Source organism: Methylolobus aquaticus, from assembly GCF_054172105.1.
Genome location: NZ_JBSYXP010000010.1, coordinates 115344 through 171630 on the forward strand (window position 1 = coordinate 115344; position 56287 = coordinate 171630).

Annotated in this window: 54 protein-coding genes and 2 tRNA genes (1 of these 56 running past the window's edge); 47 read left to right on the forward strand and 9 right to left on the reverse strand. The window is 63.0% G+C overall.

All coding sequences use genetic code 11. From position 1 onward, the window contains the following. The first annotated feature begins 289 nt into the window (after positions 1 to 289). Positions 290 to 1126 carry a proteasome-type protease gene (locus ACW73L_RS14510; RefSeq protein ID WP_129884164.1) on the forward strand — a complete coding sequence of 279 codons (837 nt, stop codon included), beginning with the start codon at positions 290 to 292 and terminating at the stop codon, positions 1124 to 1126. Positions 1127 to 1406: 280 nt separating this feature from the next. On the opposite strand, the gene ACW73L_RS14515 is transcribed toward ACW73L_RS14510, so the two are convergent. From ACW73L_RS14515 to ACW73L_RS14530, 4 genes are all read right to left on the reverse strand, one after another. Next, a complete protein-coding gene (locus ACW73L_RS14515; protein WP_498922993.1) occupies positions 1407 to 2243 on the reverse strand; it encodes an EcsC family protein in 837 nt (278 codons plus the stop codon). A gap of 82 nt (positions 2244 to 2325) precedes the next feature. Then, entirely contained in the window at positions 2326 to 4281 is a 1956-nt protein-coding gene (gene ftsH, locus ACW73L_RS14520; RefSeq protein ID WP_498922995.1) for an ATP-dependent zinc metalloprotease FtsH, read from the reverse strand. Positions 4282 to 4340: 59 nt separating this feature from the next. Next, positions 4341 to 4778 carry a hypothetical protein gene (locus ACW73L_RS14525; protein WP_498922996.1) on the reverse strand — a complete coding sequence of 146 codons (438 nt, stop codon included), beginning with the start codon at positions 4776 to 4778 and terminating at the stop codon, positions 4341 to 4343. A gap of 43 nt (positions 4779 to 4821) precedes the next feature. After that, positions 4822 to 6279 carry a TolC family outer membrane protein gene (locus ACW73L_RS14530; protein WP_498922997.1) on the reverse strand — a complete coding sequence of 486 codons (1458 nt, stop codon included), beginning with the start codon at positions 6277 to 6279 and terminating at the stop codon, positions 4822 to 4824. Between the two features lie 778 nt (positions 6280 to 7057). Here ACW73L_RS14530 and ACW73L_RS14535 point away from each other — a divergent pair. The 26 genes from ACW73L_RS14535 to ald all read left to right on the forward strand — a co-directional run bounded on the left by ACW73L_RS14535 (position 7058) and on the right by ald (position 31303). Further along, positions 7058 to 8305 (forward strand): ABC transporter substrate-binding protein, encoded by a 1248-nt coding sequence (locus ACW73L_RS14535; protein ID WP_498922999.1) that lies wholly within the window; start codon positions 7058 to 7060, stop codon positions 8303 to 8305. Positions 8306 to 8336: 31 nt separating this feature from the next. Continuing rightward, positions 8337 to 9284, forward strand: a complete 948-nt coding sequence (locus tag ACW73L_RS14540) for a PQQ-dependent catabolism-associated beta-propeller protein (RefSeq protein WP_498923116.1) — start codon at positions 8337 to 8339, stop codon at positions 9282 to 9284. Positions 9285 to 9292: 8 nt separating this feature from the next. Continuing rightward, on the forward strand, positions 9293 to 10030 hold the full coding sequence (locus tag ACW73L_RS14545) for an ABC transporter ATP-binding protein (protein ID WP_498923001.1): 738 nt from the start codon (positions 9293 to 9295) through the stop codon (positions 10028 to 10030). Next, positions 10027 to 10833 (forward strand): ABC transporter permease, encoded by an 807-nt coding sequence (locus tag ACW73L_RS14550; RefSeq protein ID WP_498923003.1) that lies wholly within the window; start codon positions 10027 to 10029, stop codon positions 10831 to 10833. Before ACW73L_RS14545 ends, ACW73L_RS14550 begins: the two co-directional genes overlap by 4 nt. After that, positions 10830 to 11912 (forward strand): dTDP-glucose 4,6-dehydratase, encoded by a 1083-nt coding sequence (rfbB, locus tag ACW73L_RS14555; protein ID WP_498923005.1) that lies wholly within the window; start codon positions 10830 to 10832, stop codon positions 11910 to 11912. The genes ACW73L_RS14550 and rfbB overlap by 4 nt, the downstream gene beginning before the upstream one ends. Continuing rightward, positions 11909 to 12796, forward strand: a complete 888-nt coding sequence (gene rfbA / locus ACW73L_RS14560; RefSeq protein ID WP_498923007.1) for a glucose-1-phosphate thymidylyltransferase RfbA — start codon at positions 11909 to 11911, stop codon at positions 12794 to 12796. The genes rfbB and rfbA overlap by 4 nt, the downstream gene beginning before the upstream one ends. Next, entirely contained in the window at positions 12793 to 13353 is a 561-nt protein-coding gene (rfbC, locus tag ACW73L_RS14565; RefSeq protein ID WP_498923009.1) for a dTDP-4-dehydrorhamnose 3,5-epimerase, read from the forward strand. Before rfbA ends, rfbC begins: the two co-directional genes overlap by 4 nt. Further along, positions 13350 to 14264, forward strand: a complete 915-nt coding sequence (rfbD, locus tag ACW73L_RS14570; RefSeq protein ID WP_498923011.1) for a dTDP-4-dehydrorhamnose reductase — start codon at positions 13350 to 13352, stop codon at positions 14262 to 14264. Before rfbC ends, rfbD begins: the two co-directional genes overlap by 4 nt. Before the next feature lie 203 nt (positions 14265 to 14467). Continuing rightward, on the forward strand, positions 14468 to 17962 hold the full coding sequence (gene dnaE / locus ACW73L_RS14575) for a DNA polymerase III subunit alpha (RefSeq protein WP_498923012.1): 3495 nt from the start codon (positions 14468 to 14470) through the stop codon (positions 17960 to 17962). Between the two features lie 455 nt (positions 17963 to 18417). Beyond that, positions 18418 to 18678: a 30S ribosomal protein S16 gene (gene rpsP, locus ACW73L_RS14580; RefSeq protein WP_129884151.1), complete on the forward strand. Its 261-nt coding sequence runs from the start codon at positions 18418 to 18420 to the stop codon at positions 18676 to 18678. Between the two features lie 35 nt (positions 18679 to 18713). After that, the gene (gene rimM, locus ACW73L_RS14585; protein ID WP_498923015.1) at positions 18714 to 19217 is read left to right on the forward strand and encodes a ribosome maturation factor RimM; all 504 of its coding nucleotides are present in this window, start codon (positions 18714 to 18716) and stop codon (positions 19215 to 19217) included. A gap of 12 nt (positions 19218 to 19229) precedes the next feature. After that, complete coding sequence (trmD, locus tag ACW73L_RS14590) at positions 19230 to 19997, forward strand: tRNA (guanosine(37)-N1)-methyltransferase TrmD (RefSeq protein WP_498923016.1); 768 nt, start codon at positions 19230 to 19232, stop codon at positions 19995 to 19997. Next, a complete protein-coding gene (rplS, locus tag ACW73L_RS14595; RefSeq protein WP_129884149.1) occupies positions 19994 to 20338 on the forward strand; it encodes a 50S ribosomal protein L19 in 345 nt (114 codons plus the stop codon). Before trmD ends, rplS begins: the two co-directional genes overlap by 4 nt. Before the next feature lie 33 nt (positions 20339 to 20371). Then, positions 20372 to 20914: a methylated-DNA--[protein]-cysteine S-methyltransferase gene (locus ACW73L_RS14600; protein ID WP_498923018.1), complete on the forward strand. Its 543-nt coding sequence runs from the start codon at positions 20372 to 20374 to the stop codon at positions 20912 to 20914. Continuing rightward, positions 20907 to 21800, forward strand: coding sequence for a site-specific tyrosine recombinase XerD (gene xerD / locus ACW73L_RS14605; protein ID WP_129884147.1), 894 nt, complete (start codon positions 20907 to 20909; stop codon positions 21798 to 21800). Before ACW73L_RS14600 ends, xerD begins: the two co-directional genes overlap by 8 nt. 29 nt (positions 21801 to 21829) lie before the next feature. Then, positions 21830 to 22606: an acyl-ACP--UDP-N-acetylglucosamine O-acyltransferase gene (lpxA, locus tag ACW73L_RS14610; RefSeq protein ID WP_498923020.1), complete on the forward strand. Its 777-nt coding sequence runs from the start codon at positions 21830 to 21832 to the stop codon at positions 22604 to 22606. Positions 22607 to 22632: 26 nt separating this feature from the next. Then, positions 22633 to 23568 carry a Gfo/Idh/MocA family oxidoreductase gene (locus ACW73L_RS14615; protein WP_498923021.1) on the forward strand — a complete coding sequence of 312 codons (936 nt, stop codon included), beginning with the start codon at positions 22633 to 22635 and terminating at the stop codon, positions 23566 to 23568. A 25-nt stretch (positions 23569 to 23593) separates the two neighbouring features. Beyond that, positions 23594 to 24691, forward strand: a complete 1098-nt coding sequence (locus tag ACW73L_RS14620; protein WP_498923023.1) for a DegT/DnrJ/EryC1/StrS family aminotransferase — start codon at positions 23594 to 23596, stop codon at positions 24689 to 24691. Positions 24692 to 24740: 49 nt separating this feature from the next. Next, a complete protein-coding gene (lpxB, locus tag ACW73L_RS14625) occupies positions 24741 to 25979 on the forward strand; it encodes a lipid-A-disaccharide synthase (protein ID WP_498923024.1) in 1239 nt (412 codons plus the stop codon). Further along, positions 25976 to 26482 carry a GreA/GreB family elongation factor gene (locus ACW73L_RS14630; protein WP_129884143.1) on the forward strand — a complete coding sequence of 169 codons (507 nt, stop codon included), beginning with the start codon at positions 25976 to 25978 and terminating at the stop codon, positions 26480 to 26482. Before lpxB ends, ACW73L_RS14630 begins: the two co-directional genes overlap by 4 nt. A gap of 48 nt (positions 26483 to 26530) precedes the next feature. After that, positions 26531 to 27274, forward strand: coding sequence for a M48 family metallopeptidase (locus ACW73L_RS14635; protein ID WP_498923025.1), 744 nt, complete (start codon positions 26531 to 26533; stop codon positions 27272 to 27274). Beyond that, a complete protein-coding gene (locus tag ACW73L_RS14640) occupies positions 27271 to 27774 on the forward strand; it encodes a protein disulfide oxidoreductase (protein WP_498923027.1) in 504 nt (167 codons plus the stop codon). Before ACW73L_RS14635 ends, ACW73L_RS14640 begins: the two co-directional genes overlap by 4 nt. Before the next feature lie 16 nt (positions 27775 to 27790). Then, on the forward strand, positions 27791 to 28792 hold the full coding sequence (locus ACW73L_RS14645) for an NAD(P)H-quinone oxidoreductase (protein ID WP_498923029.1): 1002 nt from the start codon (positions 27791 to 27793) through the stop codon (positions 28790 to 28792). Further along, the gene (locus ACW73L_RS14650) at positions 28789 to 29487 is read left to right on the forward strand and encodes a tetratricopeptide repeat protein (protein WP_498923030.1); all 699 of its coding nucleotides are present in this window, start codon (positions 28789 to 28791) and stop codon (positions 29485 to 29487) included. Before ACW73L_RS14645 ends, ACW73L_RS14650 begins: the two co-directional genes overlap by 4 nt. Before the next feature lie 173 nt (positions 29488 to 29660). After that, positions 29661 to 30092 (forward strand): host attachment protein, encoded by a 432-nt coding sequence (locus ACW73L_RS14655; protein WP_498923033.1) that lies wholly within the window; start codon positions 29661 to 29663, stop codon positions 30090 to 30092. A gap of 101 nt (positions 30093 to 30193) precedes the next feature. Next, positions 30194 to 31303, forward strand: a complete 1110-nt coding sequence (gene ald, locus ACW73L_RS14660; RefSeq protein WP_498923034.1) for an alanine dehydrogenase — start codon at positions 30194 to 30196, stop codon at positions 31301 to 31303. A 37-nt stretch (positions 31304 to 31340) separates the two neighbouring features. Here ald and ACW73L_RS14665 read toward each other — a convergent pair whose 3' ends face one another. The 3 genes from ACW73L_RS14665 to map form a co-directional block, all read right to left on the reverse strand. Further along, positions 31341 to 31646, reverse strand: a complete 306-nt coding sequence (locus ACW73L_RS14665) for a DUF6763 family protein (protein WP_129884137.1) — start codon at positions 31644 to 31646, stop codon at positions 31341 to 31343. A gap of 189 nt (positions 31647 to 31835) precedes the next feature. Next, the gene (gene glnD / locus ACW73L_RS14670) at positions 31836 to 34502 is read right to left on the reverse strand and encodes a [protein-PII] uridylyltransferase (protein WP_498923036.1); all 2667 of its coding nucleotides are present in this window, start codon (positions 34500 to 34502) and stop codon (positions 31836 to 31838) included. Beyond that, positions 34474 to 35271: a type I methionyl aminopeptidase gene (gene map, locus ACW73L_RS14675; protein WP_498923038.1), complete on the reverse strand. Its 798-nt coding sequence runs from the start codon at positions 35269 to 35271 to the stop codon at positions 34474 to 34476. Before map ends, glnD begins: the two co-directional genes overlap by 29 nt. Positions 35272 to 35499: 228 nt before the next feature. On the opposite strand from map, the gene rpsB reads away from it, so the two are divergent. The 9 genes from rpsB (at position 35500) to ACW73L_RS14720 (ending at position 43778) form a co-directional block, all read left to right on the forward strand. Next, entirely contained in the window at positions 35500 to 36288 is a 789-nt protein-coding gene (rpsB, locus tag ACW73L_RS14680) for a 30S ribosomal protein S2 (protein WP_498923039.1), read from the forward strand. 128 nt (positions 36289 to 36416) lie between these two features. Next, entirely contained in the window at positions 36417 to 37298 is an 882-nt protein-coding gene (gene tsf, locus ACW73L_RS14685; RefSeq protein WP_498923040.1) for a translation elongation factor Ts, read from the forward strand. A gap of 93 nt (positions 37299 to 37391) precedes the next feature. Beyond that, complete coding sequence (pyrH, locus tag ACW73L_RS14690; RefSeq protein WP_498923041.1) at positions 37392 to 38126, forward strand: UMP kinase; 735 nt, start codon at positions 37392 to 37394, stop codon at positions 38124 to 38126. Positions 38127 to 38131: 5 nt separating this feature from the next. Then, on the forward strand, positions 38132 to 38689 hold the full coding sequence (frr, locus tag ACW73L_RS14695; protein ID WP_498923043.1) for a ribosome recycling factor: 558 nt from the start codon (positions 38132 to 38134) through the stop codon (positions 38687 to 38689). A gap of 145 nt (positions 38690 to 38834) precedes the next feature. Continuing rightward, positions 38835 to 39608 (forward strand): polyprenyl diphosphate synthase, encoded by a 774-nt coding sequence (gene uppS / locus ACW73L_RS14700; protein WP_498923045.1) that lies wholly within the window; start codon positions 38835 to 38837, stop codon positions 39606 to 39608. A gap of 23 nt (positions 39609 to 39631) precedes the next feature. Beyond that, a complete protein-coding gene (locus tag ACW73L_RS14705) occupies positions 39632 to 40447 on the forward strand; it encodes a phosphatidate cytidylyltransferase (protein ID WP_498923046.1) in 816 nt (271 codons plus the stop codon). Then, on the forward strand, positions 40444 to 41631 hold the full coding sequence (gene ispC / locus ACW73L_RS14710) for a 1-deoxy-D-xylulose-5-phosphate reductoisomerase (protein WP_498923047.1): 1188 nt from the start codon (positions 40444 to 40446) through the stop codon (positions 41629 to 41631). The genes ACW73L_RS14705 and ispC overlap by 4 nt, the downstream gene beginning before the upstream one ends. Before the next feature lie 4 nt (positions 41632 to 41635). Continuing rightward, positions 41636 to 43000, forward strand: a complete 1365-nt coding sequence (rseP, locus tag ACW73L_RS14715; RefSeq protein WP_498923049.1) for an RIP metalloprotease RseP — start codon at positions 41636 to 41638, stop codon at positions 42998 to 43000. A gap of 52 nt (positions 43001 to 43052) precedes the next feature. Further along, on the forward strand, positions 43053 to 43778 hold the full coding sequence (locus tag ACW73L_RS14720) for a DsbC family protein (RefSeq protein WP_498923051.1): 726 nt from the start codon (positions 43053 to 43055) through the stop codon (positions 43776 to 43778). A gap of 61 nt (positions 43779 to 43839) precedes the next feature. Here the strand turns inward: ACW73L_RS14720 and mutS are convergent, their stop codons facing one another. Further along, entirely contained in the window at positions 43840 to 46422 is a 2583-nt protein-coding gene (gene mutS / locus ACW73L_RS14725; protein ID WP_498923053.1) for a DNA mismatch repair protein MutS, read from the reverse strand. A gap of 44 nt (positions 46423 to 46466) precedes the next feature. On the opposite strand from mutS, the gene ACW73L_RS14730 reads away from it, so the two are divergent. The 8 genes from ACW73L_RS14730 (at position 46467) to ACW73L_RS14765 (ending at position 53392) form a co-directional block, all read left to right on the forward strand. Beyond that, on the forward strand, positions 46467 to 46958 hold the full coding sequence (locus tag ACW73L_RS14730; RefSeq protein ID WP_498923055.1) for a CinA family protein: 492 nt from the start codon (positions 46467 to 46469) through the stop codon (positions 46956 to 46958). Further along, positions 46942 to 47514 carry an RNA 2',3'-cyclic phosphodiesterase gene (thpR, locus tag ACW73L_RS14735; protein WP_498923056.1) on the forward strand — a complete coding sequence of 191 codons (573 nt, stop codon included), beginning with the start codon at positions 46942 to 46944 and terminating at the stop codon, positions 47512 to 47514. Before ACW73L_RS14730 ends, thpR begins: the two co-directional genes overlap by 17 nt. Positions 47515 to 47545: 31 nt before the next feature. Continuing rightward, positions 47546 to 48595, forward strand: coding sequence for a recombinase RecA (gene recA / locus ACW73L_RS14740; protein ID WP_129884122.1), 1050 nt, complete (start codon positions 47546 to 47548; stop codon positions 48593 to 48595). A 23-nt stretch (positions 48596 to 48618) separates the two neighbouring features. Beyond that, on the forward strand, positions 48619 to 49068 hold the full coding sequence (locus ACW73L_RS14745; RefSeq protein ID WP_498923118.1) for a regulatory protein RecX: 450 nt from the start codon (positions 48619 to 48621) through the stop codon (positions 49066 to 49068). 7 nt (positions 49069 to 49075) lie between these two features. Beyond that, positions 49076 to 51676, forward strand: coding sequence for an alanine--tRNA ligase (alaS, locus tag ACW73L_RS14750; protein ID WP_498923057.1), 2601 nt, complete (start codon positions 49076 to 49078; stop codon positions 51674 to 51676). Positions 51677 to 51704: 28 nt separating this feature from the next. Then, positions 51705 to 52934, forward strand: a complete 1230-nt coding sequence (locus ACW73L_RS14755) for an aspartate kinase (protein ID WP_498923120.1) — start codon at positions 51705 to 51707, stop codon at positions 52932 to 52934. 133 nt (positions 52935 to 53067) lie between these two features. After that, positions 53068 to 53277, forward strand: coding sequence for a carbon storage regulator CsrA (gene csrA, locus ACW73L_RS14760; protein WP_129884118.1), 210 nt, complete (start codon positions 53068 to 53070; stop codon positions 53275 to 53277). Between the two features lie 22 nt (positions 53278 to 53299). Beyond that, a tRNA-Ser gene (locus ACW73L_RS14765) sits at positions 53300 to 53392 on the forward strand. A gap of 267 nt (positions 53393 to 53659) precedes the next feature. On the opposite strand, the gene ACW73L_RS14770 is transcribed toward ACW73L_RS14765, so the two are convergent. After that, complete coding sequence (locus ACW73L_RS14770; RefSeq protein ID WP_498923059.1) at positions 53660 to 54352, reverse strand: arylesterase; 693 nt, start codon at positions 54350 to 54352, stop codon at positions 53660 to 53662. A gap of 126 nt (positions 54353 to 54478) precedes the next feature. Between ACW73L_RS14770 and ACW73L_RS14775 the strand changes: the two genes are divergently transcribed. The 3 genes from ACW73L_RS14775 to ACW73L_RS14785 form a co-directional block, all read left to right on the forward strand. Continuing rightward, positions 54479 to 54565: transfer RNA gene (locus tag ACW73L_RS14775), tRNA-Leu, on the forward strand. 263 nt (positions 54566 to 54828) lie between these two features. Continuing rightward, complete coding sequence (locus ACW73L_RS14780; protein WP_165370208.1) at positions 54829 to 54987, forward strand: hypothetical protein; 159 nt, start codon at positions 54829 to 54831, stop codon at positions 54985 to 54987. A 402-nt stretch (positions 54988 to 55389) separates the two neighbouring features. Continuing rightward, positions 55390 to 56287, forward strand: partial view of an alanine/glycine:cation symporter family protein gene (locus ACW73L_RS14785; protein ID WP_498923060.1) — the 5' portion only. 458 nt of this gene lie beyond the right edge of the window; the window shows 898 of its 1356 coding nt (coding positions 1–898); its start codon is at positions 55390 to 55392; its stop codon lies off the right edge, out of view.

Consider the following 56287-nt stretch of genomic DNA (forward strand, 5'->3'; position numbering starts at 1 on the left):
GCAGTTTGATTGTGCCGAGCGAGCGCAAAAGTAATGTTAAGATCTAACTAATGCAGCTTTCTCCCGCCAACCTGTTGGAACTGGGCCGACACCGGGTGGCGACTCCGGAGAGCGCTGGCGGGACATGAGTCAGGCCGCGCCGCCTGCCTCACGCTCCGCAGACAAACGAGAGCCGCCTCAGGCAACGCCACGCGAGTTTCGGTGCCGCCGCGCCGAATCGGGTGGCGACAGGGCCTAGTCCAGGGAAGGTCGGCGGCAACGTCACCACTGTTTAGCTGACTGACAAACCATGACTTACTGCTTGGCTATCAAGGTCGATGACGGCCTGATCTTTGCGACCGATTCGCGAACCCATGCCGGCGTGGACTACGCCAGCGTTTACAGCAAGATGCACCGGTTCGAATTGAACGGTGACCGTCTGCTGGTGCTGCTCGCCGCTGGCAGCCTGGCGACAACCCAGGCCGTGCTGAATCAGATCCGCCGCGATCTCGATGACCCGGATGCCGCGGCGAATCTGCACACGATGGACTACATCTTCGACGTCGCCAGCTATATTGGCGGCATTAGTGTGAAGGTGCAGGAGCAGCACCTGTCTGCCATGCAGCGCTGCGGGTTTTCCGGGGAGGCCAGCTTCATCCTGGGCGGGCAGATCAAGGGCAAGGATCCCGAGATTCTGCTGATCTATCCGCAGGGCAACTACATCACGGTCGCGCCGAATACGCCCTACCTGCAAATCGGCGAAACGAAGTACGGTAAGCCGATTCTGGACCGCATGATCTCGGCCACGACCTCGCTGGAAGATGCAGCCCGCTGTGCACTGGTGTCGCTCGACTCGACCATGCGCAGCAACATCTCGGTGGGGCCACCGGTCGAGTTGGCGATTTACCGGCGTGACAGTTTCCATGTCAGCCACTATCTGAACCTCGAGATGACCTCCCAGTTCTACACGGCGATGCAGAAGAACTGGGCGGAGGGCATCCGCCAGGCTTTCAACCGGTTGCCCCGCTTCGACTGGGAATCCAACTGGGAACAACTGCCGGAGCCGGTGTACGACCCCGCAGTTCCTTTTTGCACCGAGCCCGACGGCCTGTTCGAAGAGCTCTCAGCTAAACAAAATCGCGCCTGACTGATACGCCAGCCCTTACCGACGGGGGCGCGCGTTCAGTCTTCGGTCGCGCCGGTGATCTGGTCAGGTCCCCGGGGAGTGTTTGTCCCGTGCTGCGGTGGTTTTCGCGAAAGCGGGAATGCGATGCCTTTTCCGGTATTTGAGGTGCCGCGTCGCTCTCATCGCAGCGTGCCGCTACGGCCGGGCGGTGGTTCCTAAGAGCCTGCTATCGCGTCCTTTCCGCCCCAGCCGGAATCCGTCTCCATGCTGACCGCCCTCGACAGGCCATCGCGCCTGCCGGCTACCAGCCCTCCAGCGGGCTGTATTCCTTCCGGCTCTGCTGATCGGATATGGCGCCGACTCGGACGTAAGCAACACGGATGGCCTGGGCGCCATACTTGCGTTCCAGGCGGCGCACGATGAAGTGGCCTCGCGCGATGTCCTGGAAATGCTGCATGAAGATCACGTTGAGGGCCGCGCCGCTGAGCGCGCCGACCACCGGTACGATGCGTGCCGCGTGGACGTCGGACAGAGCGATGCCGAAACGCGCGGCGACCCCGCGCAGGAACTCGACGCCGCCGGGTAGCGAGCCCGGCGTGGCCTGATGCGATAGCGTGCCTCCGAAGTGGAAGGCCAGGCTTCCTCGCAGCCCGAAATAGCCGGTCTCTGCGCCGTCATCGTCGCGTGATCGCGCTCCGAGGCCGAAGACCTCGACGCAGGCCAGGTGCGTCGACTCATCCGCCAGATCCTCACCATGGCGATGGGCGATGGCGGCAATCGAGCGCAGCATCAGCAGCGTCATCACGGGCAACTCGCCCAGCAGTCCGAGCGGTCCGGCCAAGCCGCCCGCCGCGCCGGCGATGGCGGCCGCCGCCCGGTGTCGTTTGTCACCCGCCCATGTCGTGTGGTTCTGACCGAGCGTCGAGACGGCGAGCCGCGCGGCCCGCGAGATGCTTGCTTCAGCACCGGTCTCGACCGCGCGATACCAACTCTGCGGTAACAACTTGAGCATCCGTTCTATAGGAACGCCAATCACGCTGCTGAGTCGCGCGGCCAGGGAAGGATGCTCCAGCTGCTCATATGCCCAACGCAGCTCGCTGGCTTCATCGTCGCTCAGGATGCCGGGTTCGGGAAACATGATATCTTCTCCATCGCTATGGCCTCGACGGGCCTATGGCGCGGCGGCTTGGGATCCGCCACGCATTGCGTACTATGCGCCATCAAGTGGAAGTCGTCCGACCATCCTCGGACTTTACCGAGCTTTCCGACAGTGATCGGATCTCGTCGCCACTGACGACTTCCTTCTGCTGCAACAACGCCGCGACACGGTCCAGCGTCGCGCGGTGTTCGGTCAGTATCGCGCGGGCCCGGTCCTGCCCTTCCTCGACCAGACTCTTTGCTTCGCGATCGATCGCGCGGGCCGTCTCCTCGCTGAAGTTCCGTTCCTCGGCACCCTCGACATCCAGGTAGGCCAGCCTCTGGCGCCGTCCGAAGGTCAGGGGGCCGAGCGCTTGGCTCATGCCGAGTTGACAGATCATCACGCGCGCGATTTCCGAGGCTTTCTCGAGATCGTTTTGTGCTCCGCTCGATACTTCGCCCAGGGCGATCTCCTCCGCGGTTCGTCCGCCGAGCAGAATTGCGATCTGGTCTTTCAGTTCCTGTGCGGTGGACAGAAACTTCTCCTCGACCGGAAGCTGCAGCGTGTAGCCGAGCGCGGCGGCGCCGCGCGGAATGATCGAGACCTTGTGCACCGGTTCGCCGGTCGGAACGTGGAGTGCGACCAGCGCGTGGCCGGACTCGTGATACGCCACGCGGCGTTTCTCGCGTGGGTTGAGCACGCGGCTTTTCTTCTCCGGCCCGGCCAGCACTCGGTCGATGGCAGCTTCGAAGTGGCGCATGCCCACATGCGGCGCATCATCGCGCACCGCGATGATGGCGGCCTCGTTCGCGATGTTGGCCAGGTCGGCGCCGACCAGTCCCGGCGTGCGCTGGGCAACGATCATCAGGTCGACGTCGGCGCTGAGAGTCATTGTCGCCGTGTGCAGCTTCAGGATCGCGTGGCGGTCTTCAAGCCCCGGTTTGTCCACGACGATTTGCCGGTCGAAGCGTCCGGAACGCAGCAGCGCCTTGTCCAGGATTTCCGGGCGGTTGGTTGCGGCCATCACGACGACCCCGACCGAAGGGTCGAAACCATCCATCTCGGTCAGCAACTGATTCAGGGTTTGCTCGCGCTCATCGTGTCCGCCCATGATCGCGGGTCCGCCGCGCGAACGCCCGATTGCATCGAGTTCGTCGATGAAGATGATGCAAGGCGCCTTTTGCCGGGCCTGCTCGAAAAGGTCTCGAGTGCGCGCAGCGCCCACACCGACGAAGAGTTCGATGAACTCCGAGCCGCTGATATTGAAGAACGGAACGCCCGCTTCGCCGGCCACGGCACGGGCCAGCAAGGTCTTGCCGGTCCCGGGCGGGCCGACCAGCAGCAGGCCCTTGGGCATCCGTCCGCCCAGCCGCTGAATGCGGGCAGGCTCGCGCAAGAATTCGATGGTCTCCTTGAGTTCCTGTTTGGCTTCCTCGGCTCCGGCTACATCCCGAAAGGTTGCCTTCGGTGTCGTGTCGGCCTGGATACGGAAGCGATCACGGCCGAAGCTCATCAGTCCGCGCCCGCCCATCGTTCGGCGCGCCATCCAGTTCCAGATCATGACAATGAACAGGATGGGCAGGACCCAGTTGAACAGGAAATTTCCCAGCCAATTCTCGCCATGGCGGACATCGTAGGTTACGCCCTTCCGACGCAAATGCTCCGCCAACTCGTTGTTCCACATCGGTACCGTCAGGAAGGGTTGCGGCTCGGAGTCGCCGGCCTCCGGTTGGCGCAGCCCCGTGATGAGTTGGTCGGTGACCGTCAGACGCTCGATCTTGCCCTCGTCAACGAGTTGCAGGAATTCGCTGTAAGGGATTTCCTCCTCGCGCAACTGCTGCGCCCCCTGAAACAGGTAGAGCAGGGCGAGCGCCAGCAGAACGTAGACGATGACGGGATTCCGCCGCGGAGCAGCCGGATTGCCGCCGGCAGGTGTGTCGGCGCGGAGCCGGGAGGCCTCGCGCGCGGCATGGCGCTTGGCTTTGTTGGCGAAGCGGGCGAGGGCATCCCACCAAGAGTCGTTTGACTTTTTGTCCATGGCACACCATCCAGCGCGACGGCGCTAGCAGACGGAAACCGGCCGGACGGCCGGGCCCGTCACAGGTTTTCGGAACCGAGCTTGCGGGATTGGGACCAGAAGAACAGCACGTGCGACATACCCACGTAGAAGGCGGCGATGGAGCACCAGTTGTTGACCGGAATCCCGTTCACGCGGCCATAGTACTGCAACCCGCCGCTTACGAGCATGAACAGCAACCCCATCAGCAGGGCCTCCCTGGACTCGTTGCGGGTGTAGCGTGTGAACCACAGGATCACCTGGTTGATCGCCAGGATCAGGGCCGCGAAGAGCAGATTGTTGCGAAGCGGGCCGAACAAGTCTTCGGCGTCGGGCACGATGAACTCGGGGCGATTGAAGATCAGGATGCCGCCGGCGATGGACAGCCAGACCGACAGGTAAAAGTTGAAGCGGGCGAAGTTATCCATGACCTGGTCACATTCGATCGAGGGCGGGCCGATGCTTCCGGGCTTCGGCATCGGTTGCTGCGACGTGCCGGGACGCGAGCGGCAAAAAGCCCATTTATCGGCGTGGCGTCCTGAGTCCCGGCGGCGCCGCTTGCATATCGGACTGCGGCGGTCCCTCGGGGTTCCTGTCATCGTAGACGCTTGGGTCCCCGGTGTCACCCAGCGCGTCGCTCAAAGGATCGCGGATGTGCTCCGCGGTAAGCCAGCGGTTCAGGATCTCGACGTCCTCGCGACTGAGCATGCTCGCGGCCTGCTTCAGATTGAGACTGTTGACGATGTAGTCGTACACCGCTTTGGCGTAGTCGCGTTTGTTGGCGAACAGATTTCTCAACACGACCAGGACATCGACCATGGTGCGGGTGCCGACTTCGAAGCCGGCCTGCTCGGCCTCCAGTGCCAGCCGTGTCGACGCGATGGCGGTTTTCAGCGCGTTCACCTGTCCGATCGAAGCGATCACGGTCCGAAACGAGTTCTTGACCTGCACCTTCGTCGCGCGGCGCTGGACGTCGAGCTTTTCCATGGCCTCCTCGTACTGAAAGCGGGCCTGATCGACGCGGGCGTTCACTCCGCCGCCCTCGAAAATCGGGATGGTCAGTTCCGCCCCGAGCAGTTGGCTTTGGGTCGAAATGCCGTTCGGGCGATTGGTGCTGAGGAAATTGGCATTGCCAACCAGATCGAGCGAGGGCATGTGGCCGGCGAACTGCAGGTCGATGCCCTTTTTCGCGAGGTCGGCCTGATTGGTGGAAGCGATGATCAGCAGGTTGTTCTGTTGCCCGAGTTCGTGCCACTTGTCGATATTGTCGGGGTTGGGCCGCTCGAACGGGATGTTGTCCTTCAGGCGGTCGAGGTCGCCCTCGTATTCCCCGATGATCTGCTTCAACGCTTCCCGCGCATTCTCCCACTCGTTTTCTGCCGCGATCACGCGGGCTTCGACCTGGTCGGCAGCGGACTCGGCGACCTTGACGTCGGTGATGGCGATCAGGCCAACCTCGAAACGCGCCTTGGCCTGCTCGTACTGGCGTTCGGTGGCGACGTTCTCGGCCTGAGCGAAACTCAGGTTGGCCTCGGCCAGCAGTACGTCGAAATAGGCCCGCGAGGCGCGGAACGTGACGTCCTGTTCCGCCGCTGCATACTGCGCTTCCGCTGCGGCAATCTGGTTGTCCGCCTGACTCAGCTGCACCCATAACTCGTGCCGGTAGATGGGCTGGTTCAGGTTGACGTCCATCGTGTTGTCCCAGAAAAACACATCCTGACCGCGCTGGGCCACGATGGGCGTCGATTTCACCAGCACGTGGTTGCGGTTCATGCGGCCCCGGAATGACAGGTTGGGCAGCAACTGGGCGATCGCGATGGGCTTGGTCTGCAGGATGGCATTGCGGTTCGCTTCCGCGGCATGGAATTCGGGATCGCGTTCGAGCGCCATCTCATAGGTCTTCAACAAGTCCATGGCGCCTGCGCCCGGTGCGGACAGCAGCCAGCCGACCAGAAGCAGACGTCGTCGGGTCCTAGACATTAATGCTCTGCGGAGTTTGGAGACGGCCATTGTAGCTCCCCCAGTTTTTGACGGGGGCGCCGTAGGGTTCGAGGAAGCCTGAAATCATCCGCGGTCCGCCAGCCAAGCCACAGCGGAAACGTCTCGGGATGTTCCGGACAATAACTGCGCCAGCCGATGCCGCGGGATCGAGGCACCAGTCCGATGCATCCCAGGGGCAACGCGGCAGCAGCACCGATCAACATGCGGTGCCTGCGAAAGCCAGTGCCGCGCGACTACAGGGCCGTCGAATTTTTCCGACGGCCGCAGCATAACACCCCACGGAGCGACGATGTGGCCACGATCGCCGGCAGGGAGAGTGCATGACCGCGAGAATCATCCCACGTTTCCCTCCCGGGTTTCCTGTGACAGCCCATTTGGTCTTCGTGGGTCGCATCAGGAACCGGACCCTTCGCTAAGCTCCGCGCTCAAATACTTGAGCGGGCCATCCGGTTGGCTGCAGCACTGCCTGCGGTGAATCGGATTGAGCTTCCTCTAGAAGGTCTGACGGGTGGCTCCCCGGTGTTCCGCAGACTTCGATCTTGGCCACGCAAGGATTCCTGCGAGCGGGGCACCTTCCTCCGAAGCTGATCTGCTATGATTGCGCGGCTTCCGACATGCGCCAACCGCCACCGAGAATTGTCCTGGGATACGTTACGTGGCTGACGACTTTCAAGCTGTAAGCCGTGAGCCGGGGATGGACCGCCCGACGGCAGCTTACCGCAGCGCGCCATGCCCCCGGGCGAGTGGATTAGCGGTTTTGCGAACGCGGGTGTTCCAAGGCCTGCTGGTGGCTGTCTCGGTCGTGCTATTACTCGGCCCTGCCGATGGCGCGTGGGCTCGCAAGCGCGATGCCGCGGACAAGAGGGCCAGTGCCGCCAAAGCGCCGGCGCAAGCCGCCCAGCCCGCCGTTGTCGTCAAACTCGGGTTTCTAACCGCATCTGTGACCGAAGGCGTGGGGCCTTTTTTTGACCCAATTCCGCCCGATCTAGGCGTGCAGGGCGCCCGGCTCGCGATCGGCGACAACAACACCACCGGTCAATTCACCGGTCAGCGCTTCGAGTTGACCGAAGTCGTGCTGGAGGCGCAGGCGGACCCGCTACCGGCTTTCGACAATCTCTTGAAGCAGGGGATCGAACACGTTCTGGTCAATCTGCCGGCCGACCAGCTCGTGGCATTGCAGCGCTCCGTCGGGTCTCGGCCGGTGCTGCTGTTCGACGTCGGTGCGCGCGACGACCGGTTGCGGGCCGAGGATTGCGCCGGCGATGTTCTGCATACCCTTCCCAGCCATGCGATGCTGGCCGATGCGCTGGGCCAGTATCTGCTGCAGAAGCGCTGGATGAAGTGGTTTCTGGTGGTCGGGTCGGCGCCGGGCGATGCGTTGTTCGCCGCTGCGGTCGAGCGCTCGGCCAAGCGTTTCGGTGCCAAGGTCGTCGCGCGCAAGCCGTGGGAACATAGTTTCGACGATCGCCGCACTCCCGCCTCCGAGGTACCGGTGTTCACGCAGGGTGTGGATTACGACGTGCTGGTCGTCGCGGACGAGCAGGGCGCATTTGGCGAAGAGCTGTCCTACCGCACGTGGCTGCCACGTCCGGTCGTTGGCACGCAAGGGCTGGTGGCGGCGGGGTGGCACCCGGTGCACGAGGCGTGGGGAGCGATCCAGTTGCAGAACCGTTTCCGCGAAAAAGCCGGACGGGGTATGCGTGAAGTCGACTACGGTGCCTGGCTGGCGGTACGCGCCATCGGCGAAGCCGCGACCCGTGTGCGCAGCGTGCAGTTTGCTGCAATCCGCGATTATGTGTTGAGCGATACGTTCGCCTTGGCCGGCTTCAAGGGTGTCCCGCTGTCGTTCCGCTCCTGGGATCGGCAATTGCGCCAGCCGGTGCTGCTGGCCCAACCGCGAGCCCTCGTGGCGGTGGCCCCGGTCGAAGGCATCATTCACCCGAAAAATGAATTGGACACACTGGGCTACGATGAAAGTGAATCAGGTTGCCGCTTGTCGCGGTGATTGGAGGCCAGCGCCTGAGGTCACCGCGGCGCTGGTATTGTTGAGTCTACTGTCGGGCGGCACCCCGGCCGCTGCGGATACGCTGTACGTGACATTAGAGAAAGACAACGCGTTGGCGGTCGTGGACGGTGCAGCCGGCAAGCTCGTCAGGACGGCCAAGATCGGCAAGCGCCCCCGCGGTATCGTGCTGAGCCGCGATGGGCGGCAGCTCTACGTCGCGACGAGCGACGACGACGTCATTCAGATCATCGATGCCGACACCTTGCGAAAGGTCGGCACCCTACCCTCGGGCGACGATCCCGAAACCTTCGCCATGGACCCGGAAGGAAAGTTCCTATACGTGTCCAATGAGGACGACAACTTGGTTACGGTGATCGACATCGCCAAACGGGCGAAGGTCAAGAGCATACCGGTCGGAGTGGAACCGGAGGGCATCGCGGTCAGCCCCGACGGTCAGTGGGTCGCCAGCACCAGCGAGACGACCAACATGGTCCACTGGATCGACCGAGCCAAGCTCGAGGTCGTCGACAATACGCTGGTGGACCCTCGCCCGCGCGCCGCCTCGTTCACGGCCGACTCGAAGCAACTGTGGGTGACGTCGGAGATTGCCGGGGTGCTGCTGGTCCTTGACGTCGCGACGCGACAGGTGATCAAGCGCATCGGCTTCAAGGTTCCGGGCGTGACGGCCGAGAAGATCCAGCCCGTGGGCATTCGGATCGATCCCAAGCGCCGCTATGGGTACGTTGCGCTCGGACCGGCCAACCGGGTGGCCGTGATCGATGCGGAAAAGCTCGAAGTGGTCGATTATCTGCTGGTCGGTCAGCGGGTGTGGAACCTGGAGTTCTCGCCCGATTACACGCGCCTCTATACGACGAACGGCGTCAGCAATGATATCTCGCTGATCGAACTGCCCGAACACCGGGTGACCAAGTCGGTCGCCGTCGGCAACTATCCCTGGGGGGTCGTGGCGCGGCCGTGAGTGATTCCATGTCGCTATCGCCCGTTCTTGCCGTCGCCGGCGTTGCCTACGCCTATGGCGCGAGGCGCGCACTGGACGCGGTCTCGTTTGAGGTACAGAAAGGACGGTGCGCTTTTTTGCTGGGGCCGAACGGCGCTGGCAAGACCACACTGTTTTCGCTGATCACCCGCCTTTACGATGCGCCCGAAGGTCGCATCGAGATCGCCGGTTTTGATTTGCGGCGCCGCTCGTCACAGGCGCTGGCCCGTCTTGGTGTCGTGTTTCAGCAGCCGACGCTCGACCTGGATCTGACGGTCATGCAGAACCTCCGCTATCACGCCGCGCTGCACGGGCTCGGCGGGCGCGAGGCGGAAGTTCGGATCGAGGCGGAGCTGAGTCGGCAGGCGATGTACGAACGGCGGTTCGAACCGGTGCGTCAGCTCAACGGCGGTCATCGGCGGCGGGTCGAGATTGCCCGGGCGCTGCTGCATCGGCCCGAATTGCTCCTGCTCGACGAACCGACCGTCGGACTCGACGTCCCGAGCCGCCTGGCCATTGTGGACTATGTCCACCAACTGTGTGAGGAAGGGCGGATCGCGGTGCTGTGGGCCACGCATCTGATCGACGAGATCCGCGACCACGACCAACTGGTGATACTGCATCGCGGCCGTATACGCGCCTCGGGTTCGGTAGCCGAAGTGCTGGCGGGGGCTGGCGCCGCCGATGTCGGTGCCGCATTTCACCTGTACACCGAGACCAAGACATGAGGACGATGCACGCCTGGCGAGCGATGAGCGGCATCGTGCTGCGCGAACTGTATCGCTTCGTGCGGCAGCGGGAGCGGTTCTTTTCGGCGCTGGTGCGGCCGCTGGTGTGGCTGTTCATCTTTGCCGCCGGTTTCCGTTCGACACTCGGGGTCGCCATCACTCCACCGTATGAAACCTATATCGCCTACGAGGTTTACATCACGCCCGGCCTGCTTGGCATGATCCAGTTGTTTAACGGCATGCAGAGTTCCTTGTCTATGGTTTACGACCGGGAAATGGGCAGCATGAAGACGCTGCTGGTCAGTCCGCTGCCGCGCTGGTTCCTGCTGACCTCGAAGCTGCTGGGCGGCGTCATGGTCTCGCTGCTGCAATGCTACGTGTTCCTTGGGGTCGCCTGGATCTATGGCGTGCAGGCGCCCTGGGCCGGTTATCTGTGGGTGCTGCCGGCGCTGATCCTGTCGGGCATGATGTTGGGCGCGCTCGGCCTGCTGTTGTCGTCGTTCATCGAGCAACTCGAGAACTTCGCGGGTGTCATGAACTTTGTGATTTTCCCGATGTTCTTCCTGTCCACGGCGCTGTACCCCCTCTGGAAGCTGCAGGAATCGAGCCCGTTGCTGACCACCCTGGCGCGCTACAACCCCTTCTCGCAGGCGGTCGAGCTGGTCCGCTACGCCCTGTACGGCCAGTTCAACCTGCAGGCCTGTTTGTATACCGGCGTGGCGCTGGCCGTGTTCCTGGGGGTTGCGATTATTGGGTACAATCCTTCACGCGGAATGATGCAGAAAAAGGGGTCGAGGTTATGAACGGCAAGAAGACGATCCTGGTCACCGGCGGAGCCGGTTTCATCGGTGCCAACTTCGTGTTGCGGCAGATGGCGCGGGGCAATATCGAAGTGGTCAACCTCGACGCGCTGACCTACGCCGGCAATCTCGATACGGTCGACAGCCTGGACGACAACCCGAACCACGTCTTCGTGCTGGGGTCGATCGGTGACCGTGAACTGGTGGCCTATCTGCTCGACCGCTATGAGCCGTCGGCCATCGTGAATTTTGCCGCGGAAAGCCACGTCGACCGCTCGATCGATTCCCCCGAAGCGTTCGTACAAACCAACGTCGTCGGTACCTTTCAGCTGCTGGAGTCGGCCCGCCACTACTGGCGCGGGCTGGAGCCGGACGCCCGCGCGGCATTTCGGTTCCTGCACGTCTCGACCGACGAAGTCTACGGGTCGCTGGGCACTGAAGGCTTGTTCACCGAGGAGACGCCCTACCGGCCGAACTCACCTTACTCGGCCTCAAAAGCCAGCTCCGACCATCTGGTACGCGCCTATTTTCATACCTACGGCCTGCCGGTGCTGACCACGAACTGCTCGAACAACTACGGTCCGTACCAGTTTCCCGAGAAGCTGATCCCGCTGATGATTCTCAACGCACTCGCCGGGAAGCCGCTGCCGGTGTACGGCACGGGTGCCAACGTGCGCGACTGGCTTTACGTGGAGGATCATTGCCGGGCCATCGAGCGCGTGCTCGAGCGCGGCGAACCGGGCGAAGTGTATAACGTCGGTGGCAACAACGAGCAGAGCAATCTGCAACTGGTCAAGGCGCTGTGTTCCCTGTTGGACGAACTGTGCCCGGATTCGCCTCATCGCCCCCATGAACGCCTGATTAAATTCGTCCCTGACCGCCCGGGTCATGACCTCCGCTATGCCATCGACGCGACCAAGATCCGGACGCAACTCAGCTGGGAACCGCAAGAGAACCTGGCTTCGGGCCTGCGCAAGACCGTGCGCTGGTATCTCGACAACAGCGAATGGTGCGAGCGGGTGACCAGCGGCGAATACTGTGGGGAGCGACTGGGTCTGGCAGTGGAGGAGAACGCGGCGTGAGTGATGTCAAGGGACTGATTCTGGCCGGCGGATCCGGTACGCGGCTGCATCCGCTCACGCACGTGATGAGCAAGCAGCTCCTTCCTGTCTATGACAAGCCCATGATCTACTACCCCTTGTCGGTGTTGATGCTCGCCGGCATCCGGGAAGTGCTGGTGATCACGACACCGCAGGACGCGGATCTGTTCGTGAAGCTCCTGGGCGACGGTCAGCGCTGGGGCATGTCGATCGAGTATGCCACCCAGCCGGCGCCGGAGGGATTGGCGCAGGCCTTCGTCATCGGCCGTCAGTTCATAGGAAACCGCCGTAGCTCGCTGATTCTGGGTGACAACATTTTCTTCGGGCATGGCCTCGCGGACCACCTCGGCAGCGCGGTTGGGAACCAACAAGGTGCGACGGTGTTCGGTTACTGGGTACGCGATCCGGAACGCTACGGCGTGGCGGCATTCAACGACCAAGGACGGGTGATCGACCTCGAGGAGAAGCCGCTTAAGCCGAAATCGAATTATGCGATCACCGGGCTGTATTTCTATGACCAGCAGGTGGTCGACATCGTCCGCGAGTTGAAGCCGTCGGCCCGCGGCGAGTACGAGATTACCGACGTCAATCGTCGCTATCTCGAATTGGGACAGCTTGATCTCGTGAAGCTCGGTCGTGGTACGGCCTGGCTCGACACCGGCACTCACGCATCGCTGCTGCAGGCGTCAAACTTCATCCAGACGATCGAGGAAAGGCAAGGGCTCAAGATCTGTTGTCCGGAGGAGATTGCCTACGCGCAGGGCTGGATCAACGACGCCGAACTCGAAGCGCTGGCGCATCCGGTGCGCAAAAGTGGCTACGGGGATTATCTGCTGAGCCTGCTCGAAACCGGGCGTCCGACATGAAGGTCGAGGCGACTGCATTACCGGGCGTCCTGCTGATCGAGCCGCGAGTGTTCGGCGACAGCCGCGGGTATTTCTTCGAATCCTGGAACCGAGAGCGCTATCGGCAACAGGGGCTGGACACAGAGTTCGTCCAGGACAACCTGTCCTACTCGGAGCGGGGCGTCCTGCGCGGCCTGCACTGCCAGCAGCCGCATGGACAGGGCAAGCTCGTGCAAGTGCTCGAAGGCGAAGTTTTCGACGTCGCGGTCGACATTCGGCGCGGCTCGCCGACCTTCGGCAAGTCCGTGTCCGTCTACCTATCGGCCGAAAACCGGCGCCAGCTATATATCCCGCCCGGCTTCGCGCACGGTTTCGGGGTGACCAGCCCGCACGCGCTGTTCAGCTACAAGTGCACCGATGCGTACCATCCGGAATGCGAGTTCACGGTACTGTGGAACGACCCCGCGCTCGCACTGGAGTGGCCCATCGCTAACCCCAGTCTTTCGGACAAGGACGTCAAGGGCCTGCGTTTGCAGGACATTCCTCCCGACCGGCTGCCGGTGTATGTAGCCCCATGAAGATACTTCTGCTCGGTCGCGAAGGACAGGTCGCCTGGGAACTGCGACGCAGTCTGGCGCCCCTGGGTGAGCTCATCGCCGCTGACCGGCGTACGCCGGGATTAACGGTCGATTTGGCGGATGCCGGCTCGCTGCGTCGCGCCATTGCCGACATGCAGCCCGACCTGATCATCAATGCTGCGGCATACACCGCCGTAGACAAGGCGGAACAGGAGTCGGATCTGGCCTGGCGGATCAATGCCGAGGCCCCCGGCATCATCGCCGCCGAGGCGCGGCGTCTGGGCGCGGGTTTGATCCACTACTCCACGGATTACGTCTTCGGCGGCGGGAGCCTCTCCACGCCTTACCCCGAACACCATATGGCGCAGCCGAAGAGTGTCTACGGAGCCAGCAAACTGGCGGGCGAGCAGGCCATACAGGCCACCGGTGTGCCGCATCTGATCCTCCGGACCGCCTGGGTTTACGGACGCCGCGGCCACAACTTTCTGCTGACCATGCTCCGGCTGTTGCGCGAGCGGGAGCGGGTGACGGTGGTCGACGATCAGTTCGGCGCGCCGACGTGGTCGCGGCATATCGCCGATGTCACGGCCCTGCTGGTGGCCAGTTGCAACCAGGGAGACCGGTTCCTGCCGGGTGAGCGCGCCGGCATCTATCATCTGACCTGTGCCGGCGAGACCTCATGGCACGGATTCGCCGCGCAGATCGCGACTGAAGCCCGCACACGCGGTCTCCTCGGCGATCGTGTGGCGCAGTTGGAGGCGATTCCGACCTCGGGTTACCCAACCGCCGCGCAACGACCGGCTTACTCCGTTCTGGCCAATGAGAAGCTGGCGGCAGCCTTCGGCCTCCGACTGCCAGACTGGCAGGTGGCGCTTCGTCTTTGTCTCGATGATTTCTGCAAGTTGACCTGAGCGCATCCGCGCGACCCGGGCCGGCGATGCGGCCCGACGGGGACGCGCGGGCGACCGCCCGAGAACCGAGCGGCGAAGCCAGGAAGACGCGCCCCCCGCTCAAGCTTTCCGACTCTGCCCATGCCGCCCCGCCGGGGTTATCTGTCCGGGCCGTCCGTGGTCTTCGCGGGGAGCTGAATGATTGACGACGTTTTCCGACGCCTATGCAACCGCGATTCATCCATTTACGCGTCCATACCGAATACTCCCTGAGCGACGGTCTGCCCGGCATCGGGGATCTGGTCGCGCGTGCTGCCGAGCTCGGTATGCCTGCCGTCGCGATCAGCGACCAGTCCAACCTGTTTGCGCTGGTCAAGTTCTACAAGGCGGCGCTCAAACGTGGCGTGAAGCCCATCGTCGGCGCGGATCTCTGGGTCTTGAACGAAGCGGAGCCGGGATCGCCGGACCGGCTGTCGCTGTTCGTGCAGAACGCGACCGGATACCGAAATCTGGTCGAGCTGATCTCAAAGGCGTACCTCGAACATCAGCGCCAGGGCGTCCCCATGCTGATGCCCCAGTGGTTACCGGAGCGCAGCGCAGGTCTGCTGGCGCTTTCCGGCGGGCGTGAGGGTCGCATCGGCCGGCTGCTGCTTTCCGGGAACGTTGGCGAAGCGCGGCGCGAGTTGGTTCATTGGCAAAGCGTGTTTGGCGACCGGTATTACCTTGAACTGCAACGCACTGGGCGCGCGCGGGAGGAGGAGTACATCGAGCATGCGGTGCTGCTCGCCGAGGAGACAGGGGCTCCGGTGGTTGCGACCAACGACGTCCGATTCCTGCAGCGCGGCGACTTCGATGCGCACGAGGCTCGCGTCTGCATCCATCAGGGTCGGGTGCTCGATGACCCACGTCGCCCCCGTGATTACAGTCCGGAACAGTATCTGCGGAGTCCGGACGAGATGGCGGAGCAATTCGCCGATCTCCCGGTCGCACTGGAGAACACGGTCGAGTTTGCCAAGCGTTGCAACCTTGAGCTGACCCTGGGGCAGACTTCGCTGCCGGATTTTCCGGTCCCCGAGGGTATGCATCTGGACGATTATTTCGCCGTGCAGTCGCGCACCGGTCTGGAGCAGCGTCTGGTGTCCGCGGGTATGGTCGACAACGCGGCCACGGCAAAGGTCTATCGCGATCGCCTCGAACTGGAGCTCGCGGTGATTCGCCAGATGGGCTTCCCCGGTTACTTTTTGATCGTGGCCGATTTCATCCAGTGGGCCAAGGGCGAGGGCATTCCGGTCGGTCCCGGGCGCGGCTCCGGCGCTGGTTCGCTGGTCGCCTACGCGCTGCAAATCACTGATCTCGATCCGCTGGAATTCGATCTGCTGTTCGAGCGCTTCCTGAATCCGGAGCGGGTGTCGATGCCCGACTTCGATATCGACTTCTGCATGGAAAGGCGCGACGAGGTCATCGACTATGTCGCGCGCAAGTACGGCCGCGACCGTGTCTCCCAGATCATCACCTACGGCAGTATGGCAGCGAAGGCCGTCGTACGCGATGTTGGACGGGTCCTGGGACACTCCTACGGTTTCGTCGACAAGATCGCGAAGCTGATCCCATTTGAACTCGGTATCACGCTGGACAAGGCCCTGAACGACAGCGAGGACCTCCGGCGCTGGTATGAGAGCGACGAGGAAGTGCGGGCGCTGATCGACCTGGCCAAGTCGCTGGAAGGCTTGACGCGCAATCCGGGCAAGCATGCGGGCGGTCTGGTGATCGCGCCCTCCCGGCTGACCGATTACACGCCGCTCTATTGCGACGCCGGCGGCGACAATCTCGTGACGCAGTTCGACAAGGACGATGTCGAGGCCGTGGGATTGGTGAAGTTCGACTTTCTCGGTCTGCGCACTCTGACCATCATCGACTGGGCGCTGAAGACCATCAACCGGACGCGTGCCGCGCGGGGCGAGTCGCCGGTCGATATCGCTGCGATCCCGCGGGACGATCCGAAGACCTACGAGTTGTTGAAGCGCTACGCGACCACTGCGGTGTTTCAGCTCGAATCGCGCGGCATGAAGGATCTGATCAAGCGCCTACAGCCCGATTGTTTCGAAGACATCGTCGCGCTGGTCGCCTTGTTCCGTCCCGGTCCGTTGCAGTCCGGCATGGTGGATGACTTCATCAACCGCAAGCAGGGGCGCGCCAAGGTCGAGTATCCCCACCCACTGCTCGAGAACATCCTGAAGCCGACCTATGGCGTGATCGTTTATCAGGAGCAGGTCATGCAGATTGCGCAGGTGCTAGCGGGCTACTCACTGGGCGAAGCGGACCTGCTGCGTCGGGCGATGGGCAAGAAGAAGCCCGAGGAGATGGCGAAACAGCGCAGCATCTTCGTCAGCGGTGCGACTGCGCGCGAGGTCGACGAGTCGGTCGCCTCCTTCATCTTCGATCTGATGGAAAAGTTCGCCGAGTACGGCTTCAATAAGTCGCACTCGGCCGCCTATGCGCTGGTGTCCTATCAGACCGCCTGGCTGAAGGCGCACTACCCGGCGGAGTTCATGGCGGCCGTGCTGTCCGCGGACATGGACAACACCGACAAGGTCGTCGTGCTGATCGAGGAATGTCGGCAGATGGGCCTGACCGTCCTCTCGCCAGACGTCAATCGTTCGGAGCACCGTTTTACCGTCAAGGACCCCGGTACGATCCTGTATGGCCTGGGCGCCGTCAAGGGGGTTGGCGCGTCGGCCATCGGCGAGGTCGTCGAGGAACGGGAACGACGCGGGGCCTTCGTCGACCTGGTGGACCTGTGCCGGCGGATCGATTTGCGGAAGGTCAACCGGCGAGTGCTGGAGGCCCTGATCCGTGCCGGGGCGCTCGACAGCGTGGAGGCCAATCGCGCCGCGTTGCTGGCCGCGCTGCCGGAGGCCATGCGGGTGGCGGAGCAGCATCTCGCAATGGACGCCATGGGGCAGGATGACCTGTTCGGTTTGCAGCCCGCTACGGTGGCGGGGACGCCCGCGTTTGCCATAGTCCCGGTCGAGCCATGGTCCGAGCGCGAACGCCTGGCACACGAGAAGTCGACGCTGGGGCTGTATCTGACTGGGCATCCGATCACGGAATATGAGAGCGAACTGGCCGCCATCATCTCCAGCAAACTCGGCGCCGTGAGCCTGGACGGGCACCGTGGGGGCGGGCGCCAGGAACTGCGGGTCGTGGTCGCCGGACTGGTCGTGGAGTTGCGCACCCGGCAGAGCAAAACCGGCAAGCGCATGGCCTTTGCGACGCTGGATGACCGGACGGGCCGTGTGGAAGTGGCCGTGTTCTCGGAGGCTTTCGATCAATCCCGAGAGGCGCTGATCAAGGATGCGCTGGTAGTGGTCGAGGGCACATTGGCGATGGACGACTTCACCGGCCAGACGCGCCTGAGCGCCGAGCGCGTCCATAGCATCGAGGCGGCGCGCGCCCGCTTTGCGCGGCAACTTGTGATCGATTGGCCGGTAGGAGCAGGGGCCGCGCCCGACGCTGAAGCCGGTCGCGTCGGTCAGCTCAGGGCCGTGCTGAAGCCTTTCCAGGGCGGGGGCTGTCCGATCGTGATCGATTACCGTGGGGCAGGAGCGGAAACGCGGCTGCAGCTGGGTGCGGAGTGGCGTGTGCGTCCGGCCGAAGACCTGTTGCAACGCCTGAGGAAGACCCTGGGGCCCGATCGGGTCCGTCTGCTCTATAACTGATCGTCGGGACCCTGCGGCTGGGCTGCGGAGGCCGGAATTTCCAACAGTCGCCGCAGTGAGTCGCGGCGGGTCGGAAAGACCTCACGATCGGCGAGTGAAGAATCTGGTGGACAGACTGTTTTTTTCCTATACACTTTGCGTCGTTTCCAGGGACGGGACGCCAACGAACGTCGCCAAAGAGGAGGAGCGCCCTTGGGGCGTTGTGTGAAAAATAACTACAATGCGTCACCGGTGCTTGCGTCCAGGCACAGGCCATAGCCGGGTACAGAAGAATAAATAGAATCGAAAGCCCGCGTCACGCGGGCTTTTTTACGTCCGTGCACCCGGCAGCTGGAGAGGCTGCTCCAGTGCTGGCAGCTGCGGCGTCGCTTTCGGAGTGGTTGACGCTTCCTTCAAGCCTTCGGCCTGAGTTACAATATTCGGCTTTGTTGCAATACACCTCCCTGGAGGAGTTGATGGTCACGATTCGTTTGTCCCGCGGTGGCGCCAAGAAGCGTCCGTTCTATCATGTCGTCGTCGCCGACAGCCGTTCGCGCCGCGACGGCAAGTACATCGAGCGCATCGGTTTCTTCAACCCGATCGCCCGTGGCGGCGAAGTCCGTTTGAAGATCGACGGAGCGCGCGCGGATTATTGGCTGGGTACGGGTGCAAAGGCCTCCGAGCGTGTCGTGTCCCTGCTCAAGGAAGTCGCTGCGCAGCCGACCGCCGTCGTCTGACGACTCCGCCGGCGTCGTCTGCAACGACCGGACGCGTGAAGTCACGTGTCGTCATCGGTGCCGTGGCGGGCAGTTATGGCGTCAGGGGGTGGGTCAAAGTCCGCTCCTTCACCGATCCCCCGCAGAACATCTTGCGCTACCAGCCGTGGTGGCTTGAAGGCAAGGGCGTGACGCGCGCCTGCGAAGTGTTGCAGGGCAAGCCGCAGGGACACGGGTTCGTCGTGGCGGCCGTGCAGGGCATCGAGACGCCGGAAGAGGCGCAGTTATTGAAGGGCTGCCAGGTCACCGTCGATCGAGCGTGCTTTCCGCCGCCGGCTGCCGGCGAATACTATCAGGTCGACCTGTTGGGGTTGACCGTGCGCAACCTCGATGGTTGCGTACTCGGTACGGTCAATGAAGTGCTCGAAACCGGTGCCAACGATGTGCTCGTGGTATCCGGAGAACGGGAGCGGCTGATCCCCTTCGTGCAGCCCGACACCGTTCGTTCGGTCGACCTGGATGGCGGACTGATCGAGGTTGATTGGGACGAAGATTTCTAGCGCTGGCCGCCCATGCGCTTCGACATAGTGACCCTGTTTCCGGAGTTGGTGGGCGAAGCGCTGCGCCACGGAGTAACCGGGCGGGCGATCGAACGGGGTATCGTGAGTTGCCGGCTCTGGAACCCGCGGGACTTCACGACGGACCGGCACCGCACCGTCGATGACCGGCCCTACGGCGGCGGACCGGGCATGGTGATGAAGGTCGAGCCCCTGTGCAGGGCGATCCGAGCCGCGCGCGGGGACGCGCCCGAGGCGGCGCGGGTGATACACCTGAGCCCGCAGGGTCGCTTGCTGAATCAGCACGCGGTTCGCCGCTTCGCCGAGTGCGAGAGAATGGTGCTGGTGGCGAGCCGGTACGAGGGGATAGATGAACGCGTCATCGCCCTGGAGATTGACGAGGAATGGTCGATCGGCGATTACGTGCTGAGCGGCGGTGAGTTGCCGGCACTCATTGTGTTCGATGCGGTTACGCGCTTGTTGCCTGGGGTGCTGGGGCACGAGGAATCGACCGTGTACGAGTCGCATACGACCGGGTTGCTGGATCACCCGCATTACACGCGACCGCCCGAGATCGATGGTCTGACGGTGCCCGCGGTCCTGTGCAGCGGCGACCACGCAGCAATCGAGCGCTGGCGAATGAAGCAGGCCCTGGGGCGCACCTGGCTCCGACGCCCGGACCTGTTGGTCGCGGAGCATCTGGACGGGGACCAGCGGCAATTGCTCGAAGAGTTTATGCAGGAATTCGAGAATCGAGAGAGAGGAACACAGCGATGTCAATGAACGTCATTCAGGATCTGGAAGCGTCGTGGTTGGGTGGGCGCACCTTGCCCCATTTCAGCCCGGGCGATACGGTAGTCGTCCAGGTCAAGGTCAAGGAAGGCAACCGTGAGCGGTTGCAGGCTTTCGAAGGGATCGTTATTGCGCGGCGGAACCGGGGCTATCATTCCTCGTTTACGGTGCGCAAGACGTCTCATGGCGAAGGCGTGGAGCGCGTCTTTCAGGCTTTCAGCCCGCAGGTCGAGGAAATCCAGGTCAAGCGTCGCGGCGATGTGCGCCGAGCCAAGCTGTACTACCTGCGCGGTCTGACCGGGAAGGCGGCGCGCATCAAGGAAAAGATCTAAGTCCGCTGCGGGGGCGATGCGCGGAGCGGACGCATGGGTTCCCCATCTGCCTTCCGCGCGAGATCACAGCCTGCCGGCTCACCGCGTGGTGTGCTGCCGGTTCCCTTCGGTACGGTGTTCGTCTACGCCGAACAGCCGGATGCCATCACCGGCATCGAGTTGTCGCTGGAATCCAGCACCGAGGTATCCGATTCCGGTGAGCCGCTGATTGCCGAGGCGCTGGCACAGCTTGAGTCCTATTTCGAGGGCGGATTTACGGCCGTCAACGCAGTCCCCGTTCGCTGCATCGGCACCCCGTTTCAGCGGCGCGTCTGGGATCAGTTGCGCGCAATCACGCCCGGCACCACCCTCAGCTACGGCCAGTTGGCTGCCCGGTTGGGCAGCAGCGCCCGCGCCGTGGCCGGCGCCTGTCGGGCCAATGACTTCCCGATCGTGATCCCGTGTCATCGGGTCGTCAGCGAAAACGGCCTGGGGGGCTACTGCGGTGCCACAGACGGTCCATGGCTCGCCGTGAAACGTTGGCTGCTCCGCCACGAGGCGGGCTCCCTCTCGATCGAAGCCAGACAGCATGGCTGATGACGAGCGGATCATCGCGCGTTTCCAGGACGTTCTGTGGATAGAGGAGGGCTTGAGCGAGAACACTCGCAAGTCCTACGGCAGTGACCTTAGGCTCTTCGCGAACTGGCTGCGGCAGTCGGAGCGGACCCTGCTCGGGGTGAGCACCGCGGACCTGGAGGCGTATCTCGCCCACAAGCACCGCGCCCGGGTCAGCCAGCGCTCCAGCGCACGTCTGGTTTCGACGTTGAAAAAGTTCTACGCCTGTGCGCAGGACCAGCAATGGATGGATGGCGATCCTGCCGCATCGCTGCAGGCCCCTTTCGTTGGTCGGCCCTTGCCCAAGACACTGAGCGAGGCCGATGTAGAGCGCCTGCTGGCCGCTCCCGATGTCGAGCAGACGCTCGGTTTCCGAGACCGGACGATGCTGGAAGTACTGTACGCGACTGGCCTGCGGGTCAGCGAGCTGATCGCACTGCGCGTCGACCAGGTGAATACCCGGCAGGGCGTCGTGCGGGTTACCGGCAAGGGCAGCAAGGAACGCCTCATTCCCTACGGGGAAGTCGCGCAGGAATGGGTCGACGGGTTTCTGGCCGGGGCACGGAGGGACTTGCTCGGCGGTCGGGTCAGTGCTGCACTGTTCGTGACGGCCCGGGCCATGCCGATGACGCGTCAGGCCTTCTGGCATCTGATCAAACGGTATGCTCTACTGGCCGGTATAACGACTGACCTGTCGCCGCACACACTTCGTCACGCCTTCGCCACGCATCTGATCAACCACGGAGCCGATCTGCGCGTCGTGCAAATGCTGCTCGGGCATAGCGATCTTTCCAGTACCCAGATTTACACGCACGTCGCGCAGGAACGTCTCAAGGAACTGCATAGCCGCTGTCACCCGAGGGGCTGACGGTCGGACGCCAACTTCGTAGGAGAGTCATGATTCATCCCACGGCGATCGTTCATCCCGAAGCCAGACTGGGTCAAGATGTGAGCATCGGCCCATTTGCCGTCATCGAAGCCGGGGCAGAGATCGGTGACCGCTGCCAGATCGGGGCACATGCCGTCATTCACTCGCACGTGCGTATGGGAGCGGCCAACACGGTGCATCCGCACGCGGTGCTGGGCGGGCTGCCGCAGGATCTCGGCTTCGATCCGGACCAGATCACTTACGTGGATATCGGCGAGAACAACGTCTTTCGCGAAGGGGTCACGATCAGTCGCGCCACGGCGCCACTGGGCTCCACGCGGATCGGCTCGGGCAACTACCTGATGAACAACACTCATCTGGGCCATGATGGCGAAATGGGTGACCACAATATCCTGGCCAGCGGGGCGACGCTGGGTGGCCATACCCGTGTCGGTGACCGCGTGTTCTTCGGCGGGGGCGTGATGGTGCACCAGTTCTGCCGCGTCGGCAGTTTCGCGATGCTGCAGGGTCTGGCGGGCATCAACAAGGATGTGATTCCCTACACGATGGTCGGTGGCCGTCCGGGCAAGCACTACCGTCTGAACCTGATCGGTCTCAGGCGAGCCGGCATCGACGGCGAACGGCTGCGGGCCATCTCCCGGGCCTATCGCCTGCTGCGGGCGCGCACCGATTTGAGCGAACTGCCCGATACGGAAGAGATCCTGTATTTGAAGGATTGGCTGGGCAGCGGCTCGAAACGCGGTACGCTTGCGTTCTTTGAGTTGCGCGACGCCGGGACCGAGTAAAGGGTGAGACGGACGGGAGCCGCGTAATGGATGAAGTCAGGTGCGCCGTCATCGGCGTGGGTTATCTCGGCCGGTTTCATGCCGAAAAATATGCCGCGTTGCCGGGCTGTCGTCTCGTCGGCGTATGCGACACTGATCCCGATGCGGCGGCCCGGCTCGCGGCCCAACTCGGCGTACGGGCTTTCACGGAGCACCGGCAATTGCTAGGACAGGTCGACGCGGTAAGCGTCGTCGTCCCGACGAGTGTCCACCATGCGGTAGCGCGCGATTTCCTCGACGCCGGAGCCGACGTGCTGGTCGAAAAGCCGATCACCGTGACCGTGGCAGAGGCGGACGAACTGATCGACCTGGCCGAGCGCCGGAGCCGGGTGCTGATGGTCGGCCATCTCGAACGCTTCAATGCGGCGATCCTCGGCCTGAACCTGCGCGACGACAAGCCGCTGTTCATCGAATCCCATCGGCTCGCGCCGTTCAAGCCGCGCGCGAATGATGTCAGCGTGGTGCTGGACTTGATGATCCACGACATCGACATCATCCTGGACGTCGTCGATGCGGAACTCGAACGGATCGATGCCAAAGGCGTGCCGGTGCTAACAGGTGACGTGGACATTGCCAACGCCCGGCTCGTGTTCAGGAATGGCTGCGTCGCGAATGTGACCGCCAGCCGCGTCAGTCTGAAGGTCGAGCGCAAGATGCGCTTGTTCATGCCCAGCGCCTACTACTCGGTCGATTTCCAGAACCGCGTGCTCACCTGCCATCGGAAGGGGGAGGGCGAAATGTTTCCCGGCATTCCGGAAATCCTCAGCGAGGAATCGGTTTTCGAGAACGGGGATGCGCTGCGAACCGAGATCGAGCATTTCGTCGACTGCGTGAAGACGCGCAGCGAGCCGTTGGTGTCCGGGCGAGCCGGGCGGCGCGCACTGGCAACCGCCACCGAGATCACTCGTCTACTCCAAGCCTGAATTACCTGAAGGAGTGTCCCGATTCATGATTCCGATGGTCGACCTGAAAGCCCAGTACGCCAACCTGAAGGAGGAGATCGACCGCGCTCTGCAGGAGGCGCTGGACAGTTGCGCCTTTATCCTCGGCCCTAACGTCCAGGCCTTCGAACACGAGGCGGCGGACTATCTGGGCGTCAAACATGCGATCGGCGTGGCGTCGGGAACGGACGCGCTGCATCTCGCGTTGCGGGCCGCCGGCATCGGGCCGGGCGACGAGGTCATAACCTCTCCCTTCACCTTCATTGCCACGGCTGAGGCGATCCGTTACGTCGGGGCGACTCCGGTTTTCGTCGACATCGACCCGCGCAGCTTCAATCTGCAGCCTTCCGCGGTCGAAGCGGCGTTGACCGAGCGCACGACGGCCGTGATGCCGGTGCACCTGTTCGGCCAGCCGGCTGACCTGCCGGCGATCGGTGCGATATGCGAGCGGCGCGGTCTGAAGATGATCGAGGACTGCGCGCAGTCCTTCGGCGCGACGGTCGATGGGCGACAGACCGGATCGATCGGCCTCAGCGCCGGTTTCAGCTTCTTCCCCAGCAAGAATCTGGGTTGTTACGGCGATGGCGGACTGGTGGCGACGAACTCCGACGCACTGGCGGAGCATGTGCGCGTGCTGCGCAACCATGGCTCGCAGGTCCGTTACTACCATCAGGAGATCGGCTACAACAGCCGCCTGGACGAACTGCAGGCGGCAATACTGCGAGTGAAGCTCCGGCGCATCGAGGAGTACAACTGCAACCGCCGTCGCGTGGCCCACCGCTACTCGGAACTGCTTTCCGATCTGCCGCTCGACACGCCGTTCGAGGACGGGATCGGCCGCCACGTCTACCACCAGTACACGCTGCTCAGCGATCGGCGCGACGCGATCATGCAAGCTCTGCAGGCGGCCGGGATCGCATGCGCGGTGTATTACCCCGTACCGCTGCACCGGCAACAGGCCTTCGCGGCGGACTGCGCCGGGGTGCAACTGCCGGTGGCTGACGACATCGCCCGCCGTTGCCTGTCGCTGCCGATCTATCCCGAACTCGGCGAGTCCGACATCCTCAAGGTCGTGTCCGTGATCACCGACGCCTGCGGTCGCTGATGAGGATGGCGGAGACCGACGGGAGGCTCCGCTCGAGCCTGGGGCCGTGATGCACGCTGTCGAAGGCCCGCTCCACGCCGGCGATACGCCGGGTGACAGCGGCCGTAAGCGACCTCTGGTCATGCTGGTCGCCGGCGAGGCCTCGGGCGACCGGCACGCGGCCGACTCCTTTCGTGAATTGCACCGCTTGATTCCCGACGTCCGCGGCATCGGCATGGGCGGCCCGGCGATGCGGGACGCCGGAGTCGAGATCGTGCAGGATTCGGCTGGTATGGCCGTCATCGGCGTCGTCGAAGTGATCCGTCATTATCGGCACATTCGTCGGGTACTGAAGAAGATGCAGACCCTGGTCTGCGAGCGGCGGCCGGATCTGCTGATCTGCGTCGATTACAAGGAATTTAACTTTCATCTGGCGCGCGCCGCGAAAGCCTGCGGGGTCCGGGTCCTGTTTTACGTCGGCCCGCAGTTCTGGGCCTGGCGCCCCGGGCGCGTCAAGACCTATGGTCAGGCCGTCAGCCATATGGCCGTGATCTTCCCTTTCGAAGTGCCCCATTACCAGGCCGCCGGTGTGCCGGTGACCTACGTCGGTCATCCGCTGGCCGGCAAGGTGGCGCCCCGCATGACGCGGGCCTGGGCGTTGACGCGTTTCGGGTTTGGGAAGGGTGGACCGATCGTCGGCCTGCTTCCCGGCAGCCGGGCGAATGAAATCCGGCGGCTGCTGCCGGTGATGCTGGAAAGCGCGCGGCGGCTCGCCGAGCGCGTCCCCGGCGTCCGTTTCGTGTTGGCCGAGGCCCCTTCGGTGGAGTCCTCGCTGATCGAATCGGCCCTCGCCCAGCACGGCCTGCCGCTGCACCGGGTCCCCGGCCTGGACTACGACTTGCTGCAATGCTGTGACGCCGTCGTGACCTCCTCAGGCACGGCGACGCTGGAACTGGCCCTGCTGAAACTGCCCATGGTCATCATCTACCGGCTCTCGCCGCTGACCTACTGGCTGGGGCGGTTGCTCGTGAAGATTCCGTTCATCGGTCTGCCCAACATTCTTGCCGGGCATTCGGTCGTGCGGGAGTTCATCCAGCATGACGCGAATCCCGAGAACATCGTCGCGGAGATCGAACATATCCTCAACGACGCAAACTATGCCGCCTCGATGCGCGCCGCGCTGTCCGAGGTTGCGGGCATACTCGGTGCCGGCGGCGGGTCGGCCAACCTGGCGCGGCTCGCTGCGGAATTGTTGAGCGGGGGCGGCGGTCCAAGCAGCGGGAAATCTTCGATAGAGGACATGCGATGAGCCGAGCCTTCGTCAAGGAAGAGGATGATAGCGATCGGGCGGAGCAGTTGCCCGACCGTCCACAGAGTCCACACACCAATTATGTGACGGCGGCTGGGCTGCGGCATCTCCAGGCCCGCGTGGCAGAGTTGACCGAACGACGTGCGGAACTGTCCAGACAGGAGAGCCTCCAGAGCCGGCAGGATCTGGGCGTCGTCGAAAGGGATCTGCGCTTTTTTGAGGAGCGCCTGCAACGCGCGGTGCTGGTCGGTCCACGGACGGTATCGGATGGTCGCGTACGGTTTGGCGATACCGTGACCGTTTGCGATGCGGGTGGTCGGGAGCAGCGCTTCACTATCGTCGGTGAGGACGAGGCGGATGTGCAACGCGGACGCATCAGCTGGGTGTCCCCGCTGGCGACGGCACTGTTGCACGCGGAGTTGGGCGACAGCGTCGTGTGGAAGCGGCCGGCCGGGGATGAGGAACTGGAAATCCTCGCGATCGACGAGGGGGCCGAGTCATGAACCGTGTGACCGTTGCCCGCTCTGCGGGGACTGTGGGCCGGGGGGCGAATGGCTAGCGAGCCCCTGCTCGCCGGGTTGGCCTTCCCGCTGCATGTGCGCCGGAGCTCCCGTGCCAAGCGTCTGCGCCTGATCGTGCGGGCGGGCGGAGTAGAGTGCGTGCTGCCGGCCCGCTGCCCGGAGCGCGTCGCGCGGGAGTTCATCCGACAGCATCATGACTGGCTGCTCCGAAAGTACCGGGAGGCCATAGCCCACGTGACGGCGCAGTCCTTCTGGCAGGAGGCGAGCGCACCCGGGGAACTCAGTTTTCCGCTGCAGGCGGTGGCAACACCCTTCTTGCGACAGGACGCGGCGTCAAGTCGGGCCTGTGTGAGTTATGACGGCGAGGCGCTCCGGCTCACCGGTTTGCCCTTCCCCATTCGGGCGGCCCAGATCGAAGTGCTCACATTTTCCTGGGCACGGGGATGGCTCGCTCAGCGCGCCGAAGCATTGCTGCGGGCACACGCTGAGCGCATGGGTGTTCGTCCGCGCCAACTGCGCATCAAACGGATGCGGACGCGCTGGGGTAGTTGTGGTGCATTGAACGACATCAATCTGAACTGGCTGCTCATCGCGGTGCCGCCCGCGGTGCTGGAGTACGTCGTAGTCCACGAACTTTGCCATATCCGACACCGCAATCATTCCTCGGACTTCTGGGCCATGGTTAACGAACATTTCCGCGACTGGCTAAAGGCCCGCCAGTGGCTCAAGGCCGAAGGCGGACGACTGCTGCACCGCTTTGGCGTGGTTCGATGACGCCCGGCCGCAAGTCGGGCTGGTGGTTCTGGCCCTTGCTGATCGTTGTTTTCTTCGCGGCGCAGGGCTGGAAAGATAGAACCTTGATCGAGGGGCAGGCGCCCCCGCTGACCAGCCGCTCCCTCGACGGGACCGCATTCGAGTGGGGCGATCCGTACCGGGCGGGCCGGCCGGCTGTGCTTTATTTCTGGGCGAGTTGGTGCCCCATCTGCCGCGCGATGCAAGGGAACATCCAGGCGATCGCACGCGATTACCCGGTCGTCAGCGTGGCGCTGCAGTCGGGAACCGACCAGGAGCTGCGCGATTACATCCGCAAGCAGTCCTTCACGGTGCCGGTTCATGCCGACCCGGATGGTGCCATCGCCGCGCGCTACGGGCTAAAGGGCGTTCCGGCGGTCTTCATCGTGGACACGCATGGCGCGATTCGCCATGCCGTGAGCGGCTACGCAACGGAATGGGGCCTGCGTCTGCGGTTGTGGTTGACAGGTCTGCCCTCCTGAACGGAGCACACGCCCTATGACGGTAACGACCATGCGGGTCATCGAGATCACCGAGCCGGGCGGTGCCGAGGTGCTGCGGCCTGCGGAACGTCCGCTGCCGGTGCCCCGCTCCGGTGAGGTCCTGATCCGTGTGCAGGCGGCGGGTGTCAACCGTCCCGACATCCTGCAGCGGCGCGGATTGTATCCACCGCCGCCCGGGGCATCCGACATACCGGGACTGGAAGTCGCCGGTGAGGTTGCTGCGCTCGGCCCGGAGGCGGGCGGTTGGTCCATCGGCGAACGGGTCTGCGCGCTGGTCACGGGCGGCGGTTACGCCGAGTATTGCACCGCTGCCTCCGCGCTGTGTCTGCCCATACCCGATGGCGTCACCGTAACAGAGGCGGCTTCGCTACCTGAGGCCTTGTTCACGGCGTGGAACAACGTCTTCGACCGGGGAGGCCTGCAACGCGGGGAGCACTTCCTGGTGCATGGCGGCACCAGCGGCATCGGCGTCGCGGCAATTCAGTTGGCCCGGGCTGCCGGCGCTGTGGTGTACGCAACGGCCGGAAGCCCCGAGAAGTGCCGCGCCTGCGTCGCACTCGGCGCACAGGCCATCAATTACCGCGAAGAGGATTTCGTCGCGCGGGTCGATGCGCTAACGGGTGGGCGGGGTGTCGATGTCCTGTTAGACATGGTCGGGGGCGACTATCTGCCGAGGAATCTCGCGTGTCTGGCCGAAGGCGGGCGCTTGGTCCAGATCGCCGTCCAGCATGGCGCGAAAGCCGAGCTGGACCTGTTCAAGCTCATGGTGAAACGGCTTTCCGTCACCGGGTCCACGTTGCGGCCGCGCCCGGTTGCCGAAAAGGCGCGTATCGCCGTGTCGCTGGCCGGCACTGTGTGGCCCTGGCTGGTTTCCGGCAGCGTGCGGCCGGTGGTCGATCGTGTTCTGCCGCTCGCGCAGGCGGTCGAGGCGCATCGTGTCATGGAAGCAGGCCAGCATGTCGGTAAGCTGGTGCTGCAGGTGGTGGAGACGATATGACGATGCAGTGGCGCGCGGCGCTGTATCTCTCGCTGTGTTGCGGCGTGGCCATGACCACCCTTGCGGCGGACCTCGATGCGGGACTGGACGCGGTTCGGCGCAAGGACTACGAGGCCGCCTTCGCTGAGTTTCGTCCGTTGGCCGAGCAGGGCGAGGCGGATGCACAGGTGAATCTCGGCAACTTGTTCATGCGCGGCTGGGGGGTCAAACAGGACTATGCCACGGCCTTCGACTGGTATCAGAAGGCCGCTAACCAGAACCATCCGATCGCCCAAGGCAAGCTCGGCATGCTGCACTACTATGGACTGGGCACCGTCCAGGACAGCGAGGCAGCGGCGAAATGGTTTCGCCTGGCAGCCGATCACGGTGTCAGCGCAGCGCAGTCGGTGCTCGGCAATCTGTACGCTCAGGGCGATGGCGTGACCAAGGATCTGGTGCAGGCCTTTTTTTGGTTGACGCTGGCCTTCGAATTCGGTGATCAGGACGCGCTCCGCGTGCGTGGAGAGATCGCTCCTCAGATGACGCCCGGAGAAATCGGCGAGGCCCTCGGGAAGGTGGACGAATGGAACCGTGACCGCGGTATACCGGATCCGGGCAGCGCGCCGGAGCCGGCCGCAGCGGCTGCCGAGCCGCCTACCGAGGCCCCGGCGACACGTTCCAAGGCCGCAGCGCAGGCCGTCAGGAAGCGTCACTGATGGTCCTTGCAGCCGCGGCCGGCGGCGGGCCTCTCGTTGCGTTGGATTCCGTGGGTTTGGCGTGACGGTGCTAGAGGAAGGCGCCGGCAGGGAGCGACTGCACGGAGTCCACGTCGGGCGCGTTGAGGCATAATACCGGTCGAAACGACAAGCAAGAGCGTACGGAGACTACGATGGAAAAGACATGGGTTGTTGCCGCCGAGAGCAGCCGCGCGAGAGTGTTTGTTTCGGAAAACCGGGTCAGTCCACTGATCGAACTTGAGGACTTCGCCCACACTGATAGTCGAGCTAAAGACCAGGAAATCGTTTCGGACAAGCCCGGAAGGGGGTTCGACGGTGTCGTGGAAGGGCGCCACGGCTTCGAGAAGCAATCGGATGCGAAGCATCACGAGGCCTTGGTGTTCGCCAAAAGGTTGGCGGAGCGCATCGAACAGGGGCGTGCCCGCGGCGAATTCGAGGCGCTCGTCCTCATCGCGGCGCCGGAGTTTCTGGGTATGTTGCGTCACGAACTCAGCGCTCCGACGGCGCGTATGGTCGTAAAGACGATCGACAAGAATCTGGTGCAAAAGCCCGAAGCCGACATTCGAGGCTACGTGTTCACGTGAGATCCAGCTGAACGCGGGGTGCGTGGAGCGGTCCGCGTGACCGCCCTCGCTGTCCCGCGGATCTGTTTCCTGTCGAGTGTAAGTCCGGAGGGGCCCCTGTCATGAAGATCGGAGTACCCAAGGAGGTCAAGGACCAGGAATATCGCGTCGCGCTGACTCCGGACGGAGCCGCAGCCCTGGTCGCTGCCGGTCATTCCGTCTTGATCGAGCACTCGGCCGGCGCGGGGTCCGGTTTCGACGACGCGGCTTATGTGGCGGCCGGTGCCGAACTCGGGACTGCCGACGAGGCCTGGGCCACCCCTTTGGTACTGAAGGTCAAGGAACCGCTCGCAAGCGAGTACCGCTTCCTCGGAACGCAGACCGTATTCACGTTCTTTCACTTGGCCGGCGTGGACCCGGCATTGACTGAGGCCCTGCTGCGTGCGGGCACCACGGCCGCAGCCTATGAGACATTGGAAGATGCGGCCGGTCGCCTGCCCCTGCTGGCGCCGATGAGCGCCATTGCCGGCAACATGGCGTCGCAGATGGGAGCCTATTACCTGGCCCGCTTCAATGGCGGGCGTGGCACGCAACTGGGCAACGTCATGGGGCGCTCCTACGGCGAAGTCTTGATCGTGGGCGACGGGGTTGTCGGTTCTCACGCGGCCCGCACGGCGATCGGCCTGGGAGCAGAAATCACGGTCGTGGGCCTCGATCCGCTCCGCGGCACGGAACTGACCAAGGAACTGGGCGACCGTCTGCATTACCGGATATACGACCCAACGCTGCTTGCCGCCATGGTCCGCACGGCTGATCTTCTGATCGGGGCGATTCTTCACAAGGGGGCCCGGGCAGACTCCGTGGTCAGCGAAAGTATGGTCAGGTCGATGCCGCGCGGTTCCGTCATCGTCGACGTCAGCATCGACCAGGGCGGTTGTATAGAAACCTCGCGGCCCACGTCGCATTCGGACCCCGTCTATGTCCGGCACGGGGTCATCCACTATTGCGTCACGAACATGCCGGGGGCGTACCCAAGGACGTCCACGCTGGCCTTGACGCATGCAACCTTGCCCTACGTGTTGCGTCTGGCTGGGGAAGGCACCTGCGCGTTCCGGGACGACGCTGGCTTCGCCAAGGCGGTCAATGCCTGTGGCGGATACGTGACCTGCCGCGCCGCCGCCGAATCACTCGGGATGAGCGATCGTTACCGACCGCTGGAGACCCTGATCTGACGCGGCTGTGGCGTCGGGAACTGCCTACCCGCGAACATCAGCGCTCGTCCTCTGCGTCTAGGAGATCGTCGAGGTTGAAGTCGCGGTTGCGGTGACTGTCGGGGTCGCTGTAGCCCATGTCGTCGAGTTCGAGATCATCGAACGGGCCACTCCAGTCTTCCGGTGCTTCGATCGGGGAAAAGCCGGATTCGGCCCATGAGGCGAAATCGTATTCGCCCAGATCGCCGTTGAAATACTGAATCTCGATCGAGTCTGCGGCTTTGTCCACGGCAATGACTCTGAAGCTGCGGCCGGTAGCAGAATCCTGGTACCAGTTTTCGAGCTGAGCGGATGAGGCAACCATGGTAACGAGTCCTCCAGCGCGAGCACGCGGCAGGATGGGAAGTGGGCCGCGTAGGTGTTGCCGAAAAGCAGTCTGCTCCGGGCTCACCGCAGCGGTGGATGTCGAACGGCGGGAGTTGCCATACGACTCGGCTGGCTGCGCGCCCGGGGCGTCAGAATAGCATGAACTCTCCGTCCGGCAAGATCGGCGTCAGTTGCTGCCGACCATTTCGGTAATGGCCGTTTTCAGCGCCTCCCGGAGTTGGGCGGCGTGCAACGGACGGTTGTGCAGGTCGGTGATGTAGAAGATGTCCTCGGCATAGCTGCCGATGGTGGAAATCTTCGCGTTGTGCAGGCGGATGCCGAAGCGATTGAAGGCTTGCCCGACCTTGGACAGGAGGCCGGGACGGTCTGTCGCAACGAGTTCGATGATGGTGTACCGGCCTTCCGGGGCCTCCTTGAATTCGATGCGTGTCGGGACCTGAAAATGCTTGGTGTGACGCGGTTCCATGCGTTCGACCTTGAGCGGCGCCGCCCCCGGGTTTAGCAGGCAGCTTCGCAACTTCCGGCAGATGTCGATTTGCCGCATCTGGTCGCGGATCGGGCGTTCGCTCTGTTCGAGCACGTGGTAGCTGTTCAGCACGAACCCGTTGCGCGTCGTGATGATCTTGGCGTCGAAGATCGTCAGCCCCAGCTGGTCCAGGACCGCGGTGCTGTGAGCGAAGATATAGTCCTGATTCCGCGCATAGACGAAGATTTCGGGGCTGCCGCGCTGACTCATCGGCCGCAGCAGGACCAGCGGCAGATCGCTGTCGTTGCAGGAAGCGATGGCGATGGTGTGCCATGCGATCTCGTCCGGCAGGTAGCGGATGAAGTATTCGTCGCCGAGATCGTTCCAGATGCGATCGACGGCTTCGCGTGGCATTCCATGCGTGTCGAGCAGATGGAGCGTCTCGGTCTTTATTGCGGCGATCTGTTCGGTGCGTTCCAGCGGGTTGTCGAGGCCTCGCCGCAAGGCCCAGCGCGTCGCGGCGTACAGGTCTCGCAGCAGTGCATCGCGCCAGCTGTTCCAGAGCGTCGGATTGGTGGCGCGGATGTCCGCGACGGTCAGCAGAAACAGATAGTTCAGCCGGTTCTGATCTTCGACCTGCTCGGCAAACTCATGGATGATCTTCGGATCGCTGATGTCCTTGCGCTGGGCAGTCAGCGACATCAGCAGGTGATTGCGCACCAGCCAGGTGACCAGCGCCGTGTCGCGACGATGAACGCCGTGGCGTCTGCAGAAATCCTCGGCGATGTTCTCGCCGGCCACCGAATGATCATGCCCGCTGCCCTTGGCGATATCGTGCATCAGGCCAGCGATGTAGAGCAGCTCGGGCTTGTCGATCAGTTCGAAGATTTCGTTGCACAGCGGATGATCGGGTCGGAACTTCTCGACGGAGAAACGGCGCAGGTTACGGATGACGAACAGGGTGTGCTCGTCGACCGTATAGACATGGAACAGATCGTACTGCATCCGACCGACTACCCGCCCGAAAGCCGGCAGGTATGCAGCCATGACGCCATAACGGTTCATCCTGCGCAGCTGATGTGTAATGCCGCGCGGCTGCCGGAGGATGCTCATGAAGAGGGCACAGGCGCGTGGATCGTTCCTGAAACCCTCGTCGATCAGATGCAGGTTTTGCCGGATGAGCCGGATGCTGGAGGCCCTCACCCCGTGCAGTGCGCTGTTCTGCTGAAGGACGAGGAAGATCTGCAGCAGCGCCAGCGGCTCTTCGTTGAAGATGTCCGGATGGACGGCTTCGATGTAGTTGTTGACGGCCTGAAAATACCGATTGATCGGTAGGATAAGGAAGTCTTCGGCGCCGTGCAGTACCGCTTCCTTGAATAGTTGCAGCAGCATCTCGTTGAGCCGCTCGATGCCCATGACGGTCCGGAAATAATCCTGCATGAACCGCTCGACACGTTCGTTGACGTCGTTCCCCTCGTAACCGAGCTGATTGGCCAGATCCTTCTGATGATCGAATAGCAGCCGATCCTCGCACTTACCGGTCAGTGCATGCAATCCGAAGCGAACACGCCACAGAAATTCCTGCGAGGTGACCAGTTCGGTGTACTCGTTTTCCGTCAGCCAGCCATGGACGATCAGATCGCGGAGATTCTGGGAATTGTAGTGTCGCTTGATGATCCAGCCGATCATCTGTATGTCGCGCAAGCCGCCGGGGCCTTCCTTGACGTTCGGCTCGAGGTTGTATGCGGTGTCGTGAAACTTGGCGTAACGTCCGCGTTGCTCGGCCAGTTTGGCTTCGAAGTAGTGTCGGGAGGCCCAGACGCGGTCGGGGCCGATCTGCGTCCACAGTGCCGCATACAGGTCGGCGTTGCCGTAGAGCAGGCGCGATTCCATCAGGTTGGTGATGTCGGCCTGATCCTTGCCCGCCTGATCGATGCACTCGTCGAGGGTCCGCACCGAAAGTCCGGGCTTCAGCCCTATGTCCCAGAGGAAGTTGCTGAAACTCCCCAGGTCGCTCTGGTAAATGACATGATGGAGACATTCGACGCCGGGTGTGTGCGTCGCGCAGTCGAGAAGCACGATCAGATCGATGTCGGAGCGCAGGCTCAGTTCGCCGCGGCCGTAACCGCCGCCCGCGACCAGGGCCAGGCGGTAGGCGTGAGCACCGAGGAAGTGCTGCCAGAGTTCGATCAGCAGCGCGTCGATGAACGCCGCTCGGGCTCGCAGGAGATCGCCGACGAGATCGCCGCTGTGAAAACGCGCAACGAGACCGGACTCGAATTGTTCGATGCGGGCGCGATAGGCCCGGATGTCGAGAGGCGCCTCGACGAACGCCGCTTCAGGCGCCAACGGCCTGGGGATGGCCATAGTTGGACATTTCCTCTTGGCGAAGGGTCAGGATCTCGTACCCGGTTTCCGTCACCAGAACCGTATGTTCCCACTGCGCCGACAGGCTGTGATCCTTGGTCACTGCAGTCCAGCCATCCGGCAGGATCTTCACGTGGCGTTTGCCCTGATTGATCATGGGTTCGATGGTAAAAACCATGCCCGGTTTCAGCTCCAGTGTCGCTCCGGCCTCATAATAGTGCAGGACTTGTGGATCCTCATGGAATTCACGCCCGATGCCGTGTCCGCAAAACTCGCGTACAACGGAGTAGCCATGGGCTTCCGCATGCTCCTGGATTGCCTTGCCGATGTCGCGGAGTAGCGCTCCGGGGCGGACCGTATCGATGCCGCGGTACATTGCTTCCTGGGTGACTGCGACCAGGCGGCGCGCGCGGGTCGTCGGCTCACCGATGAAGAACATCTTGCTGGTGTCCCCGTGGTAGCCGTCCTTGATGACCGTGATGTCGATGTTGACGATGTCGCCGGACTTCAGCTTCTTCGGGCCCGGTATGCCATGACACACCTGGTGGTTGACCGAAGTGCAAATGGACTTGGGAAAGCCGCGGTAGTTCAGCGGCGCAGGTATGGCGCGGAGCTTGCCCACGATGTACTCGTGGCAGATGCGATCCAGTTCATCGGTACTGACCCCGGGACGGACATTGTCGCCAATCATTTCCAGGACTTCCGCGGCCTGCCGGCAGGCGACGCGCATCTTTTCGATTTCCTCTGGGGACTTGATGGAGATGGTCATGCTTGGCAACGGATCAGGGGGAGGGCAGGGGTGCAGCGTTGTCGGGTCCCTGCAGGTATGGTATAAAGCGCGACTTTAATAAGCAACACACACGGTCCGTCACGGGTGGCTGGGTGCCGGAGCACGCTCCGGTGGCCGCTTGGGGATCGTGGAGGCGTAACCCGAATGCCGGCTGATCGTCTGCCGCGAGGCACGCGACCGGTTGGCCCTTTATCTTTGGAGAAATTAATGTCGAATGTGACGATGCGTCAGATGTTGGAAGCCGGTGTGCATTTCGGCCATCAGACGCGTTACTGGAATCCGCGGATGGCGCCCTTCATTTTTGGAGCGCGCAGCAACATCCACATCATCAACCTCGAACAGACGCTGCCCCTTTTCAACGAGGCGATGCGGTATCTGGAACAGGTCTCCGCCAATCGCGGGAAGATTCTATTTGTCGGCACGAAGCGCACGACCCGCAAGGTGATCGAAGACGAGGCGCGCCGTTGCGGTATGCCCTATGTCAACTCGCGCTGGCTGGGCGGCATGCTGACGAACTTCAAGACGATCAAGCAGTCGATCGCCCGAATGAAGGAACTCTCCGCCATCCGCGACGATGGCCGCCTGTCGCGCTTCAACAAGAAGGAAGGTCTCGGCATGATGCGCGAGCTCGAGAAGCTCGAGAGCAACCTCGGCGGGATCCGCGACATGGATCGCCTCCCCGACGTGATGTTCATCATGGACGTCGGCTACGAGAAGAATGCCGTTTCGGAGGCCAAGAAACTCGGGATCCCGGTCGTCGGCATCGTCGACACCAATAACAGCCCGGTCGGTATCGATTACGTGATTCCCGGTAACGATGATTCCATTCGCGCCGTGCTGCTCTACGCGCAGAGTGCTGCGACGGCGATCCTGCAAGGCAAGGCAAGCGGACTGGACATGGCCGCCGGCGCCGAAGACGAGTTCATCGAGATGGACTCCACGGGCACGGACACAGTAGTAGCCGAAGCCGACTACGCCGGCAGTGAAATGCTCTGATAGACCAGCCCGCGAGCGCCGTTAGCGATTCTCCGAGTCGGCGGCGCTCCTGCCACAGGCCTCCAGACGGGGGCTTTTTTTTGATGCGCGGGCCTGCGCGTCCAGCTTTTAAACAGAGGTTTTGATTGATGACGATTACCGCGACCATGGTGAAGGAGCTGCGTGAACGAACCGGTTCCGGAATGATGGAATGCAAGAAAGCCCTGGCCGAGACGCAGGGTGATTTGGAAGCGGCGGTGGAGTTGATGCGCAAGGCCGGTCTGGCCAAGGCGGACAAGAAATCCGGGCGCACCGCAGCTGAAGGTACGATCTCGATTCAGGTATCCGACGACGCCCATCGCGCGGCTATCGTCGAAGTGAACTGTGAAACCGATTTCGTGGGCAAGGGTGAGGACTTCCTCGCCTTCTGCGACGCCGTGGCCCGGACCGTGCTGGCCTCCGACGCAGCCTCTCCGGAGGCCTTGGCCGAACAGACCTTGGCCGGCGGCCAAGCAACGGTCGAGCAGGTGCGTCGCGAGTTGATCGCGAAGATCGGCGAGAACATCTCGGTACGTCGTTTTGCGCGCTTCGACTCCGCTAACGGTCTCGTTGCTGCCTACCGCCATGGCAGCCGCATCGGTGTCCTGGTGGAGTTCACCGGCGATGCCACCGTCGGCAAAGACGTGGCGATGCACGTAGCTGCCAGTAAGCCGGTATGCGTTGACGACACCGGCGTTCCGGCCGACGTGATCGCCAAGGAGCGCGAGATTTTTGCCGCACAGGCCGAAGCCAGCGGTAAGCCGGCCAACATCGTGGAAAAGATGGTCGACGGCCGGATCAAGAAATTCCTCGGAGAAGTCACGCTGCTCGGGCAGCCCTTCGTCAAGGATCCCGAGCAGACCGTCGCTCAATTGCTCAAGGCAAAGGGCAGCGAGGTCATGCGCTTCGTTCGCTTCGAAGTGGGCGAGGGCATCGAAAAGGTCGAATCGAACTTCGCCGAAGAGGTGATGGCACAGGTGCGCGGCAGCTGAGCTGACGGCGCGCAGTCCCGATGATTATTGGATGTCGCCGGCGTTTTCGAGCCGGTCGACGGGTCACATGGCCGCGAACACTGTGAGGCATTGATGAGCAACCCCCCGGTATACCGACGGATTTTGCTTAAACTCAGCGGCGAGGCCCTGATGGGCAGCCAGTCCTCGGGCATTGACGCCAGCGTGCTCCAGCGTCTGGCGGTCGAGATCGATGAGATCTGCAAGATCGGGGTCCAGGTTGGCTTGGTCATAGGCGGTGGCAACATCGTTCGCGGCGCCACGAAGGCAGCGGAAGGCCTGGATCGTGTGACCAGCGACCACATGGGCATGCTGGCGACGGTAATCAACGCGTTGGCGATGCAGGATGCCCTCGAGCAGGTGGGTCGCCCGACGCGCGTGATGTCGGCCCTGAAGATCAATCAGGTCTGTGAGGACTACATACGGCGCCGAGCCGTGCGCCATCTGGAGAAGGGGCGCGCCGTGATCTTCGCCGCGGGCACCGGAAATCCTTTCTTCACAACCGACTCGGCAGCAAGTTTGCGTGCGATCGAAGTCGATGCCGATCTTCTGATCAAGGCGACCAAGGTCGACGGGGTCTATTCCGCGGATCCGAAGAAGGACCCGAATGCAAGGTTCTATTCACGTATGACCTTCGACCAGGCGCTCGACCAGCGTCTGGACGTCATGGATGCGACGGCCCTGGTGCTGTGCCGAGACCATGCGATGCAGTTGCGCGTGATGAACATCTTCGAGGCTGGAGCGATCATGCGGCTGGTTCAGGGCGAGGACATCGGTACGCTGCTTCAGAACGGGAATCCGGAGGCTTAAGGTATATGGTCGAGGATATCGCGAAACGCACACGGGAGCGGATGCAGAAGAGCATCGAGTCCCTGAAGCATGAACTCGCAAAGATTCGCACCGGTCGGGCCCATCCCAGCTTGCTGGAACATGTGAAGGTCGACTACTACGGTAGCGAGGTTCCGATCAGTCAGGTGGCCAATGTGGCGATCGAGGATTCGCGCACCCTGACCGTGACCCCCTGGGAGAAGACCATGGTGCAGGCGGTCGACAAAGCCATTCGTGCTTCCGATCTGGGTCTGAATCCGGCAACGACGGGTCTCGTCATTCGGGTGCCGATGCCGCCACTGACCGAACAGCGCCGCAAGGAACTGATCAAGGTCGTTCGCCACGAAGGCGAGGGCGGCAAAGTAGCAATCAGAAACATTCGTCGCGATGCGAACGCCGAAATCAAGGCGGCACTCAAGGAAAAGCAGATATCAGAAGATCAGGAGCGCCGCGTCGAGGAGCAGATTCAGAAACTGACCGATCAGTCGATCAAGGAAATCGACATCTTGTTGGACGAGAAAGAAGCCGACTTGATGGCTATCTGACGCGGGCGCAAGCGCGCATCCGTCGGCCGGCACAAGCCCTGTCGTAGGTGCCGGCGCACATCCAGCGAATTCTCGGCACTCGCCCGAGTTCACGATTGCCCGGGTTGAGAGTGAAGTTTTGGTAGTTTCTACAACAGCCGCCCTGATGGAAGCCGAACCAAGAGCGTTTCCAGATCGCCGAATGCCCCGGCACGTGGCCATCATCATGGATGGCAACGGGCGCTGGGCGCAACAACGGTATCTGCCGCGTACCGCCGGCCATCGCGCTGGCGTGACCGCCGTGCGGAAGGTGGTGGAGCATTGCGTCGAGAAGGGGGTCGAGGCGCTGACGCTGTTCGCGTTCAGCAGCGAAAACTGGCGCCGCCCGCAGGAAGAGGTCTCGGTCTTGATGGACCTGTTTCTGTCCACGTTAGGACGCGAAACCGAGAAGCTGCACGAGAACCGTGTGCGGTTGCGGATCATCGGCGACCGCAGCGCCTTTTCGCCACAGTTGCAGGAAAAGATTGCTGCGTCCGAGGCGCTGACGGCGGGTAATTCCGGCATGAGCCTGATCGTCGCCGCCAATTACGGCGGACGTTGGGACATCCTGAACGCGATGCGTACCTTGGCGGCACAGATAGCGGCAGGTTCCCTGCGCGCGGAGGATCTGACCGAGGACTTGCTCTCCCGTCACGTTTCGCTGGCGGATCTCCCCGAACCGGACCTTTTCATCCGTACCGGGGGCGACCAGCGCATCAGCAATTTCATGCTGTGGCAACTCGCCTATACGGAATTGTTCTTCACTGCCACCCTGTGGCCGGACTTCGACGAGCAGTTGCTCGATCAGGCCTTTGCTGACTTCGCCCGGCGGCAGCGCCGTTTCGGCTACACCGGCGAGCAGGTCGAAGCCCTGTCATCCGGCCACGGCGACATCAGTTAGCTCGCAATAAGGAAAACCTTGCCATGTTGAAAATCCGCCTGATCACGGCCGCGGTGTTGGCGCCGTTGATCGTCCTGGCCATTTTGCAGTTGCCGCCCCTGTGGTTCGCCTTTTTGTGGGGTGTGGTCCTTGCCGTCGCGGCCTGGGAATGGTCGGGTCTGGCGGGTCTGGCCGGGGTGCCGGCCCGGCTGATTTTTATCGGAGCGCTGATTGCCTGCCAGGTCTCCGGCAAATACTGGGCCAATTACGCGATTGATTGGCTGCCGTGGGTTGTCGCTGCATGGTGGTTCGTCGTCGGCATGGCCCTGCGCATGGCTCCAGACCGCCTGCTGGCCTGGCGCTACCCGACTGCCGTGAAGCTGGTGATCGGCTGGTTCGTACTGCTGACGGCCTGGATATTGATGCTATGGCTCCGGGTCAATTTCGGGGTCAAGCAGGTCTTGTTCCTGGTGTTGTTGATCTGGCTGGCCGACGCCGCCGCCTATTTCGCGGGGAAGCGGTTCGGGCGCACGAAACTCGTGCCGCAGATCAGCCCCGGCAAGACCGTCGAAGGGGTTTATGGAGCGCTGCTGATTTCAGCGCTGTACGCTGCCGGCGTGGGGATCTATTTCGACTTCAAGCCCATTGTCATCTCGGACTTCGTGGTGCTATCCCTGGTGACGGTGATCATTTCGATCGCGGGGGACCTTTTCGAGAGCTTGTTGAAACGCCAGCGCGGGGTCAAGGACAGTGGCGCGCTGTTTCCTGGGCATGGCGGGGTGCTGGACCGCGTGGACAGTCTGGTTGCAGCCGTGTCGATCTTCTACCTGGGTTCCTATCTGCGGGAGATCTTCCTGTGAAACGGCTTTGCGTCCTCGGCTCCACCGGATCGATCGGCGTCAATACACTCGATGTCGCTGCTCGGCATCCGGACGAACTCCGTGTCGTCGCCCTGACGGCAAACCGCAACATCGAGCGTCTGGCTGAGCAATGCGCCGCCCACCGCCCGACCTATGCGGTGGTCGTCGATCCGGAACAGCGGCAGCCGTTGCGCGAACAGTTGGAAGCCCGGAGCGTGCGCGGCGTCGAGATCCTGGCGGGCGCATCGGGATTGGAACACGTCGCCTCCCTGCCGGAGGTGGATACCGTGATGGCGGCGATCGTCGGTGCCGCAGGTTTGCTGCCGACCCTGGCCGCCGCCCAGAAGGGCAAGCGTGTACTGTTGGCAAACAAGGAAGCCCTGGTGATGTCCGGACCGCTGTTCATGGCGGCCATCCGGCTTTCGGGCGCCGAGTTGTTGCCGATCGACAGCGAACACAACGCGATCTTTCAGTGCATGCCCGCCAGTTATCGCGCCGGCACCCGGGCCCGCGAGGTCCGGAAGATCATGCTGACCGCGTCGGGTGGGCCATTTCTGAAGGCGCCGCTGGAGACTCTCGCGCACATGACGCCGGAGCAGGCGGTGGCGCATCCGAACTGGGTAATGGGCCGCAAGATCTCGGTCGATTCGGCGACGATGATGAACAAGGGCCTGGAGGTGATCGAAGCCTGCCTGTTGTTCGATCTCTCGCCTGACGAGGTTACGGTCGTCGTCCATCCTCAGAGCGTCATTCACTCGATGGTGGACTATGTCGATGGTTCCGTGCTGGCTCAGATGGGCAACCCGGATATGCGTATCCCGATCGCTCACGCGATGGGTTGGCCTGACCGCGTGGAATCGGGGGCCGAACCTTTGGATCTGTTCAAGGTCGGACGTTTAGAGTTCGTGGAATTGGATACGCAGCGTTTCCCCTGCCTGCCGCTGGCCTATCAGGCGGTCAGGGCCGGCGGAACTGCCCCTGCCATCCTGAATGCCGCCAACGAGATGGCGGTGGCGAGCTTCCTGGAAGGCCGCATCCGCTTCACGGCGATTGCCGAGACGATCCGGCATTGCCTGGACGTGCTCCCGGCCTCGGCCGTTGGCAGCCTCGACGACGTGCTGGACGCCGACCGCACCACCCGTCACACCGCCAGCCTTTATCTGGAGAAAGCCTCGACCGCTTGATGCCATGCCTTCCATGATTCACACCCTCCTGTCCTTTGTCGCTGCGCTGACGGTTCTGATCGCCGTACACGAATTTGGTCACTTCTGGGTTGCGCGACGCTTGGGTGTGAAGGTTCTGCGCTTTTCGATCGGCTTCGGACGCGCGATCTGGAGGCGCCAGAACGGGCCTGAGGCGACTGAATTCGTGGTTTCGGCGGTGCCGCTGGGTGGCTACGTGCGGATGGTGGACGAGCGTGAGGGCCCGGTAGCACCTGAGGATTTGCCCCGAGCTTTCAACCGCCAGCCTCTGGCGAGTCGCGCAGCCATTGTGATTGCGGGCCCATTGGCGAACTTTCTGCTGGCGATCGCGCTGTACTGGGTCGTGTTCATGGTCGGTGAGCCGGGCGTGAGGCCCGTCTTGGGCGAGGTGACCCCGGGCACTCTGGCAGCTGAATCCGGTTTCGTCAGTGGCGATGAGATTCTGGCAGTCGATGACGAGCCGACGCCGACGTGGGGCGAAGCCATGGGGCAGTTGGTCGAGAAGGTCATGGATGCGGAGCAGGTCGACGTTACCGTACGCACGGCGGCCGGCGAGACCCGCCAGCTGGGCCTGCGTGTCCCGGCCGAAGTCGCGCGATCTCCGGATCAACTCTACGACCGGCTTGGCTTGACGCCGTGGCAGCCCGACCTCGACCCTGTCGTCGAAAGGGTCGAGCCTGGCAGCCGCGCCGAGGCGGCGGGGCTACAGTCCGGCGATCGGGTGATCCGTGCTGACGAGGTTCCGGTCGCAACGTGGCAGGAGTGGGTCAGGATCGTGCGAGCGCGTCCCGAAACCGTCATTCACCTGATCGTTCGCCGCGGTTCCGACGAGATACCCTTGCAGATCACACCGGCCCGCGTGGAAACGGCGGGCGGGGTCGTCAGCGGGCGTATCGGCGCCTCGGCGCGGATTCCTGCGGAAATCGAAGAGGAGATGCAGGTCACCTATCGCCTGGATCTCATCCCCGCGCTGGTTGCGGCCACTGTGAAGACCGCGGATTACTCCTTCCTGACGCTGAAGATGATCGGCCGTATGCTCATCGGCAAGGCGGCGCTGGAGAACCTAAGCGGGCCACTCAGCATCGCCCAATACGCCGGCGCGTCGGCACGGCTGGGTCTGGCGCAGTTCCTGAAGTTCCTCGCAGCGATCAGCGTGAGTCTGGGCGTGTTGAACCTGTTGCCGATCCCAATCCTGGACGGTGGCCACCTGACGTTGTACGCCATCGAGTGGGTCAAGGGTCGCCCATTGTCCGAGCAGACCGTCATGTTGTGTCAGCAGGTCGGACTGTTCATTCTGATCTCATTGATGAGTCTTGCATTCTATTTGGATCTCGAACGTCTGCTGAGTTAGGTTTCGGCGGCGCTCACACCATGCTGCCTACCCTGCCATTTTCGGAATTTCTATGAAACAGTTTCTCTCGCTTGCTTTAGTGGCCTTTGCCGTGGTTCTTGCAGGCCCGAACGTGGCACTCGCCGATGAAAAGGCCATACGCGATGCGTTGCAGAGAGCCTTGCCCGGTATGGAACCGGATTCGATACAGCCCACCAAGTTGAAAGGGCTCTACGAGGTTCTCTACGGCCCCAAGCTGTTTTATGTATCGGAAGACGGCGCCTATCTTATCCAGGGCTCCCTGGTGGACGTGAATTCGCGGCAGGACTTGACCGAGCCGCGCTTGGCACAGGCTCGCGTGGGCGCGTTGAACAAGGTCGGCACGGCCAACATGATCGTCTTCAAGCCCCAGAAGACCAAGCATGTCGCATACGTTTTCACCGATATCGACTGCGGTTACTGCCGCAAGCTCCATTCCGAGATCAAACAGTATCTCGACGCCGGTATCGAAGTTCGCTACCTGTTCTACCCGAGGGCGGGCGAAGGCTCCGATTCCTACAACAAGGCCGTCAGCGTCTGGTGCGCCGACAACCGAACCCAGGCGCTGACACAGGCCAAGAAGGGGGAGGCCCTGCCGGAGAAGAACTGCGACAACCCGGTGACCAAACACATGGCGCTGGGGACCGCGATGGGCGCGTCCGGAACGCCGATGATCGTGACCGAAAAAGGCAGTGTGCTCCCCGGTTACGTACCCGCGGCCCAGCTGCTGCAGTTGTTGGGCGACGAAAAGAAGGGTTGATCACCCGGAGCCCCGGTCACCGCGTGCCGCGGCGCTTAGCCTTACGGCACGGCCCCGTCGATCAGTCCGTCAATTCCTTGAGCTGATATAGGACCTCCAGCGCCTCGCGCGGCGTCATCGCGTCCGGGTCCAGTGACTTCACGCGTTCGGCCAGGCGATCATTGCGGCCATCGACGAACAGATCCATCTGTCGTGGTCCATCGTCGGTCATGGACTGCTCACAGGCCTGGCGCTCCAGGCGGCGAAGCACCGACCGCGCTTCGTCGATGACGCGCCGCGGCACGCCGGCGAGCGCGGCGACCTGTAATCCATAGCTCTGGCTAGCCGGACCCTCCTTGACTTGATGCAGGAAGACGATGCGGTCGCCATGTTCGAGCGCGTCGAGGTGCACATTGCGGATCGCATCGCTCTGCTCCGGCAGGGTCGTCAGCTCGAAGTAATGCGTAGCGAATAGGGTGAGGCTCTTCGTTTCGCGCGCCAGGGTTAGCGCGACGGACCAGGCAAGGGACAACCCGTCGAAGGTGCTCGTGCCACGGCCGACTTCATCCATCAGGACGAGGCTGTGTTCCGTCGCATTGTGCAGGATTTGCGCCGTCTCGGTCATCTCGACCATGAAGGTCGAGCGTCCCGTGGCGAGATCGTCCGCTGCCCCGATGCGGGTGAAGATGCGGTCGATGGTGCCGATCTCGGCTCTTTCTGCGGGTACGAAGCTGCCGATGTGGGCCAGCAGGCTGATCAGTGCGGCCTGACGCATGTAGGTCGATTTGCCCCCCATGTTCGGACCCGTGATGATCAGCATCCGGCGTTCTCCGTTCAGATGCAGGTCGTTGGGTGTGAAAGGAAGTTGCAGGGTTCGCTCGACGACCGGGTGTCGACCATCCACGATGTGGAGCCTGCTACCCGGCACCAGGGTGGGGCGCTGATAGTTCAGAGCGACTGCGCGATCCGCGAGGGTTCCGATGACGTCCAGCTCCGCCAGTGCATCGGCACAGCGCTGCAACGTGGCCACATGTTCGCTGAGCGACCCCAACAAGGCCTCGTACAGCGCCCGTTCACAGGCCAGTGCGCGTTCGCGTGCGCCGAGGACCTGCGTTTCGAACGCGCGCAGCTCGGGAGTCGTGAAACGCTCGGCGTTCTTCAAGGTCTGGCGCCGCTGGAAGTGATCCGGGGCGCGCTCGGCCTGCGCGCGGGACAGCTCGATGTAGAACCCGTGCACCCGGTTGAAGTTGATCCGCAGTGAACCGATGCCCGACCGTTCCCGTTCGCGGGTTTCCAAGTCGACCAGCATGCCGTCGGCGTTCTCGCTCAGGTTACGCAAGCCGTCCAGTTCCGCGTCGTAGCCCGGTGCCATGACTCCGCCATCCCGGATCAGAACCGGGGGCTCGGCGATGATCGCCCGCTCCAGGAGGCTGCACACCTCGGCGTGGTCGCCGACGCGCTCGTAGAGATCGGCGAGCAGCGGGCTGGGTTCCAGCAGTGCCAACGCCTGACGCAACTGGGGCAGTGACTGTAGCGTTTGACGCAGAAGCGCGAGATCCCGCGGTCGGGCCGACAGCAGGGCGATGCGTGCAGCGATGCGTTCGATATCCGCGACGGAGCGCAGGTGTTCTCTCAGGGCGTCGAGCGCTTCCGAACGAAGTAGCGTATCGATCGCGTCGTAGCGTGCCTCGAGACGGTCGCGCGCCCGCAGCGGCCGCTGCAGCCAGCGCCGGAGCATCCGGCTACCCATCGCCGTCACCGTATGGTCGAGTACGCCGAGCAGGGTTAGGTCGGCCCGTCCCGAGGGATGCGTATCGAGTTCCAGATTTCGGCGCGTTGCCGCATCGAGCACGATCATGTCCTCGCTGGACTCCACGCGCAGTCCTCGCAGATGGGTCAGCGCCGAGCGCTGTGTCTCCTGCAAATACTGGAGCAGCGCACCGGCGGCGCCGATGGCGGCCGGCATGCCCTCGCAGCCGAAGGCGCACAGATCGCGGGTGGCGAATTGCCGGAGCAGCAACTGCTCGCCACTGGCGGGTTCGAAATGCCACGGGGCGCGCGGCGTCAGCGCAAGTTCTGCCGCGAGCGATTGCGCGATCTCGGAATGTTCGGCGACGAGTATCTCGGCGGGACGGAGACGTTCCAACTCGGCCGCCAGGGCCTCGGAGGACTGCAGTTCCTGCACGGTGAAGCGGCCCGCCGTCAGCTCGAGGGTCGCCAGTCCGATGCGATCGCCGCTGCTGCAGTTGATCGCGGCGAGCAGGTTGTCCTTGCGTTCATCCAGCAGCGACTCGTCGGTAACGGTGCCGGGCGTCAGGATCCGCACGACCTTGCGCTCCATCGGGCCCTTGCCGCGCAGTGATTCGCCCACTTGCTCGCTGATCGCGACTGACTTTCCGGCCTTGAGGAGTCGCGCCAGATAGGTTTCCGCCGCATGATACGGGATACCGGCCATCGGTACGCGTTGACCTCCGGATTCGCCACGGGAGGTCAGCGTGATGTCCAGCAGCGCGGCGACACAGCGGGCATCGTCGAAGAAGAGCTCGTAGAAGTCGCCCATCCGATAGAACAGCAGGGTGTTCGGGAAATCGGCCTTGAGCCCGAGATACTGCTGCATCATCGGCGTATGCGCCGGCATCGCGGCAGGGGACGAGGAGGTGGACATCGGAGGCTGGGATACAATGAGGTTCGGCAGACGGGGCAGTTTACATGAACGATGAAGCGCTGATCGGGCTGGCAGGCGAGGTGGGCGCGGCGCTCGCGAAGCGTGGCGATACGCTGATTACGGCCGAGTCATGTACCGGAGGCGGCATAGCCGAGACCCTCACCGCGATCGCGGGCGCATCCGCCTGGTTTGAAGCCGCCTTCGTGACCTACAGCAACCACGCCAAGACGGAACTGCTGGGGGTTGCGCCCGAGTTGCTGGTTCGCTCCGGCGCGGTTAGCGAAGAAACCGTGGCGGCGATGGCACAAGGTGGGTTGGCACGCCTCGGAGCCGATTGGGCCATCGCGATCAGTGGGATCGCGGGACCGACCGGCGGATCGGCTGACAAGCCGGTCGGGACGGTCTGGATAAATTGGAGCTCGGCACACGGGCAGGGCTGCTCGCGCTGCTTCCACTTCGAAGGCGACCGCGCCGCAGTGCGCCGGCAGTCGATCGAGGCGGCGCTGCGAGGCCTGCTCGATGTCCTGCGAAGCTGACGCAGCCCGCGCTCGGCACCGGGTCTTCTACGCCCTTTGGCCGAGCGACGGCGTTCGCGCCGCGCTTGAGGCCTGCGTCCTGGAACTGACCCGGTGCGCGCAAGCGCGCTGGGTTCGCCCCGAGAACTTCCACATCACGCTGCGGTTCATAGGGAACGTATCCCCGGCGCGGCTGGAGCATCTGTGCGATCTGACGGAACCCGATGCCGCGTCCTTCACGCTGCAACTGAATCAGCTGCGATACCGGCGCCGCCGCCAGCTGTTGTGGGTGGAGCCCAGCGTCGTTCCTCGAGCGTGGGATGAACTCGAGTCAAGCCTGCGAGCGGCGCTGGACCGCGGCTCTGCAAACCCGGAAGCCTCGCCGCCAGTACCGCATGTCACGCTGGGTCGCAAGGTACGCGTCACCATGCCGCTTCCGCCCGCGATCCCGACGATCATCTGGCCGGTCGCGGCGGTCGCCCTGGTGGAGTCCACGCTTCGCCCGTCGGGGTCCGAGTACCGTGTGCTCCGGCGCTGGAGTCTGCAATCTACTCCCGCTGACGGCAGTATGAAATAATGCCTTCGTTTACTGACGTGGATGCAGGTGAATGGACGACAACAGAAAGAAGGCGCTCAGCGCGGCATTGCTGCAGATCGAGAAACAGTTCGGCAAGGGCTCGGTCATGCGCATGGGCGACGCCGCTGGCACCCGGGATATCGAGGTCATCCCGACCGGGTCCCTGTCACTCGACATCGCGCTCGGCGTCGGTGGTCTGCCCCGTGGGCGCGTCGTGGAAATCTATGGGCCTGAATCGTCCGGCAAGACCACACTGACACTGGAAGTCATAGCCCAGGCGCAACGGTTGGGAGGCGTCGCGGCCTTTGTCGACGCCGAGCATGCCCTGGATCCGGTGTATGCCCAAAAGATCGGGGTCAATCTCGACGATCTGCTCGTGTCCCAGCCTGATACCGGGGAGCAGGCGCTGGAGATCGCGGATATGCTGGTGCGCTCCGGGGGCGTGGACGTGGTCGTCATCGATTCCGTCGCCGCACTCACACCGAAGGCCGAGATCGAGGGGGAAATGGGCGATGCCCACGTGGGTCTCCAGGCGCGACTGATGTCCCAGGCACTGCGCAAACTGACTGCCAACATCAAGCGTTCGAACACGCTCGTGATCTTCATCAACCAGATTCGTATGAAGATCGGCGTGATGTTCGGCAGTCCCGAGACGACCACCGGCGGCAACGCGCTGAAATTCTATGCTTCCGTGCGGCTGGACATCCGGCGGCAGGGGGCGATCAAGGATGGAGACGAGGTGATCGGGAACGAGACCCGCGTCAAGGTGGTCAAGAACAAGGTGGCGCCGCCGTTCCGCCAGGCCGACTTCGAGATCATCTACGGTGAAGGCGTTTCCTACGAGGGGGAACTGGTCGACCTCGGCGTTCAGTACGACATCCTCACCAAAGCCGGGTCATGGTACAGCTACGGGAACGAACGCGTGGGGCAGGGCAAGGACAACGTGAAGAAGCTGCTGCGCGAGCGGCCGGAACTCGCGGCCGAGATCGAGGCCCGGGTGCGCGAGAAGACGCTCGCGGTGAGCAGGACGACGGTGGATTCGGCGGCGCGTTCGGACAGCGTCGAAGCGAGCGACTTCTGACATCCGAGACGGTCGCGGCCGAGATCCGTGCGGTCAGCCTACGGTATCTGGCGCGTCGGGACTATGCTCGGGCGGAATTGGCGCAGCGGCTGCGAACCAAGGGCTTTCCCGCGGACAGCGTGCACACGGTACTCGCGTCGCTTTCCGCCGAGGGCTTGCTCGATGACGGCCGCTTTGCGGCGATGATCGTGCGTAGGCGCGCCGAGCAGGGTTATGGGCGGATGCGCGTCGTGAGTGAACTCCGCCAGATGGGTGTGGATCCTTCCGCGATCCCCGACGAGGACATCGACTGGGACGCCGTGCTTGAACGGCTCTACCGAAAGCGTTTCAGGGCCGGCCCACCCACTTCCGACCGGGAGCTGCAATCGCGCTGGCGCTACTTGCTGCAGCGCGGGTTCAGCAGCGAACAGATACGTCGCGTGATGCAATCCCCTTTGCCCAGCGACTCCTTTTCCGATTTGCCAAACCACTGAATCGCGTATGACCAGCGCAGAGTTGCGTTCGCTCTTCCTTCGCTTCTTCGAAGAACGGGGACACACGATCGTGGCCTCGAGTTCGCTAGTGCCAGGGGATGACCCCACCTTGCTGTTCACAAATGCTGGGATGGTACAGTTCAAGGACGTGTTCCTGGGACGGGAGGACCGACCCTACGTTCGTGCGACCTCATCCCAGCGTTGCGTCCGGGCCGGCGGCAAGCACAATGACCTCGAGAATGTGGGTTACACCGCCCGCCATCACACCTTTTTCGAGATGTTGGGCAACTTCAGTTTTGGCGACTACTTCAAGCGCGATGCGATCCGCTACGCCTGGGAGTTCCTGACGCAGACGCTGGCGCTACCCGCTGAGCGACTGTGGGTGACGGTCTATATCGATGACGGCGAGGCTGAGTCCATCTGGCTGAACGATGTGGGTGTCAGTCCTACGCGCTTTACCCGGATCGCCGGCAAGGACAACTTCTGGGCGATGGGCGATACAGGCCCCTGCGGCCCTTGCACCGAGATCTTCTACGATCATGGTCCCACCGTTCCAGGTGGTCCGCCCGGGTCGGAAGACGCGGAGGGCGACCGCTATGTCGAAATCTGGAACCTGGTGTTCATGCAGTACGAGCGCGCCCAGGATGGGACCTTGACCCCGCTCCCGAAGCCCTCGGTCGATACCGGCATGGGACTGGAACGTCTCGCTGCCGTCATGCAGGGCGTACACAACAATTACGAGACCGACCTGTTTCGCGGGTTGGTGGGGGCGGCGGCGCGGCTGGCCGAAGCCACGGACCTGACGCACAGTTCTCTGCGCGTGGTTGCCGACCATATTCGCTCCAGTGCCTTTCTGATCGCTGACGGCGTGCTGCCGTCGAACGAGGGGCGGGGCTACGTGCTGAGGCGCATCATCCGCCGCGCTATCCGCCACGGCTACAAGCTCGGCATTCGTGAAACGTTCTTCTACCGGCTGGTTGGGCCCTTATGCGACGAGATGGGCGCAGCCTACCCGGAATTGCCGCGTGCGCGGGAGACGGTCGAGAAGGCCCTGGAACGCGAGGAGCGCCGCTTTGCCGAGACGCTGGAGCAAGGCATGCGGATTCTGGAAGCGTGTATTGCCGAGCTGCCGGGACAGGTGATCCCAGGTGAGACGGCTTTCCAACTCTATGATACCTATGGCTTTCCCGTCGACTTGATCGCCGACGTGGCACGCGAGCACGGCTTGTCGGTGGACATGGCCGGTTTCGAGCAGGCTATGGCCGGACAGCGCCAGCGGGCGCGAGCTGCAAGTCATTTCAAGGCGGGTCACGGACCCGACCTGCGCATCGCGCAGGCCTGCCAGTTCACCGGCTACGAGGAATTGGTCACCGAGTCGCGGGTCGTGGCGCTGTTGCATGAAGGCGAAGTGGTTGATTCGCTGCCCGCGGGGGGACGCAGTGTCATCGTGCTGGAGCGGACGCCTTTTTATGCCGAGTCCGGCGGGCAGTGCGGCGATCGCGGCTGGATCGAAACGGCGACGGGTCGATTCGAGGTCGACGATACGCAACGTCAGGGTGCCGATGTGATCCTGCATCACGGCCGGGTCACCGAAGGCGTCATTGGTGTCGATCAGCCCTGTCGTGCCTTCGTCGATGCCACCGCTCGAGCGATGACCGCCGCCAATCATTCGGCAACGCATCTGCTGCATTCGGCTTTGCGGCGGATTCTGGGAGAACACGTCAGCCAGAAGGGGTCGCTTGTCAATGCCGAGCGCTTGCGCTTCGACTTTGCGCACTTCGAACCCGTACATGCGGATCAGCTCGTCGCCATCGAGCATTTGGTGAATGGTCAGATTCGGCATAATTGGGCGGTGGACGCTAGGGTGATGCCGCGCGACGAAGCCTTGTCCGCGGGCGCCATGGCGCTGTTCGGCGAGAAATACGGTGACGAAGTTCGCGTGCTTCGCATGGGTGACTTCTCGACTGAGCTGTGCGGGGGTACTCACGTGTCCCGGGTCGGGGATATCGGGTTCTTCAAGATCGTTGCGGAAACCGGCGTGGCTTCCGGTATACGGCGGATCGAAGCCGTCACCGGCGAGAAGGCCGGCGCCTGGGTCACGGCAAGCGAACAGCTGCTACAGACCTTGGCCATGCGCATCAAGGCCAACCGGGAACAACTCGACGAGCGCCTGCAGCAGGTGCTGGAGCGAAGCCGGGCGTTGGAGAAGGAACTGGAGCGGATCAAGGCCAAGGCGGCCAGTTCGGCCGGAAGCGATCTGGCAAACGAAGCGGTGGACGTCGAGGGCATCCGCGTCCTTGCGGTGGAGATCCCCGACGCGGATGCCAAGACGCTCCGGGAACTGGTCGATCAGCTGAAACAGAAGTTAGGCTCAGCCGTCATCGTGCTCGCTGCCGTGAAGGACGGAAAAGTGAGTTTGGTGGCTGGTGTCACTCAGGATCAAACACCGCGTTTGAAGGCGGGCGAACTGATCGGTCAGGTGGCGGCGCAGGTCGGCGGCAAGGGCGGTGGACGCGCCGATCTCGCGCAAGCCGGGGGCACTGATCCATCGGGCCTGCCGAATGCGCTGGCCGGTGTCGTGCCATGGGTGCGATCCAGGCTCCAGTAGCGGGCAACCAACAAACATTCAAGCAACGATGGCGCTCTACGTTCACAAATACGGTGGAACCTCGGTCGGATCGGTCGAGCGGATCAAAGAAGTCGCGAATAAGGTGATTGCTGCGCGTGAGCGCGGCGAACAGGTGGTCGTGGTCGTCTCGGCGATGAGCGGCGAAACAAACCGGCTCGTCGCTCTGGCTCATGAAATCGACGGCTCGCCGGATCCGCGGGAGATGGACGTTCTGCTCTCTACGGGCGAACAGGTGACCATCGCGCTGCTGAGCATCGCGCTGCAGGCGCGCGGTTGTCCGGCCGCCTCATACACGGGCGGACAGGTCAGGATCGTCACCGATGAGGCCCACACCAAGGCCCGGATCCTCGATATCGACACCGAGCGGCTCCGGCAGGATCTGTCTTCGGGGCGGGTCGTGGTCGTCGCCGGCTTTCAGGGCGTGACCGAGTCGGGCGACATCACCACTCTGGGGCGTGGAGGGTCCGACACGACGGCCGTTGCGCTGGCGGCCGCCCTGGGTGCGGATGAATGTCTGATTTATACCGACGTGGATGGTGTCTACACCACCGATCCGCGGATCGAACCGCGTGCGCGTCGATTGGACAGGATCACCTTTGAGGAAATGCTCGAGATGGCCAGCCTCGGTTCTAAGGTACTGCAGATCCGTTCAGTTGAGTTCGCGGGCAAGTACAACGTGGCGTTGCGGGTGCTTTCCAGCTTCGTGGAGGGGCCCGGAACGCTGATCACTTATGAGGAACAAGCAGTGGAGAAAGCACTGATCTCCGGAATCGCGTTCAATCGCGATGAAGCGAAGCTGACCGTTCAGGGAGTGCCAGACCGTCCGGGCGTCGCTCACGCGATACTGGGCCCGGTTGCGGCTGCGAACATTGAGGTCGATATGATTGTCCAAAACGTTGCGGGCGACAAAACGACGGACTTCACGTTCACTGTCAACCGGAATGACTACAGCCGAGCGCTGGCTGTGCTGGAAGGCTGCAGGGGCGAGTTGGGTGCGCGGGAAGTGACGGGCGACACCCATATCGTGAAGATTTCGCTCGTCGGAGTCGGCATGCGTTCGCATGCGGGTATCGCCAGCAAAATGTTTGAAACCTTGGCGAACGAGGGGATCAATATTCGAATGATCTCCACGTCGGAAATCAAGATCTCAGTGGTTGTCGATGAACGGTACCTGGAATTGGCCGTGCGTGCGCTGCATGAAGCATTTCATCTCGAAAGCTCGCCTAATGCCGACTAGATGAAGTAACTTGTTTCTCGGGTAGCGAAAATTTGCTAACATGCACCTTCCCAGGCGGTTGAAACGTGGCAGTTAAGCTCCAGAGGGTTGGTGCCTGCAGCGATGTTGGGTTGAGGCGGAAAAGGAAGTAACTATGTTGATTTTGACTCGTAGGGTTGGGGAGACGTTAATGATCGGCGACGATGTAACGGTCACCGTCCTCGGAGTGAAAGGTAACCAAGTCCGCATCGGAGTCAACGCCCCGAAAGAGGTTTCCGTTCACCGTGAAGAAATTTATGAACGGATAAAAAAGGAACAGCAAGCGCAGGGAGCACACGACCGGTCTGCGCCGGACAACGACTAGCCTGCTAGTCGAACCAAACCTCGGAGAGATGGCCGAGCGGCTGAAGGCGCTCCCCTGCTAAGGGAGTATGGGCACAAAACGCCCATCGAGGGTTCGAATCCCTCTCTCTCCGCCAATTGATTCAGAGCGATCGCTCTGACTCCCCACGGACTTCGTGACTCTCGGGCGAGGTGGCATTCGCGTGGCGGACACCTGGCACTTTCCTCGCTCACGTATGCCGCAATTGCATGAGGCGGGTCTGGAGCGCGAGAACATCCAGGCGGCGGAAAGTCATTGACTGCAAAGCCCACTACCCGCATGGCCCCTGGTCCGGAATTATCGGCCTGTGTGTGGTGCGTTGCATGCACCCTGCGGTCCGCACCCAGGCGGACTGGGATCGGCGTCAGTCGTTTGAATAAACAGTGCCGCTCCAGGCCCCGCTGGCCCGTAACAGGCTGGCCGTCGCTTCGGCAAGCCGGCGATAGCCTTCGTCGTTGGGGTGCACCAAATCCGACTTAAGGGAATTGTCACTCAAAATAGCCGGCAGCGTTTCGCCGTCGATCGGTGTGCCGGTCGACTCTGCCAGTTCATCGTAGAATTCGGCACTCGACAAGCCGAACAAGGCTGGTCGCGGTACGCCTAGCATCACGACCGAGATCCCGCGGCTTCGGGCCGCGGCAATCATTGCCGTGAGATTCGCAGCCGTCTGCTCCTGCGGCAGGTTGCGCAGGAAGTCATTCCCGCCGTGAATGAGGATCAGAAGATTGGCGGGATTCTCATCCAGCAGCGCTGGCAGTCGAGCCAGGCCCTCGGCACTCACCTCCATGGGGACGCCGGCGTTTGTCACCCGGAAGCCGGTTAGGCGCGCGAGCTGGCTTGGATAATCCTGGCCTGGTGCTGCACCAACCCCCGACGTAAGGCTGTCGCCGAATGCGATGATCGAAGCATCCGGGGACAGTACCGGGAGTCTTGGTCCATCGTCTCCGCAGGCGGTGAGAAGCAAGAACGCTAGCCAGAGCGGCAGTCGACACCGGCTACGGAACGCTATGGATTTGATGGGATCGAGGTTCGATCGGGATACCGAATAGGGGCGCATGATTTGCGTTCCTCCCGGGGAGTCGGGTTCGCGTAGGTGGGGTCAAACGGGCAGCGGTAGGATGAACGAATGCTCATGGAGATCCCCTACCCGGCTTATCTGATATTCTAGTCGACGATCACCATGGCCTCGGTGGTGGAACAGGTAGACACACGGGACTTAAAATCCCGCGGGGTAACACCCGTGCCGGTTCGATTCCGGCCCGAGGCACCAATTCCTTGCTGTCCCGCAAACCAGGGGTGGCGGCGCCGCGCCGCAGGCAGGCTTCAGCGACACTCGCAAGGCGCTGCTAGATTGCGAGAGCTCTCTTCACCCCAGACGCCACATCTCCGTTCCGATCCGACTCCGTCACCGCCACTCTGGCGCAGTGCGATCGCCGAGAAGCGTGCTTGCGACCTGCTGGGCGGGGCGCCGGCTAGGACAACACGGGAGCACGCCTCAAATGCTTGCCTGTGTGGTCCCTTGGCCCCCCTCGGATGGCTGTGCTGCCGGTCTGGACGTTCAGGTCAATCGCGCTCGGGCCTCTGCGCTGCCTGCCGCGCGAGCGCGTCCGGCAATTGCAGAACGCCGCCCTGAAAGAGTTGAAGCAACGAGCCGAGGAACAAGGCTACGACGCCGACCTGCTGTTCCATTGAATATTTTCAATAGCGAGCTGGTTAGCTTGTCGTCTCCTAGACTTCAATCGTCCCCGAGAGGCGGAGTCCCCGGGGGCTGGCAGCAGGCTCAATGGACGGCAACGGCATTGAGCCAGCCCGCGGAGGGTCACCCCCTCCCCTCCGATCTTCCGCGGGCGCTGTTACTCGCTTAAACCTTCCAGGTGTCGTTTGCTCTAACACCGGCTTTCCGCGGCTCCGACCCAAACCCCTTCGCATCTCACACCGCTGCCTGCCGCTTTGACACGCTCTGGTAAACTTCAGCGTCGTCGGTTTAAGCCAATTTTCGTAGAGCGGCCTTGCCGCGGACCGCTGCAACAGCATCGGCCGAGGACGCCGTAACCCATTCGGTTTCCCACCACATTGACCTGAAAGCACGGGATCATGGAAAAAGTCGAAGCGGCCATCACATTGCTGTCGAGCTGGATCTGGGGTGCGCCGATGCTGGTCGCCTTGGTTGGGACGGGTTGCTATCTCACGATCATCTTGAAGGGATTGCAGTTCCGGCGCTTGCCCCTGGCATTCAGACTGATCTGGCGCAAGGAACATGGTGCGGATGGCGATATCAGCCATTTTGCGGCTTTGATGACGGCGCTGGCCGCGACGGTGGGGATCGGGAACATCGTCGGTGTCGCGACGGCCATCACGCTCGGTGGCCCCGGTGCCGTGTTCTGGATGTGGATGACCGGGCTGGTCGGTATGGCGACGAAGTACTCCGAGGCGGTCCTGGCCGTGAAGTATCGGGAGAAGGGCCCGCATGGAATGCGCGGCGGGCCGATGTACTACCTCGCGAAAGGCGCCGGACTGCCCCGTCTCGGCTGGCTCTTTGCTGTTTTCACGGCCCTGGCGACCTTTGGCATCGGCAACATGACGCAGGCGAATTCGGTGGCCGCGGCGCTCTCTTCTTCGTTTGGTCTTCGCGATTGGCAAAGTGGTGTCGCCATGACGCTGCTGACGGGCCTGGTGATTCTGGGAGGCGTCAAGTCCATCGGACGCTTCACCTCGATTCTGGTTCCCTTCATGATCGTGGGCTACGTCGGTGCCGCCTTGGTCGTGCTGACCATGAACTGGGACGAACTACCAGGCGCCTTCGCCTTGATATTTCGTCATGCATTCACGCCCGCGGCCGGCGAGGGCGGTATGGCGGGTGCTGGTGTGGCGGCGGCAATCCGTTACGGAGTCGCGCGCGGGGTGTTCTCGAACGAGTCGGGACTCGGCTCCGCGCCGATCGCCGCGGCCGCGGCAAGAAGCCGTTCACCGGTGGAACAGGCGCTGGTCAGCA

What these genes read in the sequence shown, in the direction of transcription:
- rplS (WP_129884149.1), top strand. Translation starts at nt 19,994, where the DNA reads ATGAACGTCATTCAGGATCTGGAAGCGTCGTGGTTGGGTGGGCGCACC.
- ACW73L_RS14630 (WP_129884143.1), top strand. Translation starts at nt 25,976, where the DNA reads ATGAGCCGAGCCTTCGTCAAGGAAGAGGATGATAGCGATCGGGCGGAG.
- ACW73L_RS14780 (WP_165370208.1), top strand. Translation starts at nt 54,829, where the DNA reads ATGGCTGTGCTGCCGGTCTGGACGTTCAGGTCAATCGCGCTCGGGCCT.
- rfbC (WP_498923009.1), top strand. Translation starts at nt 12,793, where the DNA reads ATGAAGGTCGAGGCGACTGCATTACCGGGCGTCCTGCTGATCGAGCCG.
- xerD (WP_129884147.1), top strand. Translation starts at nt 20,907, where the DNA reads ATGGCTGATGACGAGCGGATCATCGCGCGTTTCCAGGACGTTCTGTGG.
- ald (WP_498923034.1), top strand. Translation starts at nt 30,194, where the DNA reads ATGAAGATCGGAGTACCCAAGGAGGTCAAGGACCAGGAATATCGCGTC.
- ACW73L_RS14655 (WP_498923033.1), top strand. Translation starts at nt 29,661, where the DNA reads ATGGAAAAGACATGGGTTGTTGCCGCCGAGAGCAGCCGCGCGAGAGTG.
- rseP (WP_498923049.1), top strand. Translation starts at nt 41,636, where the DNA reads ATGCCTTCCATGATTCACACCCTCCTGTCCTTTGTCGCTGCGCTGACG.
- tsf (WP_498923040.1), top strand. Translation starts at nt 36,417, where the DNA reads ATGACGATTACCGCGACCATGGTGAAGGAGCTGCGTGAACGAACCGGT.
- rfbD (WP_498923011.1), top strand. Translation starts at nt 13,350, where the DNA reads ATGAAGATACTTCTGCTCGGTCGCGAAGGACAGGTCGCCTGGGAACTG.
- ACW73L_RS14550 (WP_498923003.1), top strand. Translation starts at nt 10,027, where the DNA reads ATGAGGACGATGCACGCCTGGCGAGCGATGAGCGGCATCGTGCTGCGC.
- ACW73L_RS14600 (WP_498923018.1), top strand. Translation starts at nt 20,372, where the DNA reads ATGGGTTCCCCATCTGCCTTCCGCGCGAGATCACAGCCTGCCGGCTCA.
- alaS (WP_498923057.1), top strand. Translation starts at nt 49,076, where the DNA reads ATGACCAGCGCAGAGTTGCGTTCGCTCTTCCTTCGCTTCTTCGAAGAA.
- thpR (WP_498923056.1), top strand. Translation starts at nt 46,942, where the DNA reads ATGTCCTGCGAAGCTGACGCAGCCCGCGCTCGGCACCGGGTCTTCTAC.
- frr (WP_498923043.1), top strand. Translation starts at nt 38,132, where the DNA reads ATGGTCGAGGATATCGCGAAACGCACACGGGAGCGGATGCAGAAGAGC.
- recA (WP_129884122.1), top strand. Translation starts at nt 47,546, where the DNA reads ATGGACGACAACAGAAAGAAGGCGCTCAGCGCGGCATTGCTGCAGATC.
- ACW73L_RS14515 (WP_498922993.1), bottom strand. Translation starts at nt 2,243, where the DNA reads ATGTTTCCCGAACCCGGCATCCTGAGCGACGATGAAGCCAGCGAGCTG.
- ACW73L_RS14720 (WP_498923051.1), top strand. Translation starts at nt 43,053, where the DNA reads ATGAAACAGTTTCTCTCGCTTGCTTTAGTGGCCTTTGCCGTGGTTCTT.
- rpsB (WP_498923039.1), top strand. Translation starts at nt 35,500, where the DNA reads ATGTCGAATGTGACGATGCGTCAGATGTTGGAAGCCGGTGTGCATTTC.
- csrA (WP_129884118.1), top strand. Translation starts at nt 53,068, where the DNA reads ATGTTGATTTTGACTCGTAGGGTTGGGGAGACGTTAATGATCGGCGAC.
- ftsH (WP_498922995.1), bottom strand. Translation starts at nt 4,281, where the DNA reads ATGGACAAAAAGTCAAACGACTCTTGGTGGGATGCCCTCGCCCGCTTC.
- ACW73L_RS14615 (WP_498923021.1), top strand. Translation starts at nt 22,633, where the DNA reads ATGGATGAAGTCAGGTGCGCCGTCATCGGCGTGGGTTATCTCGGCCGG.
- dnaE (WP_498923012.1), top strand. Translation starts at nt 14,468, where the DNA reads ATGCAACCGCGATTCATCCATTTACGCGTCCATACCGAATACTCCCTG.
- rfbB (WP_498923005.1), top strand. Translation starts at nt 10,830, where the DNA reads ATGAACGGCAAGAAGACGATCCTGGTCACCGGCGGAGCCGGTTTCATC.
- ACW73L_RS14770 (WP_498923059.1), bottom strand. Translation starts at nt 54,352, where the DNA reads ATGCGCCCCTATTCGGTATCCCGATCGAACCTCGATCCCATCAAATCC.
- rpsP (WP_129884151.1), top strand. Translation starts at nt 18,418, where the DNA reads ATGGTCACGATTCGTTTGTCCCGCGGTGGCGCCAAGAAGCGTCCGTTC.
- glnD (WP_498923036.1), bottom strand. Translation starts at nt 34,502, where the DNA reads ATGGCCATCCCCAGGCCGTTGGCGCCTGAAGCGGCGTTCGTCGAGGCG.
- trmD (WP_498923016.1), top strand. Translation starts at nt 19,230, where the DNA reads ATGCGCTTCGACATAGTGACCCTGTTTCCGGAGTTGGTGGGCGAAGCG.
- ACW73L_RS14730 (WP_498923055.1), top strand. Translation starts at nt 46,467, where the DNA reads ATGAACGATGAAGCGCTGATCGGGCTGGCAGGCGAGGTGGGCGCGGCG.
- ACW73L_RS14640 (WP_498923027.1), top strand. Translation starts at nt 27,271, where the DNA reads ATGACGCCCGGCCGCAAGTCGGGCTGGTGGTTCTGGCCCTTGCTGATC.
- ACW73L_RS14510 (WP_129884164.1), top strand. Translation starts at nt 290, where the DNA reads ATGACTTACTGCTTGGCTATCAAGGTCGATGACGGCCTGATCTTTGCG.
- ACW73L_RS14545 (WP_498923001.1), top strand. Translation starts at nt 9,293, where the DNA reads ATGTCGCTATCGCCCGTTCTTGCCGTCGCCGGCGTTGCCTACGCCTAT.
- ACW73L_RS14620 (WP_498923023.1), top strand. Translation starts at nt 23,594, where the DNA reads ATGATTCCGATGGTCGACCTGAAAGCCCAGTACGCCAACCTGAAGGAG.
- map (WP_498923038.1), bottom strand. Translation starts at nt 35,271, where the DNA reads ATGACCATCTCCATCAAGTCCCCAGAGGAAATCGAAAAGATGCGCGTC.
- ACW73L_RS14645 (WP_498923029.1), top strand. Translation starts at nt 27,791, where the DNA reads ATGACGGTAACGACCATGCGGGTCATCGAGATCACCGAGCCGGGCGGT.
- pyrH (WP_498923041.1), top strand. Translation starts at nt 37,392, where the DNA reads ATGAGCAACCCCCCGGTATACCGACGGATTTTGCTTAAACTCAGCGGC.
- ACW73L_RS14530 (WP_498922997.1), bottom strand. Translation starts at nt 6,279, where the DNA reads ATGTCTAGGACCCGACGACGTCTGCTTCTGGTCGGCTGGCTGCTGTCC.
- ACW73L_RS14755 (WP_498923120.1), top strand. Translation starts at nt 51,705, where the DNA reads ATGGCGCTCTACGTTCACAAATACGGTGGAACCTCGGTCGGATCGGTC.
- ACW73L_RS14665 (WP_129884137.1), bottom strand. Translation starts at nt 31,646, where the DNA reads ATGGTTGCCTCATCCGCTCAGCTCGAAAACTGGTACCAGGATTCTGCT.
- ACW73L_RS14525 (WP_498922996.1), bottom strand. Translation starts at nt 4,778, where the DNA reads ATGCCGAAGCCCGGAAGCATCGGCCCGCCCTCGATCGAATGTGACCAG.
- lpxB (WP_498923024.1), top strand. Translation starts at nt 24,741, where the DNA reads ATGCACGCTGTCGAAGGCCCGCTCCACGCCGGCGATACGCCGGGTGAC.
- lpxA (WP_498923020.1), top strand. Translation starts at nt 21,830, where the DNA reads ATGATTCATCCCACGGCGATCGTTCATCCCGAAGCCAGACTGGGTCAA.
- ACW73L_RS14635 (WP_498923025.1), top strand. Translation starts at nt 26,531, where the DNA reads ATGGCTAGCGAGCCCCTGCTCGCCGGGTTGGCCTTCCCGCTGCATGTG.
- mutS (WP_498923053.1), bottom strand. Translation starts at nt 46,422, where the DNA reads ATGTCCACCTCCTCGTCCCCTGCCGCGATGCCGGCGCATACGCCGATG.
- ACW73L_RS14650 (WP_498923030.1), top strand. Translation starts at nt 28,789, where the DNA reads ATGACGATGCAGTGGCGCGCGGCGCTGTATCTCTCGCTGTGTTGCGGC.
- uppS (WP_498923045.1), top strand. Translation starts at nt 38,835, where the DNA reads ATGGAAGCCGAACCAAGAGCGTTTCCAGATCGCCGAATGCCCCGGCAC.
- ACW73L_RS14705 (WP_498923046.1), top strand. Translation starts at nt 39,632, where the DNA reads ATGTTGAAAATCCGCCTGATCACGGCCGCGGTGTTGGCGCCGTTGATC.